Here is a 54,599-nt window from a genome sequence, read left to right as displayed (position 1 = left end):
ATTAATTATTCAGCATTCTTTGCAAAACAGGTGTTAATTATCACTCTAAACTGTGCATAAGTAAAATAACCTTTTCAGCATCGCTTAAATATTCTTTAAAAAAACAATAAGATTTTGTTTTATATATATATTATTATTTCAGGCTCGCATTGCAAAAGTCAGAACAGTTAAATATATAATCAAAAATCGAGCCAGAAAACACTCCCAAACCCAAATAATAATAATAACTGTGGATAAAATAGCTACGCATAGACGAGTTACCCAAAGACCATCAAAAACGCTAGATGATCATTAATTACACAATGATCTCGATAACTCATTGACAAACGTTAGGCGGATCTCTAGAATTCAGCGTCCTTTTTGAGCATGCAAGTGTTCATTTGTTTTTAACCTTATGTAGCGGAACTAGGTCATGAAAAGAACTTTTCAACCAAGTAACTTAAAGCGTAAGCGTTCACACGGTTTTCGTGCCCGTATGGCGACTAAAAATGGCCGCAAGGTTATTGCCAATCGTCGTGCTAAAGGCCGTGCTCGTTTAACAGCTTAATCATTTAAAGTGGGTGAAAATTCATTTTCTCGGGAGTTGAGACTTTTAACTCCCACCCACTTTGAATTTGTTTTCAAAAATGCCACTCCTGCCGTATCCCCAAACTTAACATTACTTGCTCGTCACAATGATAGTCCTAATCCCAGACTAGGAATAACTGTCGCTAAAAAACGTGTCAAAAAAGCACACGATCGCAATCGTATTAAACGCATTGTGCGTGAAAGTTTTCGCAATCATCAGCAAAGCTTACCTAACATTGATATAGTAGTGGTTGGTAAAAGTGGGCTTGATAAGCTCTCGAATCAGGAACTATTCCTAGTTTTAAGTAAGTTATGGAAAAAGTTAGCCAAGCGCTGCGAAAAATCCCAATAGGTTTGATTAGACTATACCAGCTATGGCTTTCACCCATGCTGGGGCAAAACTGTCGATTTCATCCAACTTGTTCTTACTATGCAATTGAAGCAATAAAACAACACGGAATCATAATTGGTGGTTGGTTAAGTATCAAACGCATACTAAAATGCCATCCGCTGCATTCTGGTGGAATCGATCTGGTGCCCGACAAGAAGAAGCAAAACAAGCACTAAAATATTTGAATTTGCCCCGTATAGAGATTACGGGCAAATTTATAATCGAATGAAGGTCGTCGCCTAGGCAAAACGGCTTAAATTAATAATGTAGTTAATATAGAGTATTTTATGGAATCCCAACGCAGCTTTTTATTAATTGGCCTTGCCATGGTCAGCTTTCTTTTATGGCAACAATGGCAAGTGGATTATGGTCCTCAACCTGCCCAGCCAGTAGAAAGTCAACAAACAACGGGGAGCGATGCCCCAAATAGTAATGGCGATGTACCTATTGCTACGCCAACGAATAAAAGTGCGCTACCAACTCAAAGCGTAGTTGGTAAGGTCATATCTGTGACTACCGACACGTTACAACTAAGCATCAATACCGTAGGTGGTGATGTTATTTCAGCAAACTTGCTTAAATACCCACTTGAACAAGGTTCACAGGGTACGTATAGCTTACTTCGCCCAAGCGGCCCAACGATTTTTGTGGCTCAAAGTGGATTGGTCGGTACCAATGGAATAGATAAAGGCTCACGACCTACTTATTCTGTAAGCCAAGATAGTTTCGTTATGGAAGGTGACTCGCTGACAGTCCCTCTAACGTATACAGCTAAATCCGGTTTACTCGTGACTAAAGAATTTATATTCAGTAAAAACAGTCACGAAGTGAAAGTAAATTATCACGTTGAGAATACCTCTTCAGATGTAAAAAGTGTTAAACAGTTCGGACAGTTAAAGCAAAGTACAGCGGATCAAGGCGGCAGCATGTTTATGCCAACTTATCGCGGTGGCGCATTCTCCACTGAAGACGAGCGTTACGAGAAGTACTCCTTTGATGACATGCAAGACAAAAACCTGAATCAAGTTACTCCTGCTGGTTGGACAGCAATGATTGAGCATTATTTTGTTTCAGCGTGGGTACCACCACAGGACCAAACTAATAGCCTCTACAGTAAAATGACCCAGAACGGTAATGCGATTATCGGTTTTATTGGTCAATCTGTAGATATAGAGCCAGGTCAAAGCGTTGATATTCAAAGCTCACTTTACCTTGGTCCTAAAGACCAAGATACCTTAGAAAAAATCGCGCGCGGCTTAGATTTAACGGTTGATTACGGATTTCTGTGGTGGATTTCTAAATATCTCTTCGCCTTCTTGCAGTTTATTCACAGCTTAATTGGTAACTGGGGTTTCTCTATCATCCTCATCACTATCGTCGTTAAAGGTGCTATGTACCCACTAACGAAAGCACAGTATGAATCGATGGCGAAAATGCGTGCCTTGAAACCCAAAATGGACGCGTTGAAAGAACGTTATGGCGACGACAAGCAGAAGATGCAGCAAGCCATGATGGAAATGTACAAGAAAGACAAGGTAAACCCTATGGGTGGTTGCTTCCCTCTTCTTTTACAAATGCCTATCTTTTTAGCCTTGTATTGGGTGTTGTTAGAAAGTGTTGAATTACGTCACGCTAACTTCATTTTCTGGATCACTGATTTGTCTGTTAAAGACCCTTACTTTGTCCTACCGATATTAACTGGCCTTAGTATGTACCTTCTACAGAAGCTGCAACCTATGACGATGACAGACCCAATGCAGCAGAAAATAATGCAATTTATGCCTGTGGCTATGAGTTTGTTCTTCTTTATATTCCCAGCAGGTCTAGTGCTATATTGGTTAATCAGTAACATCATTACCCTTATACAGGCGAAAATCATTTATGCATCAATGGAGAAGCGCGGTTTAAAAACCAAGTAAGTCGCCACTCTCTATAAGCAAATAGCCCGCCTTACACAACTATGTAGGCGGGCTTTTTTATATTCACACCTAGCATTACAATGTGTTCATTTAATCAATAGGAAATCAACATGCCCTCATTTGATATTGTGTCAGAAATTAAATTAGAAGAAGTGAGAAACGCCGTCGAAAACGCTAACCGCGAGCTTTCCACCCGTTTTGACTTTCGTGGCGTAGAAGCCAGTTTCGAGCTTAAAGAAAACATCGTTACTATGTCTTGTGATAGTGATTTTCAGTTAAAACAAATGCTCGATATCTTGCGCGGCACTTGTGTAAAACGCGGCGTAGATACAGCAGCCTTTGAAGAAAAAGACGTTCAGCACATAGGTAAGATATACAAACAGGCTATCGCGTTTAAAGAAGGCATTGAACAGCCTGTGGCCAAAAAGCTGATCAAGATGATAAAAGACGCCAAGATTAAAGTGCAAGCTTCGATACAGGGCGATCAAGTGCGTGTCACGGGTAAAAAACGTGATGATTTACAGCAAGTCATGGCGTTAGCGAAAAGCAGTGACCTAGAGCAACCCTTACAATTTACCAATTTTCGAGATTAGGCAATACCGTGACAGTTGAGCAAAATACTCCAGACCAAGACACCATCGTCGCCCAAGCAACCGCAAGTGGGCGTGGCGGGGTTGGAATAGTGCGCGTATCAGGCTCGCTAGCAGCAAAAGTCGCCGAGCAAATAATTGGGCATGTACCACTCATTCGTAATGCCCAATACGTACCATTTAAGTCCAATACCGGCGAACCGCTTGACCAAGGTATAGCGTTATTCTTTAAAGCGCCCCACTCCTTTACTGGCGAGGATGTTTTAGAACTACAAGGCCATGGTGGCCAAGTTGTTTTGGATATGCTCATCAAAGCAACTCTACATGTTCCTAATGTGCGTTTAGCAAGGCCAGGTGAATTTAGTGAACGCGCCTATTTAAACGACAAACTAGATTTAGCCCAAGCTGAAGCCATAGCGGATTTAATTGATGCCAGTTCAGAGCAAGCCGCTCGAGGGGCTCTACGTTCTTTACAGGGCGAATTTTCAACACAAATTAACTCGCTTGTTGAGTTGCTAACGCATTTGCGTATATACGTTGAAGCAGCAATTGATTTCCCTGACGAAGAAATCGACTTTCTTAGTGACGGCAAAGTACAAAATGACCTTAAGGCAATAACGAAACAATTAAGCTCAGTAAAAAGCCAAGCCCGACAAGGCAGTTTGCTGCGAGAAGGTATGCGCGTTGTTATTGCTGGTCGACCCAATGCAGGCAAATCGAGTTTATTGAATGCTTTAGCGGGGCGTGACGCAGCAATTGTTACCGCAATAGCAGGCACCACACGTGACGTGTTGAAAGAGCACATCCACATTGATGGCATGCCACTGCATATTATCGACACTGCTGGCCTTAGAGACAGCTCAGATGAAGTAGAACGCATTGGCATTGAACGCGCTTGGCAGGAAATTGAGCAAGCAGATCGTGTTTTGTTCATGTTAGACAGTACCGAAACCCATGAAAACGACCCATATAAAATTTGGCCAGAATTTATGCGCCGCTTACCGAAAAATATGGGGCTAACCGTTATTCGTAACAAAGCGGATCTCTCTGGTGAAAATGTTGGGAAGGTACAATACGATGACTATCCGGTTTTCCAACTCTCAGCGAGTCACAAACAAGGCATAGAGGTACTGGCAGAGCACCTTAAGGAATGCATGGGTTTTCATTCATCAAATGAAGGTCAATTCATCGCAAGGCGGCGCCATATTGATGCTATTGAGCGAGCAGAAGAGCATTTATTATTAGGTAAGCAGCAATTAGAAGACAACCTAGCGGGTGAGTTGTTAGCTGAAGAACTGCGCCTAGCCCAAGCATATTTGAGTGAAATAACCGGTGAATTCAGTTCTGATGACTTGCTAGGCAAGATATTCTCATCTTTCTGCATAGGTAAATAACTTTTAGCACGCTCTAATCTACATGCCGGTACTAGCTAACCACTTTATATCGAGACACACTGACTAGCGTGGCTCGTTATTATTGTTTGACATATCATGTTGAAAAAACACTCAGATTAATCATTAACTTAGTCACGAAGTGATTAATGGCAAACACTAGGTTAAATTTACTTAACTTGGTTGTATTTTTCAGCCTATCTCTTTTATGCCTTGAGTTAATACGTAGTCGCGCCAATCTATGCAAGGTACAATGAGTTCAGTCAATAACGAGAGAGAATAATGGTAGATTTTGAAATAATTGTCGGCAGCATGCTCGGTGCCAGCGAATACGTTGCAGAAGCGTTACAGGAAACATTGAGTAAACATCAACTAGCTTCGAATGTACATTTGACTCCCGACTTACCTGATATTTCTCATTCAGCTATTTGGATTATTTGTACCTCTACTCATGGAGCAGGTGATTTACCAGACAATATTCAGCGCTTCGCAAAGCAAATAGAAACCACAGACGTCAGCGATGTATCTTTTATCGTCATTGGATTGGGAGACAGTAGCTATGACACTTTTTGTTATGGCGCAGCCAAAATGGAACAAGTATTAAAAAACAGTGGTGCAAGATTGGATGCTCCAGCACTAAATATTGATGTACTTCATCACCCTATTCCAGAAAACGCCGCCGTGGAGTGGTTAGAAACTTGGATAAGCAGTAGAGGTTAACAATTGGACACCTGGTTAAACGAAGCAGAGCAAAAAGCACTTAATCAAGCCGTGAGCAACGATGCCAGGGTGTTATATTTGATGGGTTTGAGACCCACTGTTGATAGAACAACAGGTAATACGCCCGCATTAAATTACAAATCGCTATTAAGCATGCTCAATGCAAAAGAAAGTAAATTCAACCTTGGCCGACAAGTGAATAACCTAATCAAAGAATTGCTTCATGTTGAGTTAGTCAGTTTTGTCGAAGAGGTTGATTTGAATAAGAGTTTTAATGGAAAAATTCTTACCTTACCCTTACTCATGATCAAACCTGATGATTACAGCCAGCTCCATTTACAGTGGCAAAAGATGAGTGCAAACTGGACCCCAAACGCAACTTTGTATCAAGATTTAGCTAAACTAGTAGGCATCATTGATAGTGACTTCTCTGACCACGAACTGGGTGATTTTGTAGCCTACTGGTTAGGACGCCCTCAAACTCAATTTACGCAGTTTCAGTGGACGCAGAAATTTGTATTTAACGTTAAACAAAAACGCTTAGCTAAAAACATCAAGGCTATTCACAAGGTGGGTAATCAAATCGTCACGGCCAAAGCAGGCGTTGTTGCGGATGAAAATGCCAAAAACCTTGTTGCTAAATACAGTAGCAAAGCAAAGACTACCTCTAACTCATGATCATTAGCGGAAAATTAACATGCTAAGTTTGAAAGACAGAATCGCTCAACTCGGTAAAACGCTTGGCAGGAAACACATTCCTGATACCTATACTGATTATAAGACGGTAAGGCTCGAACACGAAGCCCTTGCCAACCGTGACGTGCGCCAACTACAAAAAGACGGCAAACGCGCCCGAATTCAAACTTTACATGGACGATCTGATCTTAATCCTAAGTGGACCTTCGACAACCTTATTCAAGACAGCGACGATGTAAAAGAAGCGATAAGTATCGCTCATTCATTTATAGCAGCCCATGAGGATCCCGCTTGGCGCAAAAGTGGCTCGCATATGATGATCTTTTATGGGGATTATGGCCGTGGAAAATCTCACACCGCTGGTGCTATTGCGCACGAGTTGATCAATCAATACGAGATCACCGTTTTATACAGACAACTTTCAACACTGCTAGAAATGCGCTTCTTCTCATACGATTACAGTGCGACAGATAAAGTAGGCGAGAAATTTCGTGAAATAAACCAAGAACTACTCGACGTCGATTTATTAATATTGGATGAAGTGTGTGTCAATGAGTCTTCACTTAAGAAGAACGCCCAAAGCTGGTTGGGGAATTTACTAAGACAGCGTCTAGCACACAATAAAAACTGCATACTGATCACCAACCATAACCTGGCTGAACTCGAACAAGCCCTAGGTAGCTACTGTTTTGAGTCAATCAAAGAATACGATACCTACAAGGTTCGCTTTGAAGGGCCAAGTCGCCGCAAAGAGATTATTCCTTCACAAGTAGAAACTCATCGAGCCACCGGTTATCAGCCTAATCAAGTAAAATAAGGGATAGTAATTCGTCGCTAGATATACCCATATAGCGGCGTTTTCTTGGCGATAAATAAAACCGTAAAAGCCATCTTTCGATTTCTGCTCCCAAGTTGGCCCTATAATCACGCGCTATCCCTATCCTCTTGTCCAATAAAATTAAGCTAGTCAATGCGGCACAAGTGGTTACATCTCTTTAATAAACCATGTCCGCTCACGAGTATTTAATCTGTGCGTTTCACGCTTAAATAGGCGATATGATCCTCACTCAACCATCATCGTAGGTTATGCCGAACAGTATAAGTGGACACCTTTAACATTAAGAAATGCAATAAATAGCCGGAAAGGAAAGCTCATGCTCATAAGAAAGGATCCTCAGAAACAAGATATTCGTTAGTTGGATCTTACTTTAGGATCTTTTTAGCCGCTCATTTACTCTCTTTTATAAAAATTTTCAGAAAAATTGCGCCCCAATATCTTGCTCAACTCTAGATGAGAAATGCTCTAGCGGCCTTAATTAAGTGTTTTTAGCGCTTTTTTCCATTTATTTTAAAAAAATCGTAATTTAATTTTTGCTTAGATCCAGCAGTTATACACAACTCGATCGAAGATCGTGATCTAAAAGGTATAGGTCATGTAGAATAGGGTTTCTGGACTGATCTTACGGAAGAAGATCACATTTTATACACAGTTAGATCAAACCTTATCCTTTATTGTGCACAAAATACTGAATAACTGCTGTATAATCACTACATATCCACTTGATAAATATAGGCGCGGATCCACTTGTGGATAAGATCGCTACTTACCCCCAAGCTATACAAAATAGATCAATGAATGATCACAATGAAAAGTTCAACGTAAGCTACTGATAATATTGTATTAATAATGCTTACACACAGATCCAGCGATCACTAATAATAATAACATTAAGTAAAGATCTAAATAGATCATATAAAGATTAAGCAAGATCGGTTCGATCTTCTGAATGAATTTTAAGCATTTCACTTCAGCAAAATAACATATAGAATACGCGCCCCTTTTTTGGGATATACATGATTGAAGAGGTACTAAATGTTTTATCAACAACAATTTGACGTAATCGTAGTTGGTGGTGGTCACGCAGGCACTGAAGCGGCCCTTGCTGCTGCGCGTATGGGATCAAAAACCCTGTTACTGACACATAACGTTGAAACTTTAGGTCAGATGTCATGTAACCCAGCAATTGGTGGGATCGGCAAAGGTCACCTTGTAAAAGAAATTGATGCTTTAGGTGGCAGTATGGCTAAAGCTATCGACAAAGGCGGGATCCAGTTCAGAACACTGAATTCAAGCAAAGGGCCTGCCGTAAGAGCAACGCGCGCACAAGCGGATAGATCCTTATATCGATCAGCTATTCGCGATATCGTTGAACATCAGGACAACCTCACTCTTTTCCAACAATCTTGTGATGATCTTATCGTGGAAAACGATCAAGTCACAGGTGTGGTGACTCAGATGGGTCTTAAATTCCGTGCGAAATCCGTTGTAATCACTGTAGGCACGTTTTTAGGTGGTACCATTCACATCGGCATGGAAAATTACAAAGGAGGCCGTGCCGGCGATCCTCCTTCGATTGCGTTAGCAGATCGCTTACGTGCTTTACCTTTTCGTGTATCACGTTTAAAAACGGGTACTCCCGCACGTTTGGATGCCAGAACACTTGACTACAGTGTGATGCAAGAGCAATTAGGTGACAGCCCTACTCCTGTATTTTCATTTATGGGAAAAAGGGAAGACCATCCAAGACAAATTGCGTGTTACATCACCCATACAAACAGTAAAACCCACGATATCATTCGTGGTGGACTAGACCGTTCCCCTATGTACACTGGGGTGATAGAGGGAATTGGCCCACGCTATTGTCCTTCGATAGAAGACAAAATTAATCGCTTTGCAGATAAAGATTCTCATCAGATATTTGTAGAACCTGAAGGCTTGAACAGTATTGAAGTATATCCAAACGGAATATCGACAAGCCTCCCATTTGATGTTCAGTTTGAGCTCGTTCGTTCAATCAAAGGTTTCGAAAATGCACATATTATTCGTCCAGGATATGCGATCGAATATGATTTCTTTGATCCGCGAGATCTAAAACAAACTCTTGAGACCAAGTTTATTAAAGGCTTGTTCTTCGCTGGTCAAATCAACGGTACCACGGGCTATGAAGAAGCTGGGGCACAAGGTTTAATTGCCGGAGCAAATGCATCTTTACAGTGTCAAGGTAAGGATCCGTTGATCCTACGTCGCGATGAAGCATACATGGGAGTACTGATCGACGATCTGGCTACCATGGGCACCAAAGAACCCTATCGCATGTTCACTAGCCGCGCTGAATACCGCTTGTTGTTACGTGAAGATAACGCAGACATTAGGTTAACGGCCAAGGGTCATGAGCTAGGTTTAGTTGATGAAGAACGCTGGCAAGCATTCAATATTAAACTGGAAGCCATCGAGCTTGAACGCCAGCGTCTGCGCGATACTTGGGTACATCCTAAGCATGCAGCAGCAGAAGCACTGAATCCATTGTTGAAAAATGCATTAAGTAAAGAAAATACCTTAGAAGATTTAATCCGTCGTCCTGAAATGACGTATGAAACGTTAATGAACGTCACTGAATTTGGCCCTGGGATCACCGATCCTAAAGCGGCGGAGCAAGTAGAAATACAGATCAAATACGCGGGCTATATTGAACGCCAGCAAGATGAGATCGCAAAATCACGTAAAAATGAAAATACTTTGATCCCTCTTGATTTCGATTACAGCCAGATTTCAGGCCTATCAAATGAAGTTGTGGCGAAGCTAAGCGACGCCAAACCTGAAACATTAGGTTTAGCTTCACGTATATCAGGTATTACCCCAGCCGCTATTTCTTTGCTTCTGGTCTATTTGAAAAAGCACGGCTTGCTTAGAAAAACAGAGCGTAAAACTGCATAATGTCAGATAACACAGAGTACTTAACAGGTTTACTTAGTACACATATCAAGCGCACTGATCTACAGGTAACAAAAGATCAGATCAGCCAGTTAGTTGGTTTTGTGCAAATGATCGATAAATGGAATAAAACCTACAACCTAACGTCAGTACGAGACGTTGAGTCTATGTTGTTAAAACACATCATGGACTCCATCGTTGTTGCGCAGCATCTATCTCAAAGCCACTACATTGATGTGGGAACAGGCCCTGGTTTACCAGGGATACCACTTGCTATCATGTTACCCGAAACGCATTTTACCTTGCTTGATAGCCTGGGGAAGCGTGTTAGATTCATGAAGCAAGTTGCTTATGAGTTGAAACTCGATAATATTCAACCTGTTCAATCTAGAGTAGAAGATTATGTCAGCCCTCATCAGCTCAATGGTGTTTTAAGCCGAGCGTTCGCGTCACTAAATGACATGTTGAACTGGTGCCAGCACTTGATTGGAAACGATGGAACTTTCATCGCACTTAAAGGGCAATTACCTCAACAAGAAATAGACGATTTGCCTGCGGGCTTTGCCGTCACTGAGATTGTTCAGTTGCAGGTACCTGAATTGGATGGCGATAGGCATCTGATAAAGATTGTTAAGTCATAAATGAACATTTCTTTTTAACGTTAAAAGCATTATCTTCTGCAGATAATTTTTTTATCGCGCTATTTGACTGAATGTCACTCAATAGCGTCAAATAACCACTGGAATACTATTTTGGGAAAAGTCATTGCCATAGCCAATCAAAAAGGTGGCGTAGGTAAAACCACTACTGCGGTGAACGTGGCTGCTTCAATGGCGGCAACTAAGCGTAAAGTCTTATTGATCGACTTAGATCCACAAGGTAACGCCACCATGGGTAGCGGTGTTGATAAATACGACGCCCCCAATACCTGCTATGAACTATTGATCGAAGAAAAACCGATCAAGGATGTGGTTATTTCAGATACGTCAGGTAAATACGACTTGATTGCCGCTAACACAGACGTTACCGCTGCCGAAATTAAACTGATGGAAGTGTTTGCTCGCGAAGTGCGGTTGCGCAATGCACTCGCTCCTGTACGCAATTACTATGACTTCATTTTTATCGATTGCCCTCCTTCGCTTAACCAACTAACCGTTAACGCTATGGCGGCGGCTGATTCAGTTTTAGTACCTATGCAGTGCGAATATTATGCGCTTGAAGGGCTAACCGCATTGATGGATACCATTAAAAAGCTTGCTTCAGTGGTAAATCCAGAATTAACAATTGAAGGGGTGTTGCGCACCATGTACGATCCGCGCAATCGCCTTGCTAACGATGTATCCGAGCAATTAAAGCGTCATTTTGGTGAACAGGTATATCGCACGGTTATTCCGCGCAATGTACGTTTAGCGGAAGCCCCAAGTTTTGGTACTCCTGCAATGTATTACGACCGCTCTTCAACAGGGTCAAAAGCGTACTTAGCACTTGCCGGTGAAATACTGCGTCGTAGTAAAAAAGAAAATATAGCTAACGTTAGTTAACTTAACATCAATACGGGTCGAATAGAGAAATACATGTCAGCAAAAAAACGAGGATTAGGAAGAGGGCTAGATGCGTTGTTGGCGACAAGTCAGGCATCACGAAATGCGGAAGGTCAGCAGTCGCAACAAAATGACAGCGAATTACAGCAGTTAGCTGTTGAGTTTCTTAAGCCCGGAAAATACCAACCCCGTAAAGACATGTCGCCAGATGCCTTGGAAGAATTAGCATCTTCTATTCGCTCACAGGGTATTATTCAACCTATTATCGTGCGCGCGGTAGGCATTAACGAATTTGAAATTATTGCCGGAGAGCGTCGTTGGCGTGCATCGCAGTTAGCTGGTTTAGAGACGGTGCCTTGCTTGGTCAAAGACGTACCCGACGAAGCTGCTGTTGCTATTGCGCTTATTGAAAACATTCAGCGTGAAGATCTTAACGCAATGGAAGAAGCTCAAGCATTAGAGCGCCTCATGAGCGAATTTGAATTAACCCACCAAGAGGTGGCCACCGCAGTCGGCAAATCTCGTACGACCGTAACGAACTTATTGCGCCTTAATAATTTGCATGACGATGTTAAATTATTATTGGAGCACGGTGACATTGAAATGGGTCATGCTAGAGCGTTACTTGGCCTAGAAGGTGATTCCCAGCTAGAAGCTGCTCATATCGTGTCAGGTAAAGGCTTGACCGTCAGAGACACTGAAAACTTAGTTCGCAAATTCCTAGAGCCAGCCAGCCCCAAAGAAGAGAAAAAACTTGATCCTGACGTGGTGCGTTTACAAGACGAATTGTCGCAAAACTTAGGTGCTCCAGTACAAATTGCGCACAATGCTAAGGGGAAAGGCAAAGTCGTGATTAATTTCTCCAGTTTAGATGAATTAGACGGAATTTTGTTGCACATAAAGTAATGTTACAAATAGGCAGTCGAAATACCCTTTTCAGTTGTAAATTCGTCGCAGATAAGTATACTTTCGGCGCTTTTGAAGGTATCAGCAAGTAGAGGAATAAGTTGATAGCGAGTTTAACCGCACCAGGTCGAGCGTTGGCAAAAAATATTTTTTACTGCCAAATGACTATTATCATCGCCTTAAGTGCATTTTTTGCCGTAATTTACGGACAAAACTCGGCAATATCATCCTTGTTTGGTGGAGTTATATGTTTACTCCCAAACGTCATTTTCGCTTACTTTGCCTTTAGATACGCCGGTGCTAGTAAGAACAAACTGGTTGTGCAGCAATTTAACAAAGGCTCAAAACTCAAATTTTTCGCCACCATAGTGTTATTCATCGTGGCATATCAATGGAAAGATCTTCAGCCTCTACCATTGATGTTGAGTTACGTAGTGACTTTGGTAAGCCAGTGGCCAGTAATATTATTTTTAGGTCGCGTTAAATAGTAACGAGACCAACACAGATTTTTTAACTTTACATACTTGGGTGGCAAAATGGCAGGATCTGCTGGCGAACAAACCATTAGTGGTTATATTCAGCACCATTTGACCAATGCATCGGTCGGCGAAGGTTTCTGGACCTTTCACGTCGATACATTAGCGTGGTCTGTGGTACTCGGATTAGTATTTATATTAAGCTTTCGCGCAGTTGCGAAAAAAGCAAGTGCAGGTGTGCCGGGTAAATGGCAAGCCTGTGTTGAACTGATTGTTGAGTTTGTTGACGACACAGTTAAAAGTACTTATCACGGAAAAAGTGCCTTAATCGCACCGTTAGCGTTAACCATATTCGTATGGGTACTGCTAATGAACTTGATGGATTTAATTCCAGTTGATTTCCTTCCTACGGCTGCGGCATTAATCGCTGGTGAGTCGATGGACGTTATTGCTGCTGGTCAGTCTCATACTTACATGAAAGTGGTACCAACCACTGATGTAAACATGACTTTCGCATTGTCGTTAGGCGTGTTTGCACTCATGATTTTTTACTCTGTAAAAATCAAAGGTTTCGGCGGCTTCATGAAAGAGCTTTATGCTCATCCGTTTAATACGCCTTGGTTATACTGGTTCAACTTTATTCTTGAGTTGGTATCTTTGATTGCCAAGCCGTTGTCATTATCACTTCGTTTGTTCGGTAACTTATATGCCGGCGAGCTTATCTTTATTCTTATTGCAGGAACTTTAGGCGTGTGGCAGTTGCCAATTCACTTCTTATGGGCTGCATTTCACTTGTTAGTTATTCCATTACAGGCGTTTATTTTCATGATGTTGACCATCGTGTATTTAAGCCTAGCGAGTGAAGAACACTAGTTTTACAACGTTTTATTTTTTTAACATTAACTTAAACACAAAGGTGAAAATCTATGGAAATCTTAGGAAATCTTTATATCGCGGTTGGTATTTTGATAGGACTATGCGCATTGGGCCCAGCGATCGGTTTCGGTCTTCTAGGTGGTAAATTTCTTGAGTCAGCTGCTCGTCAACCTGAGCTAGCGCCTCAACTACAAGTTAAAATGTTCATTGTTGCTGGTCTTATCGATGCAATCGCAATGATCGGTGTTGCTATCGCTCTTTTCTTATTGTTCGTTGAAAGCGCGAAGTTTGCTGTTTAAGCACCTAACTAGACAATAACGAATATAGGAGGAGCGGTTTTGAATATCAATGCCACTCTATTTGGCGAACTTCTAGCATTTATATTCTTCGTGTGGTTCTGCATGAAGTTTGTATGGCCCCCAATTATGGGCGCGATTGAAGAACGCCAAAAGAAAATTGCTGATGGTCTTGCTGCGTCTGAACGCGGTGAAAAAGATCTAGAACTAGCTCAAGCGAAAGCAACAGAGCAGTTGAAAGAGGCGAAAACTCAAGCAGCTGGAATTATCGAGCAGGCTAAAAAGCGTGGTTCTCAAATAGTTGATGAAGAAACGCAACGTGCCCACCAAGAGCGTGAGAATATCATTGCTCAAGGTCATGCTGAAATCGAAGCTGAGCGTAACCGTGCAAAAGAAGATTTGCGTAAGCAAGTCGCAGCGTTAGCTGTTGCCGGTGCTGAGAGAATTCTTGAGCGTCAAATTGATGCTGCAGCGCAAAGTGACATAGTTGAAAAACTTGTCGCCGAGCTATAAGGGGAATTTGAGCTATGTCTGAATTGACAACGATTGCTCGCCCTTACGCAAAAGCTGCGTTCGATTATGCGGTTGAGCAGAAAATCATTGCAGGCTGGCAGGAAATGCTAGTTTTTGCAGCGCAAGTTGCACAAAATCCGGATATTAAAAATTTAATGTCCGGTGCGGTTGCTCCTGAGTCGCTAGCAGAGATTTTTAACAAAATCTGTGGTGAACAACTTGACCAACATGGTCAAAACTTTGTGAAAGTTTTGGCTGAAAATAAACGCCTTCAAGCGTTACCTGATATCGCTGAATTGTTTAGTGAATTCAAAGCTGAATTCGACAAAGAGATTGAAGCTGATGTTACATCAGCCACAGAACTCAATGCTAAACAACAAGCAGACATCAGTGCAGCTCTTGAAAAGCGTCTTGCACGAAAAGTTAAGCTGAATTGTAGCGTCGACCCTACCCTGATTGCCGGAGTTAAAATAAAAGCCGGTGATACAGTGATTGATGGATCGGTTAAAAGTAAATTAAACCGTCTCACAGACGCGTTACAAGCATAACGGGGAAAAGAGCATGCAACTGAATTCCACTGAAATTGCAGAACTGATCAAACAGCGAATTGAACAGTTTGAAGTAGTAAGTGAAGCTCGTAACGAAGGAACTATCGTTGGTGTAACCGACGGTATTATCCGTATTCATGGCCTTGCAGATGTAATGCAAGGTGAGATGATTGAGCTTCCTGGTAATCGCTACGCTATCGCATTGAACCTAGAGCGCGACTCTGTAGGTGCGGTTGTTATGGGTCCTTACGCTGACCTTCAAGAAGGCGCAAAGGTGACTTCATCAGGCCGTATCCTTGAAGTACCAGTGGGTCGTGGTTTGCTAGGTCGTGTTGTAAACACACTTGGTGCTCCGATCGATGGTAAAGGCGCAATCGAAGCTGATGGTTTTGAACCTGTAGAAAAAATTGCCCCTGGCGTTATTGAACGTCAATCGGTAGATCAACCAATCCAAACTGGTTATAAATCAGTTGATGCCATGATCCCAGTAGGTCGTGGACAACGTGAATTGGTTATCGGTGACCGTCAAACAGGTAAAACTGCTTTGGCCATCGATGCGATCATCAACCAGAAAGATTCTGGCGTTAAATGTGTTTACGTAGCGGTTGGCCAAAAGGCATCAACTATCGCTAACGTAGTACGTAAGCTTGAAGAGCACGGCGCAATGGCTCATACCATTGTTGTTGCAGCATCAGCTTCTGAATCAGCAGCATTGCAATACCTTGCTCCTTATTCTGGTTGTACTATGGGTGAATACTTCCGTGACCGCGGTGAAGATGCGTTAATCGTATACGATGACCTATCTAAACAAGCTGTTGCGTATCGTCAAATTTCACTATTACTACGTCGTCCGCCGGGTCGTGAAGCATATCCTGGTGACGTTTTCTATTTGCACTCGCGTCTTCTAGAGCGTGCTGCACGTGTTAACGAAAACTACGTAGAGAATTTCACCAAGGGTGAAGTAAAAGGTAAAACAGGCTCTTTGACTGCATTACCGATTATCGAAACTCAAGCAGGTGATGTATCAGCATTCGTACCTACTAACGTAATCTCAATTACCGATGGTCAGATTTTCTTAGAAACTGACTTGTTTAACTCAGGTATTCGTCCTGCGGTTAACGCCGGTATTTCAGTATCACGTGTTGGTGGTGCAGCCCAGACTAAAATCGTTAAGAAGTTAGGTGGTGGTATCCGTCTAGCACTTGCTCAGTACCGTGAATTGGCAGCTTTCTCTCAATTCGCATCTGACCTTGACGAAGCGACTCGTGCTCAATTAGAGCATGGTGAGCGTGTTATGGAATTAATGAAACAGAACCAATATGCACCGCTTTCAGTGGCTGATATGTCTGTTTCATTGTTCGCTGTTGAAAAAGGTTACTTGAAAGACGTTGAGCTAGACAAAATCTTAGATTTTGAAGCTGCGTTGCACTCGTACATGAACAGCGAATACGCAGAGCTGATAAAAACTATCAATGATACAGGTAATTTCAACGGTGAAATTGAAGCCACGTTAGCTGAAGCTTTAGAGAAATTTAAAGCGACACAAACTTGGTAATCAATGGCACTGCCTTTACTGGCAGTGCATTCGTTGAATAATCGGAGATAGATTTATGGCTAGCGGTAAAGAGATAAAAGGTAAGATCGGGAGTATTAAAAATACTCAGAAAATCACCAGTGCTATGGAGATGGTTGCTGCGTCTAAAATGAAAAAGGCGCAAGACCGTATGACTGCAAGTCGTCCATACGCTGAGAATATTCGAAACGTGATCGGTCACCTGGCTAACGCTAACCTTGAATATCGCCATCCTTATTTAGAAGACCGTGAAGTTAAACGTGTCGGCTATATCGTTATCTCAACTGACCGTGGTTTGTGTGGTGGCTTGAACACCAACGAATTCAAAAAGGTCACGAAAGATGCGAAGAAATGGCAAGAACAAGGTGTAGAAGTTGATTTTGCAGCTCTAGGTTCTAAATCATGTGCGTTCTTTAATCGTTTCGGCGGCAATATGTTGGCTGCTGAATCGGGACTTGGTGATGCACCAAGTGTGAAAGACGTGATTGGTTTAGTGCGTATTATGCTTAACGCCTTCAACGAAGGTAAAATCGACCGCCTGTATTTGGTGTTTAATAAGTTTGTTAACACCATGGCTCAAGAGCCACTGATCGATCAATTGTTACCTTTGCCTAAATCTGAAGATAAAGCATTAAAGCACCGTTGGGATTACATCTACGAACCCGATCCAAAACCAATTTTGGATACGCTACTGGTTCGTTACATTGAATCTCAGGTTTATCAAGGCGTAGTAGAAAATGCTGCGTCTGAGCAAGCAGCTCGTATGGTCGCGATGAAAGCGGCTACAGATAACGCTGGTGACTTAATTGATGACTTACAACTGATATACAACAAAGCACGTCAAGCAGCGATCACACAGGAAATCAGTGAGATTGTAAGCGGCGCGGCGGCGGTGTAGGCAAAGGTTTTAGAATTTAAGAGGAATTAACATGAGTCAAGGTAAGGTCGTCCAAATCATTGGCGCCGTTGTGGATATTGAATTTCCACAAGATTCGGTTCCAAAAATATATGACGCATTGCGTATCACCGAAGGTGATCTGCAAGGTTTGACCCTAGAAGTGCAGCAACAACTTGGTGGTGGCGTAGTGCGTACAATCGCATTGGGTACGACTGATGGCTTGCGCCGTGGTTTGACAGTAGACAATACTGGTGAAGCCATTCAGGTTCCAGTTGGTAAGGCTACTCTTGGTCGTATCATGGATGTATTGGGTAACCCAATCGACGAAGCAGGCCCTATTGGTGAAGAAGAGCGTATGTCTATTCACCGTGAAGCGCCTACTTATGAAGATCAATCAAGTTCAATTGAACTACTTGAAACAGGCATCAAAGTTATCGACTTGGTATGTCCGTTCGCTAAGGGTGGTAAAGTTGGTTTATTCGGTGGTGCCGGTGTTGGTAAAACCGTAAACATGATGGAGCTTATCCGTAACATCGCTATCGAGCACAGTGGTTACTCTGTATTCGCTGGTGTTGGTGAGCGTACTCGTGAAGGTAACGATTTCTATCATGAAATGAACGAATCTAACGTACTTGATAAAGTATCGTTGGTTTACGGTCAAATGAACGAGCCTCCTGGAAACCGTTTACGCGTGGCGTTGACAGGTTTAACCATGGCTGAGAAATTCCGTGACGAAGGTCGTGACGTACTTTTCTTCGTAGATAACATCTACCGTTATACGCTTGCTGGTACTGAAGTATCTGCATTGCTAGGTCGTATGCCATCTGCGGTAGGTTATCAGCCTACATTGGCTGAAGAGATGGGTGTGCTTCAAGAGCGTATCGCATCAACTAAGACGGGCTCAATCACGTCTATCCAAGCGGTATACGTACCGGCGGATGATTTGACCGATCCATCACCTGCAACTACCTTCGCTCACTTAGATGCGACGGTTGTATTGTCACGTGATATCGCCTCTCTTGGTATCTACCCTGCTGTTGATCCACTTGATTCAACTTCACGTCAGCTTGACCCACTTGTTATTGGTCAAGAGCATTATGATACTGCACGTGGTGTTCAATCGGTTCTTCAACGCTATAAAGAGCTTAAAGACATCATTGCTATTTTGGGCATGGACGAGTTATCTGAAGAAGATAAATTGTCTGTATCACGTGCTCGTAAAATTCAGCGCTTCTTGTCTCAGCCTTTCTTCGTTGCTGAAGTATTCACCGGTTCACCTGGTAAATACGTATCATTGAAAGATACGATCAGCGGCTTTAAAGGCATTCTTGAAGGCGAATTTGACGACCTTCCTGAACAAGCTTTCTACATGGTTGGTTCAATCGAAGAAGCATCTGAGAAAGCCAAAAAAATGTAAGCGTATCTACGGATACGTTTAACTTTTTTTGTTAGGAGGGTATATGGCAATGACAATTCAACTGGATGTGGTAAGCGCAGAAGACAGTATTTTTTCTGGATTAGTGCAGAGCATCCAAGTCACCGGTAGTGAAGGTGAGCTTGGTGTTCAGTATGGTCATGCTCCTTTGTTGACTACCATCAAAGCTGGAATGGTTAATGTGGTTAAGCAGCACGGCGAAGAAGAATTGATTTATGTTGCTGGTGGTGTACTTGAAGTACAACCCGGTCATATATCAGTACTTGCAGATACCGCACTTCGAGCTGGTGACCTGGATGAGCAAGCCGTTCTTGAGGCGAAGAAACGTCTTGAAGAAAATATTGCAAATCCTAGTGCTGATTTCGAATATGCAGAAGCTGCTGCAGAGCTTGCCGAAACCATCGCGCAGTTACGATTGATTCAAAAGCTACGCAAATAATTGAGCAAGTTATTGAGATAGAAATGTTTCATGTGAAACCCGGCTATACGCCGGGTTTTTTATGTCCGCTAGTAACGCTATTACTCTATATTCTTAATATGGCTTTTTAGCGCCCTATTGATACTCTCCAGCAGACTTCTGACCTGTTGCAGTGCGGTAATGTGATAATCAGAGTTATAATCCTTACGTGCGATTGAGGAGCTTATTTCATCTAACAAAGATGCCCCTTTCTCAAAAGCATAGTGATTGAACAGCTCTTGCGCATTTTTAATTAATTGCATCGTCTCGATGTCATCCCCTGCACGTAACGCTTGGGCAATATCCCCAAGTTGGTTTTCACATTGGCTTATGGCATAAGGTAACTGGGCTAGATAAAGTGGAAATGAATGGTTGAAGTTGACTATTGCTAACGCTACGTTCACGCTTGGCAAATTAATACAAGCATAAGCATGCCTTAACGCTTGAGGAAGCATCGTCAGTAAGGCGACTTCGTCGTTGTTTTTAACTGATGTCTCAATTCGGCTGAAGACATCACCAATATTAGCTAAGCCGAACGAGCCCGCCGCGCCCTTAATTTTGTGTATCGAAGCCGATATTTTGGCTAAATCCCGCTTACCCCAGGCTTGCTCTATCGCACCCAGTTCTTCTCGTAAATCGGTAATATAACCTTGCACAAGTGGCAGCATTTTATCGTTGTCGATATTTGATTGGTCCGCTTTTGCCAGATTTAGATAACGACTGACTTTGCTGAAAAACACGTCTCTATCAATGGGTTTGGCCAAGTGATCAGTAAATCCTATTCTCAAATAGTGGTTTACTTCGTGTTTCATGGTATTGGCGGTTAACGCTATAGCAGGTGTTTGGTTGCCAGAACCACGGATCGCTTTAAGTGTCTCAATGCCGTCTAATTCAGGCATATGAATATCCAGCAATAACAAATCAAACTGGCCGGTGTGCATAGCCTGCAGCGCTTGATGGCCATCAGACACTTCCACTACGTTAATATTCATACGCTTAAGTAACAAGGCAACAAGCTCTCGATTATTGGGATGATCATCTGCAAGAAGTACTTTGCATGCTCCAAATTTAGGCACGTCTGTTTCGTGGGTAATTTGGTGAATATTAGACATATCAATTTCACCAACGGTGCTTAGCCAAGGTACGTTTTTGGGTGTGACTAACGTAATACTGACAGTGAATGTGCTGCCTTTTCTGAGTTGGCTAAGTGCGGATATATCACCGCCTAAGCCTTGAGCTAATCGTTTGGCAATACTTAAGCCTAAGCCGGTTCCGCCAACCTGACGGTTTATTACGCTGTCTGCTTGCGTAAAAGGATGAAATAACTTGTGCATATCGCTTTGGCTTATCCCTTCACCTGTATCGATTACCTTAATTATTAAGGTGGTATTGGCGATACTTACATTTAACGTGATATGACCGCTGTGGGTGAATTTAAGGGCGTTATTGGTTAGATTAAACAATATTTGCTTAAGCCTAACGGCATCAGTGATAATTTTATCTGGTAACGGGAAGTCATAATTAACATGAAAGCCTATGCCCTTGTCTCGCGCACGTTTACCTGCGACCGATTCAATCTCTCCTAATAAGGTAAATAAGTGGCAAGGCTGGGTGTCAAATTCCAGTTTATTCGCATCTATTTTACTCAAATCTAATATGTCGTTGATGATGCGAAGTAAATGCGCTCCATTTTGATAGATAATATTTGTTACGCGCTCTTGTTCGGCTTTGTCTATATCGCCTAATAGGATCCCGTCAGCGTAACCTATGATCGATGTGAGAGGGGTACGTATCTCATGGCTCATATTAGCTAGGAAATAATCCTTAGCGGAATTAGCTTCAACGAGTTCGTGATTAGATTTGGCTAATTTTCGATTAGCTTCGCTTAGGGCTTGGGTCCTGATTTTGACTTTGTGTTCTAATTGTTGCTTGAGTAAAGCATTTCTAGAGTTTACTAATCGCATCTTTTCAGCTAAAGCGAAGGCAAGGATCAAGGTATCTGCTGCTATGCCAACAAAACCTAGCAAATATATATCGAGGCTGATATCTGTCAGTATTCTCAGATTAAGTAAATTTCCGATAATATTCGGGATGATGACGCACAGTATTGCGATAGTGAAATAGCGTGCTGGCCGATAACCCTTGATCCAAGACATGATGCCAATGAACAAGCCTGTCATTAAAACCGCAGAGGTCATAATCGATACAATAATAAGGCCCAGCGCTTGACTGTAAATTGCTAAAGGCAAAAACAACAAACATAGACAACCAAGTACAAGTAATAAGTACATGGCTGGTTTAGATGACACATTTAAGCGAAAAAACGCGATCTGAAAGAAAGCCGAAAAAGCAGAACCCAAGAGAAACCCGGCCATCAGCCAATCTTTAGCGCTGAACATGTGCAAATACTCAAACACCCCGAACACGGCTGCCCAGCTACTGGTATAAAAAAGCGTAGACAGTGCGTAATAAAGGTACTGATTGTCACGCATAACAATAAATATAAATAAATTGTATATGCCTAATGCCAAGCACACACCGAAGCAGATAAATAAAACAATATTATCTGTTGCGACTATGTCGCGCATTTGCTGTTCGCTTTGTAATGCTATTTTTAGTGGCGCAAAAAAGAAGTCACTGCTAAACACCATCAGCACAGTCACGCTTTGTCCTGGGGGGATCTTAAGTTTACTTCCGTAGTGAAGAGGGTAGACATTAGTGTGATCTAGCCCGCTCAATGCCGTAACTACAGGGCTGTAGTCTTGATAAACCGAAACTTGAATTGACTCTACAACAGAGCCATAGGGATGAATAAACCATTCGCTATTTTGCGTGTCGTTGTAAATCTCGAACGCGGTGACATATCTGTCTTTGAACACGTCGTGCATGTCGTGTTTATCAAACATCAGCAACCAATCGTCTAGAGGAGATCTGTAATTTGGCAGCTGTGCATGACCGATGCTCAAGTAGGTGAGACGTTGACTAATATCTTGTTGTTGAATTTCAGATGCGGAGAATTGCGTTATTGAGGTATCTTGTGCCTCAATCTCGAAACTAAAAAATGACAAAAACAAAATGATAAAAAATACAGACTTCACATTAGCACCAACTAACTAAAGCGGTTCTGAAAGCTGAGCTTTGATCCGCAAACTGTAAACGCAACATCCAGTGATCTAAACCGAAGTATGTCGCTGATCTACGACTACAGTAAAGTATGCACGACAATCACATTATACGGTTAGCGTTTTTACCAATTTGCTTGTATTTCCTGATGATATGACCAAAAAATAGGCACTTGTTACATTGATTCAAATCACCCTATTAGGTTTCGTGCTTCGAGGTATGACGGGCAAAAACGCGATTTTGCATTTCATCAAATGTAGTTACCAACTCACTTGTATCTATCTCTTGGGTTAATGTAAGCGCATGAGCTAAGGCTTCTAACGTTGATAAACCGCCTTCAATGGATGTTTTACGAATGACATATTGACTTGCAGGGGGCTTAGCAAAATGCCACGACGAATATTGCTTTAACCACGGATTTAGCTGCCATATCTTGTATGCCTTACGCCATGTGGCATCAATCAAGATCAGCGTGTCGATTGATGTCCGTTGCTTTTTAGTCAGCGATTCCAACGCTACGCTGTCGTCATTAGGGTACACAACGGCTACCTTCCCTCCACGCGTTTTGATACCTCGTTGAAGGTGTGAAAAGTCTTCGGCAGATTCTCCTAACCAGATCTCACTCTCGGGGATACAAAGCTTGACTAACTTTGCACTATTTTTAGCATGCTGTGCCTCACTGGGATGCTGCAGGATGATAATTCGCTGTGAACTAATAACCTCGCATAATAAATCGCAGATACATACGGACAGAGGGTAATCACAACGACGACAAATGGCTCTTTTCACTCTTAAAATCCTATACAACGCAATGCTTCGCGAAGCTAAATGGGGTAACGTGTAATATAACGCAGTAGAATATTAGTCTGTTTAATACCATTTTACGTTACTAAGTGATTACTCAGCGATAATGTAAAAGGGCGTAAACACGGCGCATGACTGAATGAATAGTTGCTCTCTTTCGAACTCATGCAGCGCAGTGTGAGCCTTTTAAAAGCTCGCCTAAAAGGAATGTCCCAGCGGCTTTTGCTCTGCGTTCTCACTATTTGAAAGGGAACAACCATTACGACGCCTTAATAAAAAACACTGGGCGGATTCTGAGGGGGGTACTTAATAATGCGGATTGGTATAATGTCTTACCCACGCTCGCTTTTAGGTAAATAATGCCATGTCACACAATCCCCATTATAAACAAATTTGGCAAACAGTTTGTGCTATTCCCGCCGGTAAAGTCGCTAGCTATGGGCAGATTGCTGATCTTGCTGGTTTGCCAGGCCGTGCACGCCTAGTGGGTAAATCTCTGGGTTACGTTCCCTCTGATATGAACGTGCCTTGGTATCGCGTGTTACGTTCCTCGGGCCAACTGGCTTTTCCTAAAGGGTCAGAGCAAGCCATGAAACAGACAGGATTACTACAAGACGAGAATGTGGCGGTGTTAAGCAACAGAGTCAAATTAGTCAGTTTTCAGTGGCAGCCCACATTAGAAGAGATGCTTTGGAAGCTTCAGCAATAAAGTTTATAAATGATAGTATGCACTTACTAATGGAATTTAATAAACATATTTGCAGTAAGGCGGCCTGACATCGGGTCAGCGTCAATGTCCTTATTATTGATAAGTGCGCTGTGTAAGATATTTCCGGGGTAAAGCAGCAGCCTATTTTGCTTATAAGGTATCTTATGAATACAAGTATAAGCGTGATGGGCCGTTGTGCAGTATTCTCGCGTGTCGGACGAGGCCAAAATTCCGGTCACTTCTGTTCCATAGGCTTGTTCATTGCTCTTGGTGACTCGTTCAATACCACTGCGATTATGGCGGTAGAAACCGGTTCCACCATGCTCGGTTGAATTCAAATAGTGTACAACGGCCAAGGAGTTTGGATCGTTAGTATCGAAATGAGGCAGTGTTTGTTGGGGCAACAATTGGTTAGGTTGTTTCGTGACTAATGAAAAGTAGTTGTCTACCGGGGCGGGGGTTAATTCAGGGGCGATGTCAAAAATATTATACAGCCCTTTCATCAAAGGTTTTAGGCTAGCGAGTACATATTCCTTCGGTAACTTACTACGAACACCTGGATAGTAAGTGGCTTCATCGGGGATAAAATGTGCAGTGTGCTGAGCGAGACCCAGCACACTGGTGAGAGAGTCAAAGTAATCATCTATGATCAACACAGGTGTTCTTTGACGTCCTATCCTGATCACTTGGATCTGATGATCTGGGTTTATCCGCGGTTGTTCTGCGGTGGATTTTATAATCGGCCCTCCCATATTCATTGCCCTCTTTTACTGACAGTAGTAACGGATAAAATCTAAATGATTAGGCAATTGACTAACGCGTCGCTCAGTTTGCTGTTTTATGCTGGCTAAGAATTTAGCCAGCTCTTGTTCTGGCATTAAATCCGCTATGGGGTGATATGCTTTTGGTGTTATACCCTGTCCTAGCATCACTTGTAACCAAGAAGCTTCTCCGAATAGCTCACCATTACCTTGATACACGTGGCCGCTTTGGGCAAATTGTTCCATTCGAGCCTGCAGTGAGTCAGGTATTGGCATATCTTTACAATAGCGCCAAAACGCTGAGTCTTTACGTGCGGTCGCATGGTAGTGCAGAACAATGAAATCACGAATATTATCGATTTCTTCGCGCATGGATGCATTAAATCGAGCGCTGAGCGCTGCTTCCATTTTCTTGGTGGGTAAAGACTGCATTAAACGTATAATGCTTTGTTGTATAAGATGGATGCTGGTGGACTCGAGCGGCTCAATAAAGCCACCAGCCAGACCAATCGCAACACAATTCTTATTCCACAGTTTACGCCTTACACCCGTCTTAAATTTCAGTACTCTTGGGGTATTTAACGTTTCACCCTGAATATTCGATAACAATTGTGTTTTGGCCTCATCGTCGCTGATATATTTGCTACAAAACACCATGCCGTTACCCATACGAGTTTGCAGCGGTATTTGCCACTGCCAACCTGCTTGATGGGCAATCGAGCGCGTATATGGAACCGTTTCGTCGTTCAATTCAGTTTGAACAGCGACGGCACTATCGCAAGGTAACCAATGGCTCCAGTCTTCGTAACCTGTGTTCAGTGCTTGTTCAATCAGTAAACCCCTAAAGCCGGTGCAATCGATAAATAGGTCACCCTGGATTTGATGTCCATTATCTAGGGTAAGTGACTGAATAAAGCCACTGTCGTGGTCAAGATTAACGTTGTCGATTTTGCCTTCAATTCGCTCTACCCCGCATTGCTGAGCGATATTGCGTAAAAATTTGGCATACAAGCCTGCATCAAGATGAAAAGCATGATTACGCTCTTGTTTCGGTGCCGTTGCGAACTTCCCCATTCTGCAGGCTACATGCTCTGGGCAGTAGTCACCTATCTCAGATGCGATGTTTAACCTCTTTCCTCGCAACCAAAAATGTTGAAAACCAGCCGCCCAGCAGCCATGGTTGAATCGACCAAAAGAATGAATATAGGATTGCGGCTTTTGGTACCAATCATCGAATTTTATACCCAACTTAAATGTTGCATTGGTGGCAGCCATAAACTCTGATTCTTTAATTTTCAGCAGGTCGTGGAACAAGTGCAAAGTCGGTATGGTTGCCTCACCGACGCCCACTGTGGGGATAGCGTCTGACTCAACGAGTGTTACGTCTATATTTTTACCAAATAGCTTGCCAAGCGCTGCCGCTGACATCCAGCCGGCTGTACCTCCGCCAGCAATAACGATTTTCTTTATCGCGTCCTGTTGCATCAATTTTTACTCGATTTGTTAACGTTATTATCGTCTGAGTTTATTTTGTAGATCAGCGCGCAGTTTTCTAATGTTTGTGTCATCCATTGGACTCGCCAGTATGCTTTTGGCTGCCTCTGGGATATGCGAAAAATCCTCTGGATGGTGCTTAAAGACATAATGGTCAAACTGGTTTTTCCACGCACTTCGCTGCTGCTCAGGTAAGTCACGAATACTCATCATGGCTAATAACAAGGCATTCATAGGTCTACCCATTTGTGCTGGCGTGTCGCGCCACCAATGGGTAATAAGCACATTAAACTCGCTTAAGCCTTGCACATGGTGCCACCACATACTGGGGAGGATAAGTGCGTCTCCTGCTTCTAATTCAGCCATTTGAGCCGCTTCTAACGCCAGTGCGAATTTTGGATATTTCACTAAGTCGGGCTGATTAAAATCCACAGTACTAATTGCTTGACCACCTGGGGCCTTGTCTAACGGACCAACGTATAGATTTTCTAATTGCTCAGGAGGAAACAAGGTAAAGCGTCTTTTACCAACCGCGCAGCATGCTAGGTTTTGGGCAACGTCATAATGCGCGGCTATACGACACGCATTACCCAACCAAATATTCACTAGTGGGGAGTTGAGCTCAGGTAAGGTGTCTATTTGCTCGAGTAAACCAGGCAAACTTTGCTCAAGGCTGGTGGCGCTAACATACACGCACTGCCCTGTTTTATTGTGAGCGTTGTGCAGAATATCTGTCAGTATTTGTGGCAAGCGTTGTTGGCTTGATTCAAAGTTAAAGCCTGTCATTGCAGCATTATAGAACACTCGCCCTTGGGCGGTGCTCGGCAAATAATGAGTATGAAAAGAGGCACCTTTATCGAACTGTAAAAGGTGTTGTGCCGCCGCGTCATCAGAACGTTTAGCGGCTTTTACCAATGGCCAGTGGTTGCAATAACCTTTCAGTACAATGGGTTGTTGGCTGTTGAGCAAAGCTTCAGGGATATTCTTAGGCGTTATCCCCTCAAGATGTTTGACCTTTTGAGTAATCTGCTTCACGTTGGATAAAGGCACGTCAGTGTTCTCCGATTATTCCTCTTGTGCGACCCGCTTGTTTTTCAAGGCCACTAAATCATTGAAATGCACTTGCGAGGCTAAAATCAGATAAGCAGCTTGCAAATACCCAGCTTTATGTAACTGCACTATGTTGTCTGAACTAAGGGAATTGAGTGCGTCTTCATTAATGGTATAGAAACCCACTAATTGATGATTAGCGCCATTATCTAAGGTGATATCAAGTGTCATGGGCTCCAATAAATTGAGGCTTGTTAGCGCATTTACAAAGTTGTCATTGCCTTGCAGGCCATGATGCAAGGTTTCAAGTATGGCGGCTATGTCTTCTAAGTATTGACTATTTCCACCGTATTCTAAAAACAACTCGATACCCTGCGTTTTACTAACGCGTGGAGAATCAATATCTAAGGTAATCACACGTTGCTGCTCAGTTCCGCCATCGGTCGTCACATCTTGTCTACCAATGAAGAAAGGCATGCGTTGAACAGACAAGGGGATGTAGGTTGCACACCATTTTGAGGATTCTAAAAATAGATTTTCTTGCTGCTCAAAACCAAAAAGAGCGACCGGTGTGAACTGGCCACTGTTTTGGTCTTTGTGAAATACGATAGGGTAATGCGCTTGTACACTGCGTATCTCGTCAACAAAGGTGGGCGAAAACCAAAGATTATCACCATATTTCTCGCTCCGGGTGGTGATAATTTTTAGGTCGCTGTGTTCAACGCTGTTGAGTAATACATGGTTTGCCATAAAAGCCCCACTTTTTAATTGTAATTGCTGACATGTTTTTGCGCCTTGTAATGACCTGGTTCGAGTCATTGGCGAAAAAGCCGCGGCACTCATGACAGTTCGCGGCTAAAATTATTTAACTATAAGACGGCTTCCGATTCGCAGAGTGCGAACATCCTGAAAGTTAAAACGTGTATCGAGCGCCAATGTTATATCGGGCACCAGTTTGTGTGAGTTTGTAGATCAATTGGCTGTCCCGACCAAACTCATTGGTATATTCATCGGTGATGTTAATACCTTCTAAAAATACGGTCAGTCCCTTTAGCTGTTTTATTTCGTAACTTAAGTTAAAGTCAATTTGATAATAAGTATCAGTAAAAACGGGCGCTGTTAAATCCCCATTGACACGTCGCTCATTTAAAAACTCGTCGCGCCAGTTGTATGCAATGCGCGCTTGCAAACCCTCTTTGTCATAGAATAAAACTAAGTTGGCTGTATCGCTCAAACCCACTAAGGATTCGGTATCACCTAACGACGATTTATCATATTTTAAACCTGAATCCACCATAGTGTAGTTAGCGATACCGCCAAAGCCAGATTCACCAAACAGGTGCTGAACGTTAAATTCAATGCCATCAATGGTATGTTCTGTGTCGCCATTGACAGGAACATTAATTCTAAAGTTGACTGTGTTATCGGTGGCTGGATCACCCAAAATAATACCGCCGTCTAGTTCGCCATTTTCGTCAAAATTAGGGGTAACGTTAGGGTCATCAGCATAATTTTCGAAAATATACGTCCGAATTTGTTGGTTACTCGCTCCGGCGCCTAAGGCGGCAACAGCGGCGTCAAATTTTTCACCATTCAATGGGTTAGCAAGATTGAACACAGTTGAGTTGGTTGTACCAGTGGTAATCCATTTGGTCACATCTTTTCTGAAATAGCCTAAAGAAACATAGCTTCCTTCATCGTAATACCACTCAGCAGAAAGATCATAGTTTATAGACTCTAAAGGTCGAAGCCCCGGATTACCTGAGGTACCAGAATATCCACTTAAACTGCCTGAGGTATTGATAGTCGTACCCCCTTGCAGTGCGCCGTAACCGGCTCTTGATATGGTTTTCCCCACAGCGGCGCGCATTATGACATCATCTGTAACTGATATATTGAAGTTGAAACTTGGCAAAAACTGCGAGTAATCTGCTTCTTGGCTCAAGGTTTCAATGCCTGTTAGTCCTGTAACCGCAGTCGAAGTATCTTCTGACCATTCAACGCGGTTATAACCCGGTGCCGAAGCGGTTGAGGTAACATCGGTTTTTTCGAAGCGCATGCCTAAGTGAGCATCGTATGGCATGTCCCCTAATTCGCCGTCATAGTGCAATTGAACAAATGCTGCTGTGGTTTCTTCTTCCGTAAAGCGGTTGGTGTCGGCATCCCAATCGGTTGAAGCACAAAAATGTCCTTCTCCATTAGGGCCAGCAGATGCGCCCTCAGGTGCTAAACAATCACCCCATACGGTGTCTACGTTGGCAACCGGATCAGCAAACTCTGCAGCTCTGACAATTTCATCAAAATCTGCATACCAAATGCGGTTGAATAAGTCATAGTCGCCTTGGGTTGCTGTTCCTTCAAAATTCCCAGCGTTGGCGTTGAATTTGTCTAATATTGTGTCTTCCGTCCAGTCAACGTCAGCGAAATCCCCTTCTTCACCTACACCGCCCCAATCTGCTCTTTGCACTTGGGTATGGCGGTAGCGATTATTGACGGTGTTGACTGATACACCGAAGTCGATACTGGCCTCGTCAGTTAAAAAGTACTTACCGCTGACTTGGGTTTGGTCTATCTCTGAGGTGTAAAAATCATTGGCAAACCAACTGCCCGATAAACGCATGGTGTTGGGATTAAAGTTTTCTATGTTACCTGTAGCAATCCCTGGTAACTCTCCTGTCAAGTCTAGTCCGGTTCGGGTTCGCGTGTAAGAGGGGAGTTGCAAGTTGTTACGTGTGCCATGACGCGGATCGGACGCTCTCATTTCAGCTTCTGAACTGTGGTGATCTAGTGTGAGTTGCAAGGCATCACTGACCTGCCAGTCTAGATTCAGTCCGATAGAGTCGATGCTTTCTTCTCGGCCCCAAGCGCCAACAGTTAATGAGGTATCTTGCAGATCAGCTTCGCTGTTGATTTCGTATATTTCAGAGTAAATCAAAGGTACAGCATTAGGTGCTCCAGCCCATACGGATTCACTTCGATCCCCAGCATAGTTAAACCAAACAGACGCATCTGTATGTTGCTCTTCAATATCATTGCGAATAAGTGTGTAATCTAACGTGGCAGTAAGGTTATCGGTTGGTCTAAATTGTAAAACTAGCTGCCCATTTGTGCGTTCTCGTTGACGCTCTTCGAAGACATATCTTGGTTGTTGAGGATTAGAATAAATGCCGGATGTTGGGCGGTTTATGCCACCTTCAGCGCCTGCAGGAACACCACCCCAGCCGGTATTCGTATATTCACTCGCGCGATAACCTTGGTCTGCTAAAAACTGCTGCATGCCGCTTTCGCGTTCTTGATAACTACCAGATATTGAAATACCAACGGTTTCATCAGCAAACGTTTGCGAGTACAAACCGCTGATCTCGGGTGTGACATCACCCTTGTCTGTAGATTTATCGTCCACTAATTTAGCGCCAAACGTTGCTTTTGTGCCGGGAGAATGGAATGGTCTGTGAGTGGATAAGTTGATTGTTGCGCCTATCCCGCCTGAGGTAACGCTGGCATCAGCAGTTTTATAAACCTCAACGCCTGATACACTTTCAGACGCTATATTTGCAAAGTCGAACGTTCTACTACCCGTTGTGGTCGGCAGTTGACGGCCATTTAAGGTAATTAAGTTGTTGGCGGCGCCAAAGCCACGAACCGTCACTTGAGACCCTTCACCACTTGCGCGGTCAATAGAGACGCCCGTGATACGTTGTAATGATTCAGCTAAGTTAGAATCAGGGAATTTGCCCATGTCCTCTGCTGAAATTGCGTCCACTATGCCACTAGAATCACGCTTAATGTCCATTGCGCGTAATAAGCTGCCACGAATACCTGTCACCTGTATCACTTCTACATCTTCTGGTGCTATTTGCCCTTGCGCAACTGAAGGCATTATCGCTGCACTACTTAGCAACATTGAAATACTGCTGGTCAGCAATGACTTTTTGAAATTTATATGTGTGTTCATAACGTGTACCTTGTGAGCCCTATTATTATCATCAAAAGAGTCGCGTTCCTTGGTGTTCCAAACAGCCTTACACAAACAACAAGATGTAAACGCTGGATTACGTTAAAGTCATGTTAACTATATGTCAATCTGCAGTATTTAACTTATCATTAACAAAAATTGTTATTAATTTGTTTTTTTTCGTGAATGGTCGTTTTTCAATGTAATTGTAAGATTTTTACGCAAATCAAAACCCAAACATGAATAAAATATCGGCAAATACTCCACCGATTAAACGCCGGAATTGCCACTGGATTTGCGCTAATTTGTAAAATCGTTTATTTTTCTCTCAACCTGCGTTTTTCACCCAATTGGAATCTATTTTTAGTGCTAAAAACTATCCCGGTGAGCGATTTAGAAGTCGGCATGTATGTAGACTCAATTGCAGAGCAAAATGGCAACCTGAAAATCAAAAGCAGAGGACGGGTGACAACAAATACGGCGATCACTGCCATGAAGAAGCAGGGTATTGTTTCGATTGTCATTGATTTGAGTAAGCAACTGGTAAAGGAGGAAGAGCCCGCCCCTGATGTGGAACCACCTTCAGAGCTAGATATTCCGTTTGCTGACGAAATAGGTAAGGCGGCAAAGCTTCACGAGAAAGGTAAAATACTGCAACGGCGAATGCTACAGGCGGCTGACAAGGGCTTGCCTATAGATATAGCCATTCCAAAAGAGTTTACCTCTAATTTGGTGTCTTCTATTGACCGTAATCCAAATGCCCTTTTGTGCATGACTAAAATTCGTGAAAAAGACAGTTACCTGCTTGAGCATTCCTTAAACGTCGCTATCTTGCTAGCCAACTTTGCCAATTACTTAGAAATGCCAGAAGAAGAAGTGCAAGAACTCGCGTTGTCAGGTTTCCTGCATGATATAGGAAAAATCAAAGTCCCCGATGAGATCCTACATAAGCCGGGTCGTTTGACTGACCAAGAAATGGTGATTATGCGTGATCACGTATATTACGGTATCCGAGTGTTAGAAGAGATGGGTATACCAGAGCGTATGATTGAAACTATTTCACAACACCATGAGCGACTCGACGGTTATGGTTACCCAGATGGTGCCCGGGGAGATGAAATAACCAAATTTGGTCGTATGATAGCCATAGTGGATACCTACGATGCTATCACCGCAGATCGTTGCTATAAAGCGGGAATGCCTTCGCAAAAAGCACTGAAAATACTCCATGAAGAAACACCGTTAAAGTATGATCAACACTTAGTCGAGCAGTTCATAAAATGTATTGGTGTGTATCCAGTGGGAAGTTTAGTGAAACTCTCTAGCGAGAAAATAGCTGTTGTGATTAAGCAAAATGAGAATAACCCCCTTAAACCACAGGTGAAGGTTTTTTATTCAGTGCGCAGCGCTCACTATTTGCCACCCGTGGAGATTGACTTACTTCACTCTCAGTATCGCGTTGAGAAGGCGGTGCTGGCCAGTGAATTCAAATTAGACTTCAATCGTTACTTCAACGAATCTATCGCCATTTAGCTACTACGGGCGTCCTGCAGAATCACTTTAACCTGATCGGTTGTGACATCTGAAGGGCATACGCCTTTACTCACAAGTACATTGCGAATTTGCTCTGCATCGTTAGCGGCTAATACATTGCTATTTCGTTGGATATAACGAGTAAGCTGCTGCTGTAATTTTCGTGTTAAACAAGACATCTGCGCATTTAAACCAGTTAGTTATCTATCAGTTAAAATAGGTATGCCATGTTAGGGCATACTCAGTACTACATCTCTTCTCAATAAAAAGCATATAGCAAGCCACATAATTAAAAATGATAAAAATCAAGGTGTTAATTTCAGCATTCAATTTTTTTTACAGTTACTGTTAAATTTTTCGACACTCATATCCATGGTATTCGCCATGTATTTGACCCTTCTGAAATGGCTAAATAGTGATATTGAGATGAAATAGCGGCTAACTCGAATGCTCGGCATACTAGGGTACTCGCCCATGTAATTAAACCTCAGCGTTAGTGGAAATGCTGCTTATATATGCAGTTAGGTTGTAAAGCACATGAAGTGCGATCGTAAGAAGTTTAAGAGCTTCTGTGTTTCACATGAAACACAGGCTCGGGCATGTATTCGAGAAGTAAGAAAATGAGTAACACGATTATTTTTCATATTATGGCGGCGACATTAACCTTTGTATGTCAGATTTACGCTCAGCTAGCAAGTTCACGAAGCTAGACACGGTTGGATTCATGGGAGAGTGCTTAAACTGAGCAACGAATGGAATAGGTACGCTGATTTCATTGATTTTAACGAAAGCACAACTATTGCTAACCAATCGTTTAATGCAATAGGGTGCCACGCCTATACCGAGCCCTGCACCGACTTCAACCAGCAAGGTTCGCATTGAACGTGGCTGGCTAGAGATCGCAGGCGTCACGCCGGCCGCTTCGAATGCATTCAATGTTTGCCCGTATATACCAACAGCGCAATGCGGGGAATGCCGCTGAAGCAATAATCTAAGCGCTGTTCAGCTTGAATAAATTTATGGGTATGTGTTTACTCTATATTCGCTATCTGCTCGCGCATTTGCTCAATCAATACTTTTAACTCGACCGCTGATTGGGTGATGTCGCTATTGATTGACTTAGAGCCTAGTGTATTTGACTCACGGTTAAACTCTTGCATCATAAAATCTAACCGACGACCTACAGGGCCGCCTTTTTTTAAAATTTTACGGGTTTCACCAATATGTGATACTAAGCGGTCCAGCTCTTCCGCCACGTCGACTTTTTGCGCCAGCATGATCATCTCTTGCTCTACGCGGGTGGCATCAAGTTCAATCTTAGCCTCTTCAAAGCGGGCAAGAATCTTGTCTTTTTGCCACTTGAGCACATCAGGCATGTGCTGGGTCACTTTATCGACTTCCACTTGAATGCCATCAAGACGCTGTTCGATCATCGCTCTAAGGTTGGTACCTTCGGTGGCGCGGGCCGTAATAAAATCACTTAACGTGGCGTCGAATTCAGCTAAGACATCGGCTTGAATCCCTTCCATATCAGTTTCTTCTGCGGCGATAACACCAGGCCAGCGCAGTACGTCTAATGGGTTTACACCTGATGATTGACCATGAGATTGCACCCAGTCAGCTGCGTTCATCACTTGGCGAGCCAAATCTTCATTCAAACTTAATTTACCGACCGCTGCATCGTTTGCTACAAAACGTAACGCACATTCTACTTTTCCGCGCTGTAATTGTTTACGAAAACGTTCACGCAATATGGGCTCTAGGCTTTTGAATTGCTCTGGAAGACGAAAGTAGGTTTCAAGAAAACGTTGGTTAACAGAGCGGATTTCCCATACGGCTGTACCCCACTGTGCTTTAAGTTCGCGACGGGCAAATGCGGTCATGCTGTAAATCATTAGGTTCATTCCTTGGTGAAAACTAATGGGTATTATACCCCTGTGACACCCATGCGCGATAGCTAACATTTTTTCAAACGTTTTCAGTGGCAGAATAAGTGCAACATTGGCCATATTTTTGTAAGAACCCGCGGCATCAATTCGGTATAATGCGCGCAAATTATTTATAGGAGTTATCCATGCGCCCGAACGACAGAACCGCAAGCCAAATTCGCCCAGTTACTATTACCCGTAATTTCACTTGTCATGCAGAAGGTTCTGTATTGATTGAGTTCGGCAACACGAAAGTATTGTGCAACGCCTCTGTGACTGAAGGTGTGCCCCGTTTCATGAAAGGCCAAGGTAAAGGCTGGGTGAATGCTGAGTACAGTATGTTGCCACGTGCGACCCATACTCGTTCAGATCGTGAAGCGGCTCGTGGTAAACAAGGTGGTAGGACATTGGAAATTCAGCGGTTAATCGCTCGTTCGTTACGTGCCGCGCTTGATTTAAAACTGCTTGGCGAAAACACCATAGTTGTAGATTGTGATGTCATTCAGGCTGATGGCGGTACACGCACTGCATCCATCACTGGCGCGTGTGTGGCACTTGTTGATGCGCTTACATGGATGCGCAGCAAAGGGATCATCAAAACCAACCCTATGAAGCACATGATCGCGGCGATTTCTGTGGGTATATACAAGGGCAATGCGATTGCTGACTTGGAATACACAGAGGACTCAGAAGCAGAAACCGATATGAATGTGGTGATGACCGATACGGGTAAAATGATCGAAGTACAAGGTACTGCTGAAGGCGAACCTTTTAGTATTGAAGAAATGCATGAAATGCTAGAGCTGGCAAAACACGGTATCCGTGAATTGTTCGACGAGCAAAAAGCTGCACTTAACTAAGAATTGGCCAATCAACATCTCAATACATAGGTAGATTAATGCTAGATTATCAAAAAGAGTTTATTGAATTTGCCTTGGGCCGTGGTGTGCTCAAATTTGGTGAATTTACTTTGAAGTCTGGGCGTAAAAGCCCGTACTTTTTCAATGCAGGTTTGTTTAATACAGGCCGTGATTTGGCTAAATTAGGTCAGTACTATGCTCAGGCACTGCAAGCGTCGAATATTGAATACGATTTGTTATTCGGCCCTGCTTACAAAGGGATCCCCATTGCAACAACAACCGCTGTAGCATTAGCTGACAAGCACGATGTTGATAAGCCTTACTGCTTCAACCGAAAAGAAGCCAAAACCCACGGTGAAGGTGGAAATTTAGTGGGGAGCGCGTTAGCTGGCAAAGTGATGTTAGTGGACGACGTGATTACAGCGGGCACGGCTATACGTGAATCGATGGCGTTAATCGCTGCCCATGATGCGAGTCTAGCGGGTGTGTTGATTGCACTTGACCGCCAAGAGAAAGGCCAAGGTGAGTTGTCTGCCATTCAAGAAGTTGAGCGAGATTTTGCTACGAAAGTGGTGTCTATTGTTAGTCTGGCTGATCTAATCGAGTACTTACAAACCCAAGCTTCAGCGCAACCTGAGTTGGCTGAGCATTTGAAAAATATCAAGCAATACCGTGTTGATTATGGGATCTGAAGTGACATCCAATAATTTTGGGGATGCTAATCACCAGCTTGATGCTATTGGTTTACGTTGCCCCGAGCCTGTGATGATGGTGCGGTTAAGTATACGTAATATGCAACTTGGGGAGACGTTGGCTATCAGTGCCGACGATCACTCTACTACCCGCGACATCCCTAGCTTTTGTCGCTTTATGGGGCATACTTTAATTGCCAGTGACGTGGACTCAAAGCCCTATCGTTACTTGATACGCAAAGACCAAAGTTAGTACTTACTTTCTATATTTATTCAGAATTGATCTAATTTGATAGGGGCCGCTGTTCTAAACAGCAGCGGCTTGCAACAATAGATTCATTAAAATGCGTTTACTGTGAGTACAATCACAATGCAGTTCTTCAGCGCATACGTTGTGCTCAGCCAACAAGCGTTTAAGTACGTCTACCCGTAATTGAATGGGCACGAACTGTTCTTGGTCTCGTGACTTAGGGCTATAAGTTTGCATGTTATATCCACCCGTTATAAAGATTAATGAAGAGCGTGTTCCTCGTTGAGCTGCGAATGCATAAACTTCTGATGAAAGCCCGCCCCTAACGCCAAAGACTTAATACAATCGATAATACAACGCTGTAGTGTAGGTTGTTGGTAACTTAGGGTCAGTTCTGGCTTGAGGCGTTTTTGTGCCTGCTCGTAGACGGCTAAGCTAAGGGTCCTTTTTCCTAGTTTTTGCAGAGTATCGGCCAATAGCACTGCGGTGGCGGTGAAATCAACAACGTTTGAAGAGGTTTGCCTTTCAGCTTGGGTCATCACTATTTCAGCGGTTTCATAGGCGCAACCTAGGTAAGGTAACGCTTGTTGCCAAGCACCTTGCTCACGGTAGTATTGGCCTGTGTCTTGGGTTTCACGCAGATGAGTATGTGCGGCCATAGGGTTGGTTGCTAACCACTGGCGGTGGTTGGGGCATAGAAAGTTCTGTGACATATCGATTCTCGTGTTAATTGCGTAAAATCAAATTAACGCAAATGAGAATGATTATCAATTATTATTGTTAAATTATTTAACCTTTCTTGAGTGACCTAGAATAGGTACTCAAGGAAGGTTAATAGCGGTTTTTAACTAATTGTTTTAGTTAGTTAATTTTTCACTACGTCTTTTTGAACTAGGGCTTTTTAAATTTTAGCGTCCAGCGATCGGTATTCCCTGTTACGCTTTTTGCACCGACTTCAAACCTAAGCTCATCATCTTCTCTGTAATGTAAATCGCTGACATCCACCAGCTCAAAGCCTGCCTGCTGAATTTCATGAATGGCTAACACTGGGTCTACTCTGCGGCGATTTGCATTACTCGCTGGCTCGTTATGGCGCGCAGTATGGTCAACGACCGCATAGATACCGCCTGACTTGAGTGCAGCAAAAGCGACTTCATTCATTTTACGGCGGCCTTGTTCATTAAAATTATGGTAATTACGAAACGTAAGCACCATATCTATATTGCTTACACCGAGTGAATCAACATCAAGAGAATAGAAACGGGCCCCATCTTCGCGCCACAAGCGGGCATTTTGTGCAGTCACTTTCGCTTTTTCAAATCCAGGCTCTTTAAATAATGTGTCACCAACGTGATTTGCGCCTATTGCTGCGTAGTATTGCCCTTCATCATTAACCACTGGGGCTAATATCTTGGTGTACCATCCCCCCCCTGGAATAAGCTCGACAATGTGCATATCAGGTTTTAATCCAAAGAACGCTAAGGTTTCTAGGGGTTTGCGGTTATCGTCCCGTGCGGTCTCTTGGGTGCTTCTTATGTCACTGGCCATAGCGGCCTGGACTTTTTCTTTAAGGGGGTGCTGATCGGCCATTACCGAGCCTGCAAATAAAAAACTGCTGGCAGTCAAAACAGTTAATGCTAGTTTGCTCAATTTCATGTGTCGCTCCAAAGTGATAAATAGTGTTGTGGCGCTAAGGGATTCAAATAAGTCACCGAGTTGAGCGTGCCGCGCTATATTCTTATTAAGGCAACACAACCCGATTGTTCTCAATTTCTATGCTTCAGGTGTTTTATATATCTGGCCGTTTTTCATCACAAAGCTGATCTGCTGCATCCTTTTGATATCGTCTAGCGGGTCACCTGATACCGCGACTAAATCTGCTAACTTGCCATCTTCTATGGTGCCTAAATAATCGAGTTGGTCGATTAATATTGCGCCATGATAGGTTGCAGCTCGAATAGCCTCTATGGGTTTCATGCCTGCTTCGACCATAAGCACAAACTCTAAGCCATTATCACCGTGAGCGGATACACCTGAATCCGTACCAAACGCAATTTTAACCCCGGCTTTATGTGCATTAGCCAACGTTTGTAGAATCAGAGGCCCTATAGTCGCGGCTTTGGGGCGTACTAACTCTGGAAAGAAACCATCAATTTTGGCCTTCTCAGCTACCCAATTACCAGCCATCACTGTAGGAACATAGTAAGTCTGATGCTTTTTCATCAGTTTAAAGGTTTGTTTGTCCATGTAGGTGCCATGCTCGATGGATGTCACACCTGCTTCAATCGCGCGCTCCATGCCTTCTTTACCGTGCGCATGAACGGCGATTGTCATACCATAATCTTTAGCAGTATCAACAATAGCCTTTAATTCATCGTCCATAAACTGCGGATTCTGACCACTTTTAGCGACAGATAAAACCCCGCCAGTGGCCGTGATTTTGATTAAGTCTGCGCCGTCTTTATAGCGTTGACGAACGGCTTTACGTGCCTCTGCTACGCCATTAATTACGCCGTCAGCGGCGCCTGGGTCACCTTGAATTTTCTTTGCTGTACCGTTGGTCGGGTCAGCATGCCCACCCGTTGTGGCAATTGATTTTGCCGCTGTAAAAATACGTGGGCCTTCCACGACACCTTTGTTGATCGCATTGCGTAGGGCTACCGACTCGTTATAACCATCGCCTAAGTTGCGAATAGTGGTGAAACCCGCCAGAAGTGTACGCTTGGCGTACTGAACGCCTTTTATGGCATAGTCGGCTTCATTTAGGGTAAATCGCTCCATGTAACTCGATGGACCATTGTGTTGCGAGGTAACGTGGGTGTGCATATCCATCAAGCCAGGCATAAGGGTGTGCGTTTTAAGATCGACCAGTTCATCTTGTTCGCCGCCGGAAATATAGCCTTGATGGATTTTGCTGATCTTATTGCCATCGACCACTACGGTCACTTCACTCATTACCCTGTCTGAATTGGCGGGGATAAGCTTGCCTGCTTGTATATAGGTGGCCGCTAGGGCTTGGGTGCATATCAGCGAAGCGGCTAAGGCAACGCTGATCATTGAAACTCGCATAGTATTATTCTCGTTTTAGCTAGTGAGTGTTCAGATTAGGGGAATAAGGTCGGCAGGTCAAAACGATGCTGGGCACTAAATGTTAACAAAATGTTATTTCGATAAGCCATCTACAAAACAATGATTTCAATGAGCAAAAGTCAACTAGAAGGGGTAAAAACGCAGGGTAATTAGAGCTTACCTAGGCAAAAACGATAATCCCCACTACTGATAAATAAGGCGTCGTCTTCTTGCTCGGCTTGTTCAATTAATTGGTAGTAAACGTTTTGATGCAATCGCGCCCATAAATTGCGCCTTACCTTGATATAAGGCAAAGCAAGGTTATTTTTGCTGTCTTGTTTGAGTTCAACAGGATTTTGCGCGCTAACGATTATTTGCTCTTCAGTCTGAGTCGTAAATACCAGTAAATCACCTTGTTGTTCCCATTGGGTGATCACGTAAGGTACGTCTTCTACTGTAATACCGAGCTTTTCTACTGGGGTGACCAAAAAGTATTGGTCACCCTCTTTTTTCAACACACTAGCAAACAGTTTCACCAACGCTTTTCGACCGATAGGCGTACCCATGTAAAACCAGCTCCCATCGTGCTTTATGACGAGATCCATATCGCCACAAAAATCTGGGTTCCACTTATCAACCGGTGGCAGCTTGCCTTGTTGATCGCCAAGCTGTTTTTGTAGTGTTGCTAAGTCCATATTGACTGAAACCTATTCTTGATCTGCAGCGATAGCGGTCTTGAGCTCTCGCAGTTTGGCTTTAATACGGCGCATATTTTCAGGACCGGTGCGCAGTAATTGTTTTTGGGGTGACGCTAAGGCTTCTAAACGCTCATCTTTAAACTTAAACATGACACTGTCAGTATAAACCTCGACAGGAACAGGCACTTCTGGCGTATCAAGTAATAAGTCGATGGCATCGAGTAGAGTGTCATCGAAATCCTGCCCAGGACTGCTGATCTCTGCAAATATCTCGTTGATAGCGGGCTTGTATTCTTGATAAAGCTGCTCTAACGACTCAGGATCAAGTGACTCAAGTACATCAACATAAGGGGTATAACGCTTGTAGCTAGCTGGGTCTATCCATTCTTTGTCTGCTTGTTGAAAAGTGCGGAACGTTTGCTCAGGCTTTTTTAATACCTGATGATTCGCGGGTAATTCTTCATCTGCCAAATTGTTGGTGGTAATAACAAAGCGTTGTAGCAAGTCGTCATTCACCAATAAACGTGCTAGCTCGCCATAATCTGACAATTTTAATAGTTCGGTTTTGACTGCGCCGTCGCTGGTATCAAGTGGCTCCGGCTCAGGGATAGGCTCAGGTGTTGCTTCTGGCTCAGGCAGTTCTTCTGGCTCTTGTGCCATAGGTTCTTCTTCTGGCAAAGGTAATGGAGCAACTTCAGGAATAGTGGTAACAGGCACTTCAACCGGAGGCTCAGGCTCAACTGGTTTGTCAGCAGGCCAGAAAAGCACAGCGCCAATCACTACGATTAATACAACCGCGATCGCTACATAAGGCACTAATGATTTATTTTTTACGTCTTCTTCACTCATAAAAACTCCTTTAGAGGCATCAACTTGGCCTGAAACTGTGGCTGTGCACATTTACACTTTATCAAGAGCACTTCGCTTTATACTGGCTAACTTATAGTGTTGTGATAAAAGATCAATCTATCAAGGGCTATATATCTCAATTCGTTGAAATTATACCAATTCCATTAATTTTCGCTGAGTGGCTAATTATTTAATGGAGTGGGTATTAATTTGACAGGCTGCAACCTTGTTAAACTCTGTTCTTATAATCTTTTGAATTATGGCGTTGTTGAACTTTGTTAATAAAATGTTGCTAACGAGCATCGAACACCTTAATTTAGAGGGTATTAGTCGAAATAAGTTCGTTTAGGCAGCTATGCAATGAGTTATATAATTTACGCCATACCCTTTTTCTTTTTATTGATTGCTTTAGAGCTAGTGGCTGAGTATTTCAGAAAAACAGATTACTACCGGACTAATGATGCGATTAATAGCTTAACGGCGGGAGTGTTGAGCCGTATGTTCGGAATTTTGAAAGCCTTAGTGCCCTTTACTTTATACGTGGTCTTATATGATAACTATGCGCTTTTCACCTTGGGAGATAACATCTGGCTAGGGCTGATTGCATTTGTGCTATATGACTTTTGCTATTACTGGAATCACAGATTTGGCCATGAAATGAGTATTTTGTGGGCCGCTCATGTGGTGCACCACTCTAGTGAAGAGTACAACCTCACCACCGCCTTGCGACAAACGAGCGGCAGTTTTTTAAGTTGGATATTTTACCTACCCCTAGCCTTTCTCGGTGTCGACCCGATGCTACTGCTTACCGTGGGCTCACTCAATCTTATTTATCAGTTTTGGGTGCACACACGTCACATTGGTAGGCTAGGCTGGTTAGAATGGATATTCGTAACACCCTCTAATCATCGAGCTCACCATGCGCAAAACCAGATCTATATTGACCGCAATTACGGGGGAGTTTTCATTATATGGGATCGGTTGTTCGGCTCATTTCAAGATGAATTGGACGAAGAGCCCCCTATTTACGGGATCCGCAAAGCGCTACACAGTTGGAACCCTATCTATGCCAACACCCATGTTTATCAGCAACTCATAAAGGATAGCTGGCGAACCAAAGCGTGGTCAGACAAATTCAAAGTATGGTTTGGTAAAACTGGCTGGCGCCCCGCTGATATGGAGCGCGATTATCCTCTGGGGCGGGTAGATTTAACGCGTTTTAAAAAGTTCGACATAGCCATTTCAACACGACGTAAAACTTATGCACTGTTACAGCACGGGCTAACGACTTTTATAGGCTTAGTATTTTTATTAAATATTACCCATTTAGCGCTTATGCAACAGGTACTCGTAATTGCTTGGGTCATATTCGCCAGTCTGTCAGTAGGTGAAGTATTGGCGATGAAAGTATCAGGTTGGTGGCTAGAGGTAGCAAAATACGTAGTGTTAATAAGTGTGCTCGCGACTCAGCCGATCCCTTTATGGCTAATGTTAAGCATTTCATCTTTTACTGTGCTGAGTATTGCTATGTGGCCGAGCTTAAAAAAAGAATACACCAACATCGTTGAGCAAAAAGAAAATATGGCGATTACTGGATGATCTGACTTCATCCTATGTGAGTAAAAAATCCATCAACTGCAAAACGATCTTGGCATGTGCTGAAGGTCATACTCACTGGAGTCATTATGCTTAAGTATATGTTGCAAGACATTATGTCAAACAAACCTAACATTGAGGTGGCCTCAGTTGAGTCTCACGACATGAGCCTTTATATATTGCGCTTAACCATAGCAGGCAAGCAAGGCGTGGTGTATGACAAGTCGACGCATAGGCCAATGTCATTTAGAAGCACGGAGCATATCCGCGACGCGCTAAGTGATTGCTGCGTTAATCATGCTGAGTTGATTCACTTGTCACCCTATGACGAAATGATTGGCAATCCAAAATCTGAACGCGCTATGGTATTGCCGTTCTCAATACATAACCAAGCATAATTAAGCTTAGCGATTTTCGATAGTGTTATGCACGAAAAGGTAAGCGTAATAACAACACAACGCCACGATTACGCCTATGCCAAGAATTGAGCCCCAAGCAACCGGATCGGTTAATATTAATGCCATCATGATTATTTCCCCTCAATGATTTGATAACGTAATGCTAGCGGATCGCTGAGGGGCAGAATTGATCTGAATCAATTTTTACAATGGCTTAGTGGCTTTTCGCTTCGATGATTTTTAACCAGTGAGTCCAGATATTTAATTGGTCCAGTGTTAACTTTATACACACTAATAAAGGTACTGCTAACAAAACGCCGACTGCACCCCACAACCAACCCCAGACCAACAACCACAAGACAACGATAAGCGGATTAAGCTGCATATTACGACCTAGCACAGTAGGAGTAATAAACTGAGACTCAATAAGATTTAACCCAAAGTAAACGGCTGGAGGAATAAGCGCAGTCACCTGCACGCCAAACTGAACCAGTCCTGCTAGGGTTAAAATGGTTGCTCCAATAAGTGAACCTACATATGGAATAAAGTTTAATAGACCTGCCAATACCCCCCAAAGAAGCGCATCTTCAATGCCGATTAAGTACAACACAAAAGCCGTGCTCAGACCAAGACCGGCGTTGATAATACTGACGGTCACTATGTAGCGAGATAATTCTTTTTGAATGGTCGCCACTAGGCATCGCGCTTGATCTTTATCGGTAATTTTCGGAAAGTGCTGGATAAACGCTTCAAATAGTTGAGGGCCAAAAATAAGCAAGAAAAGTGTTAAAATAACCCCTGTCATTAGCTGAGCCAATATTAAAGGGGTACTTGATAGCACAGAGAGCATGATCTCTAACCCCCCTTGCTTTAAGCGTTGAGACATCACGTTTTCATCTTTCTCAACGGGCCTCTGTTCTGCCTTATTTTTGAATAAACCGAAGAAGCTAAATTCTTCATCATCGGCTTTAGCCGGTAGGTTACTTTCGTTTTCACCTTCCATAGCATCACTGATCGAATCGAGTTGCTCGGTAACATGTTGGGTCAACTCCGGTACTAACTTGGCCCATTTTTGTGCTGGCTCAGCTAGTTCTGCGCCAAGAAACGTAAAAGGCGCTATCAAGGTTGAAACAAGTAAAAATGCAGACACTGTTCGAGGAATATGTAAACCTTGTAGCGCAGCGACAAGTGGGCTCAAAAGCAGTGCAATAAGTGAAGTAACGACCAGAGGCATCAATAGACTTTGGGTGAAATAGAGCGTGTATAAAACGCCTAAGAAAAGTAACCAAACCGCAGGTTCGGTTCTTTTTGCTTCTGGTTGACCAGAAAGTGTTGCCATTGATGTCTCTTAGAATGTAGGTAATTGTTTATAGAATACACGGGAAATGTATTTGGTGAGATATAAAAATGCCCGTTGGAACTTTCGGGCATTGGTGTTTGGTATGTTATGGGTTTGACTTAATCAATGATGCTCGAACTCAACCTTTAAAAGCTCAATAGAATCTTCAAAAGTCAGGGTTTGAATATCGCCCTTACCTTCTACATTGATGGTATTGATTTGGCTGGGCCATAGATCACGCAACGCGTTGTGGCTAATCACTAGGTTATCCAATTGCTCGGGTTCAGCTGTTTCTTGATACACCCAGAAGAATTTGCCTTCTATTTCAAAGCCAGCGGATTTAAGTGGTATCGATTGGCCATTTTCTTTGCTCATAGCAAAGCGCTTGCTCACGTAATCACTAAATTGTTGTTGCGTTTTCGCTGATCCAATAATGTCTGCATTTTTACCAAAAATATGCCGTACAGCATGCTCTGCGTCATGCAGATTAAACCTATGCATCACTTCTATGTTTTCAGTGCGAGGATTAAACAAAACGGTACTAATGGCTGTTTTCTGTTGATGTGCAAAAACCGCACTTGTTGCTATCAGCAACAAGGCGGTTAAGGTACGTATGAACGATTTAGGCATGACTAGTCGTCATTCTCGTCTTCGTCATCGCCTTTGAGCTCAGTTTTGATGTCTTGCATGATATCGCGAGACACTTTCTTAGTGCTCTTCTTCGCTTTGTAAGCTTCGATACGTGAAGGAATAATCTTACGAGGGTAATCATTATTGCTTACATCAACGTCGGCGGTTTCCCAACGCGGATCGACTGAAACGCTAACCAATTCTTTGTCCTTGTCAGTCACGATCAATTTGCTCACCGCTTTAGGGGTTCGACGCCAGATTTCAGCTGGGATGTATTGATTCTCCTTGCTGCCATCGGCAAAGGTAAGCTCAAGAATGATTGGCATGACTAAGCCACCTTTGTTTGAGAAATCAAGCACGTAATAGTTTTTGTCTTCTTTGACGGCACGATCAAATGCTGTGCGTTCCCAAGGCTCAAGGTCTTTTAGGAATTTGTTGTATTTATTACGTTCTTTGTTGGTCACTGTGAAGCGATCATTCTCGTCGTAGAAGTCGGTAATGTCAGAGAATCTGTCAACCCAAAGCTCTTTACCTTCGGCTTTATTACGCTCGTCGGTCAAAGACAGAGGCTTATCTAACTCTTCTTGGCGCTGACGATCAAAATCGATGTCTGGATTTTTGGTATCTAAACGCAGTTTAGAGATCTTATCCAAGGAGATATCAACGTGATCTGTGGTGTAAAACCATCCACGCCAGAACCAATCTAAATCAACACCACTGGCTTCTTCCATGGTGCGGAAAAAGTCTGACGGTGTTGGGCGCTTAAACATCCAGCGTTGGGCGTATTCTTTAAAAGCAAAATCAAATAGCTCACGACCAAGAATAGTTTCACGCAATATATTAAGGGCCACAGCTGGTTTGGTATACGCGTTAGGGCCAAGGTGCAATACGCTATCAGATTGGGTCATCACAGGCACCTGAGATGAAGATTTCATGTAACCTACTACATCACGCGGCTCCACACCCCAAGGAATTGTTGGATCCCATTCGCGACCAGCAACGCCATCTAAAAAGCTGTTTAACCCTTCATCCATCCATGACCATTGACGCTCATCTGAGTTAACAATCATTGGGAAGTAGTTATGTCCTACTTCGTGAATAACGACGCCAATCAAGAAGCGCTTTTCAGCCTGAGAATAGGTACGGCTGCCGTCGTCCTGTAATTCAGTACGCGGGCCGTTAAACGAAATCATGGGGTATTCCATGCCACCGACAGGACCATTGACCGATTGCGCCGTCGGGTAGGGATAATCAAATGAAAAGCGAGAGTACACATCTAATGTATGCACTACTGATTCAGTCGAATATTTCTTCCATAAATCGCCGCCTTCTTTAGGATAAAAAGACATCGCCATGACTAATGACTGCTCTGAACCTTTTTGTGGATGACCTTTGGCATCCCACATGAACTTACGTGATGATGCCCATGCGAAGTCGCGTACGTTTTGAGCACTGAATTTCCAGGTTTTTTCTTTACTGGTACCGGCCTTTTCATTTTCCAATGCTTCATCAGCGGTTACGACAAACACAGGACGTTTTGCGGTTTCAGCTTCTTTCAAACGTTTACGCTGAGTTGAAGTAAGTACTTGCTTAGGATTTTGTAGCACACCTGTAGAGCTTACGATGTGATCCGCTGGAACGGTCATTTCAACATCATAATCACCAAACTCGAGAGTGAATTCACCGCGGCCAATAAACTCTTTGTTGGTCCATGCTTCATAGTCGGTATAAGCGTGTAGGCGTGGGAACCACTGGGCAAGTAAGAAGATATCATTGCCGCCATCACGTTCGTCATCAGGGAAGTGCTCATAACCAGAACGAGCCGATACGGCATCTTCTTCCACTATGTTGTAAGCAAAATCAATCGCAAAATCGACAGACTTTCCAGGCGCTAAAGGCTGTGCCAAATCGATACGCATATTCGTGCCGACGATAACGTGGTGCAGCTTAGAACCAGTAGAATCAACGACTTTTTGGATGTCGTAGCCAAGTTCATGATCGGCCACGAATTGGTCTCGTCGCAATGCGGCTAAGCTCAATTGTGCAGGCTTACTGTTGGTCGCGCCTTGAGTAGCAGGACCACGAGCGCCTATACCACCAAAGGTGGTCGTCATAGCTGACATGGAGTCATTTCTAAATTTATTTTGATCTAACTGCAGCCACAAATATCTTAACGTGTCAGGCGAGTTATTTTTATAAGTAATGCTTTCACTGGCTTCTAAACGACGCTTTTCCTCGTTTAAATGCACTTTAATTTTGTAGTCTACAGCTTGCTGCCAATATTGATGCCCCGGTTGCCCAGCGGCGTTTCGGTATACATTTGGCGTAGGAAGTGACTCATCTAACTGGCGGAACTTATCTTTAAAGTCGCCTTTGGTTTGTTCGATAGCGGCATTCGCAGCACTGATCGATAACAGCGAAATTAACGCTGTAGTGACTATTTTATTAAACATTTGATTCCCTGATTTTGTATTTCGAGCTGCATTGAATTCGTTATTATTTTCCAACACGAAGGTGATAATATAACAAAAAAATCAGCAAATCTTGAACACGTGAACAATCGCGCACAATAACATTGTAAGCAAATTGTACACATAAGCTGACTTTTACCTTCAAATTGTGAGATTGGTATTTTAGCGGGTTTATCTGATAAATATAATTTCTTCCTAAAAGACCATAGCTTATAACGACTAATGCTTGTTTCTAGGCGGGTTTGTCGTACTCTAAAGGCATATTAACTCGGTAGGATTTCTCATGTCACAACTCTCGTGGCAACGGGCCGTTATCAAAGTCGGTAGTGCCCTTATCGCCCCTGACGGCAAAGCGTGTAGTAGTAAATACTTGTTACCCATAGCGCAATTTATTGTGACCAGCCGCGCTCAGGGGAAAGAGGTGATTTTAGTCTCTTCAGGTAGTGTTGCAGCTGGACGCGGTAAAATTGGCTATAAACATCACCCATCGATCGCTGAAAAGCAGGCGATGGCTGCGATTGGGCAAACGCATATGATGGCGAATTGGGCGCGTTTATTTGATTTCGACTGCGCACAAATCTTGCTGACGTCTGATGATCTGCATAATCGCACTCGCTACGTCAATATCAAAAACACGTTACGAGAACTGCTGCGTAACAATGCGCTACCAATCGTGAATGAAAACGACACGGTTGCTATTAATGAATTAAAAGTAGGCGACAATGATAACTTAGCGGCTTATACCGCGTTAGTTGCCCAAGCTGATACTTTGATTATTTGTTCTGATATTGATGGCTTGTATGAAGCAGACCCAAGGCAAAACCCACTTGCCAAGTTCATTCCGACGGTACATGAGATTGATCAAAGTATTCATGACTTAGCCGGTGGAGCCGGTACAAGTGTGGGTACTGGAGGCATGCGCACCAAAATTCAGGCCGCCGAGAAGTGTGCTAAAAGTGGGATTCAAACGTTAATCGTCAATGGTCGCAATCCAGATGTGTTTGAGCAACTTGCTCAAGGGCGGCAGCCGGGAACGTTATTCTTGCCCATGAAAAACCAAGACGGTGCTCGTAATCAGTGGTTACGGCATACGTTGCGCTCAAAAGGTACGTTAGTCATTGATGAGGGTGCTCAGAAGGCGCTGATCCATAAAGGCGCTTCGCTGCTTCCTTCAGGTATTACCAGTGTCTTAGGGGCGTTTAAACCCGGTGAAGCGGTTGATATTCGGTTCAAAGACCAGATAATAGGGAAAGGCCTTTCCCTATATGGCAATAGTGAGTTGCAGCAAATAAAGGGGCAACGAAGCGATAGAATCGAACCTATTCTAGGTTATTCATCGGGTGAGGTTGCCATTCATCGTGACGATTTGGTTTTACTCTAGCTATCGCGGTTCAATGAAGTTTGTTATCAATTTAAAAGGTGTTTAAGAATGGAATTTTCAATCGCTCAAGCGGCCAAAGCGGCACGTATTGCCTCGCGTCAGGTAGCTAAACTGTCTGCCACTCAAAAAGAAACACTGCTAAAAGACATCGCAGAGCGGATGTTGGGCCAAACTGAAACCATTATTGTAGCCAATGAAAAAGATTTAGCAGCCGGGCGAGATAACAATTTGGACGATGCCATGCTTGATCGTTTATTACTGACGCCGCAGCGTATCCAAGGTATTGCAAATGCGGTTTTTGATATCGCAGCGCAAGCAGACCCCGTGGGCAGTATTGACCATATGCAACAAATGCCGAGCGGCATTCAAGTAGGGCGAATGCGTATTCCCTTAGGCGTGATCGCTATGATTTACGAGTCTCGCCCGAATGTGACTATTGATGCCGCAGCGTTATGCTTAAAAGCCGGTAACGCCGTTGTATTACGCGGCGGAAAAGAAGCCCTACATTCGAACTTGGCGCTTGCCGCGTGTATCAGTTACGCCTTAGAGAAGCACGAAATTGACCCCGCTGCAGTGGTTGTTGTGCCAAATCCTGACCGCGCAGTCATGAATGAACTGATGACCCTTAACGAAGATATTGATTTGATTATTCCACGGGGTGGTGAAGGTCTGATTAGATTTGTAAGCGAAAATAGCAGAATACCTGTGATTCAGCATTACAAGGGCGTGTGTCATTTATATGTGGATGATGCCGCTGATGAAAATAAGGCACTCAATCTACTAAAGAACGGCAAAACTCAGCGCACAGGCGTATGTAACTCACTTGAGACCTTGTTAGTGCATCAAGATATCGCTCCAACGTTTATGCCGAAGGTGAAAGCGTTATTTAACGAGCATAAGGTTAAGGTTCACGGCTGTGAGCGAAGCCTACAATATTTCGATAATGCATCTCTTGCTACACAAGATGATTGGCATGCTGAGTACTTAGCGATGGAAATCGCAGTGCGTATAGTAGATGATTTTGATACTGCGATTGAGCATATTGAAACATACAGTTCAGGGCATACAGAGGTGATTGCCACACAAGACTTCAGCCGAGCACAGCAGTTTATTCGTACTTTGAATTCAGCCGTGGTGATGGCTAACGCCTCGTCGCGTTTCTCGGATGGCGGCGAATTAGGCTTAGGCGCAGAAATTGGTATATCGACAAGTAAATTACACGCTTACGGACCAATGGGCGCTGAGTCGCTAACCACTCAAAAATTTATTGTGTTGGGTGATGGTGAAGTACGCGGGTAGCTATTTCAATAGCCTATTAGATTAGCGCTTTTTATAAATATGATCAGGGCTCACAACTTGGGCCCTGCTTCACTTGGAGTTTACTGTGTACAAAGTGTTAGCGCCGCTGCTGCTTACTTTTTTTCGAGTCAGGCTATCTGTGAATGATAAGGGCGCTGTTTGGGCCGTTATCACTAAGCGCACCAACATTTTCCGGCCGATATACGCTCTGAGCGCCATCATTTCGTCTTCGATGAACAGTTATTTTTTCGCCATACAGCAAAGAGTTAGTGTGTACTTGCTTACCTCTTCTCTGTTCATTTTTGATACCCTTTATTCATTTAAAATCAGATGTTTAATCACAACTGATGATTCTGTATCTTTCCTTAGCCAATTCTTCGCTGCTTGTTCCACCAGCTGCTTATTCCAATCTTCTTCGCTGTTTTTCATGTCTTCAGCCCATGGCAAGGTTAAACCCTATTCTATCGCAACTTTAAAAGGTAATTTTTATGAAACGAATAGTCGTTGTAGGCGGCGGGGCGGGTGGTCTTGAGTTAGTTGCTCAACTAAGCCGCTATTGTCGTAAGCACGCAGCTGTGGAGCTGGTCTTGGTCGATAAGGTCAGAACACATGTTTGGAAGCCACTTTTACACGAAGTGGCGGCTGGCATTATCGATAAAAACTCCGATGGAGTGGATTATCGCATTCATGCTAGTCGTCTTAAATATGAATTTCAGCAAGGCACATTGAAAGGTATCGATGAGCAAAATAAATCGATAGCGCTGGACGCACTTTATGATGAAGAAGGCCAGCTGATCCTGCCTGAGCGCAGTATTGAGTACGACATACTCGTATTAGCGGTTGGAAGTGTGAGTAATGACTTTGGTACGCCAGGCGTGAAAGAGCACAGCTATTTCTTGGATTCTTTAGAGCAAGCTGAGCGTTTTCATCGTGCGTTGCTCAACCAAATGCTGAAGGTCAACCAGCCCAATACTCAACAATCGATGCTACGAGTATCGATTGTCGGAGCTGGCGCAACGGGTACTGAGTTAGCAGCACAATTACATCATGTTGCAAATTTATCCCGGGCTTATGGTATGCCTGCCATGTCGGCCCAGCGCCTAGAGATCTCGATCATTGAAGCGGGCCCCAGAATATTGCCAGCACTGCCGGAGCGCATCGCCTATGCAGCCAAAAACGCGTTACAAAAAATTGGCGTAAAGCTGTATGAAGATACAAAAGTGACAAGGGCTGAGAAAAATGGATTTGTCACTGCTGATGACGAACTCATCGAAGCAGATTTAATGGTATGGGCAGCAGGTGTTAAAGCGCCTAATCTGATTAAAGAGCTCGATATGTTTGAAACCAATCGCGCGCAACAAATTTTGGTCGATCCGCAGTTAAGGGCTAAGAACCACCAAGACATATACGTGCTAGGTGACTGCTGTGCGTTTCAGCAAGAAGACGGTACTTGGGTACCCCCTCGAGCGCAATCTGCTCATCAAATGGCATCGACAGTGTACAAAAATATAGTTAATCAACTCCAAGGTAAGGAGTTTGAAAACTATCAATATAGTGATTATGGTTCGCTTGTTCACTTGAGTAAGTACAGCACAGTAGGCAGCTTAATGGGTAACCTGTCTAACAGCAGCATGTTTGTGGAAGGTAAGCTAGCGCGCTTGGTGTACACCTCACTCTACAGTATGCACCAGTTCGCAGTGCATGGATGGTTAAAAGCAACCCTAACCATGCTGAGTCGCAGAGTGAGCAAATTTGTTGGGCCAAAACTGAAATTACATTAACCGTCAATGAGTTACTAAAGCCAAGCACTCGTCTTGGCTTTTCCTGTTGCCTAAATCCTGCTCAAAGAGTATTTAATTAACCTCACATTTTGCGATAACTGTCAAATAATTTTACATTTCGAATCTACTAACTCCCGTTATTCATGATAACTACATGTTTTTCATCAGATTTTATCTTGTGGTCTAGTAATTGCTTTTGCGCACCTCTGAATGATTTCGGTGTAAACAAAAGGATGTAATAAATGTTTGATTTCAAGAAGTTAGTAAAGGCCGTTACCCTCAGTGGTGTTATGGCAACCAGTATTTCCTCTCTCTCGGCAAACGCAAGTGTGTTACTGGAAGGTTGGGAGGGTGCAGGTGAGTCAGGTTTTGGCCAAATAGCACTAGAAAAAAATGATGATGGATCAAGCGGAGAAATTTTCTTCAACGATTATGAAGGCTTAGGTTTTGACTCGGGCGTTAACTTTTTCGGTCGTACTCACGATTCCTTCTACGTAAACAATAATGGCAATATTAGCTTCAATGGCGCCGTGAGCTCTTTTACGCCAGAGGAATTTCCCATTACTCGCTTTGGTGACAATGACAATGACAATGACAATGACAATGACGGCGGCGGATGTGAAGTAGACTGTATTGAGATGCCTCAAGCGCAAACTAATTCAGCATTTACCACAACCGAAAATGATGATATTCCAATGCCCGCTGATTTAAATACGATTGCTATGATTGCCCCCTTTTGGGCTGATGTAGACACAGGTTGTGACGACTGTGGTGACGTATTTATTGGCTCGCCGAATGCTGAAACCATGGTGATTACATGGGACAGTGTTGGCTTTTTCAATGAAGATAGCTCGCTAACGAATACCTTTCAGTTAGTTCTGATTGACCGTGCTGACACTGGTGCTGGCAACTTCGATGTGGAGTTCCGTTATGAAGACATTAACTGGACCACCGGTGATGCATCAGACGGTGAGAACGGCCTTGGTGGTACACCTGCTCAAGCGGGTTATGATGCTGGTGATGGCGTAAACTTCTTCACACTTCCAGGTTCACGCACTGGTGAAGTCGTAAACTTAGATACAGCTGACAGCAACACAGGTACTGCGGGTATTTGGAAATTTGCCATTCGTGATGGTGAATTACCGGGTGACAACGCTGAAAACCCGCTTATTCCAGTAATTAATCCTGAAACACCAACTGACTACAACTTTGAATTCGTTATTATCGAGCCTGAAACACCGATTTTCATCGACCCAGATGTAGCGGTTGGTTATGACTATATCGTCAATAGCGGCCCTAGCATTACCTCGGTTATGTTACCTACTGGTTTTGGCGATGATGTTTATGACCTTTGGTTGTGGGATGCCGCCTTGATGGATTGGTACGATACTGGGGAAGATTTGCTTGGAGGTGTAACGTTTGACTTCACCACCGCGGTTGACCGTTTCCGTATTCTTGGTATTGAGACTTCAGAAATGGTAGATCCAACGGATCCCAATGCATTTGTAACCGCATTGACCTTTGATGCAGCTGGCACAATTAACATGAACCAAAATGCAATTACCGAATTCGTTGACGACCCTCAGGCGGTATCTGCACCTGCTGGACTTGGTATCTTCGCGTTATCTTTGTTGGTATTCTTACGCGCAAGAAAGCGTCGCGCTTAAGACTTTATCGATTGAAAAGAGGAGCGATGGCTCCTCTTTTTTTTGCCTAAACGGAGTTGTGTAATGCGTTTTATTTTTGCTTTTTTTATTCTCGGCATAAGCATTTCTAGTGCGGTACAAGCACAGAGTAAGCAGAATTTTGGTTCGTGGAGTTTACTGTGTGGCGAGCACGGAAATTGTTCTGTTAGTCAGTTGGTGGCGATGGATCCTGAGGGAACGAAGGTCTTGCTGGGTGCCAACATAAATTTCTCTATGTCGAACAGCTTTCCCGTTTTAATGCTACGTATGCCACCAAATTTGAATAAAAGCAGCGGCGTTGGCATTAAGATTGATGATAACAATGCTATTCAAGTTGCCTTGTCTCAGTGCACATCTGTGGCATGTCAAAGCGTGATTAAAATCGATAAAACTTTGTTTGCGGAAATGCGTGGTGGTCGAGTCGCAAAGGTCGCATTCGCGTTAGAAAAAAGTAAGCAACTAACCTTACCCTTGTCACTTGAAGGGTTTGCAGACGCATATGCAGCTTTACTTGCTACGCGCAAAGCATCTTAATATTCTAATATCCGAGGTGGTTGTGTTCTATGCCCACCTCACGTTAACCGTCTCAAATTAAGCACCTCATTCTTTCAACTGAGTCTCAATTATATTGTCGCTGCGATTAGACTCTCGTCTTAGCGCCCGGCACCCGTCTTTATAG

Annotated in this window: 54 protein-coding genes; 34 read left to right on the top strand and 20 right to left on the bottom strand. The window is 43.4% G+C overall.

Translation table 11 applies throughout. The features are described from left to right. The first annotated feature begins 412 nt into the window (after positions 1–412). The 22 genes from rpmH to PATL_RS22025 all read left to right on the top strand — a co-directional run bounded on the left by rpmH (position 413) and on the right by PATL_RS22025 (position 19,547). Positions 413–547, top strand: coding sequence for a 50S ribosomal protein L34 (gene rpmH / locus PATL_RS22125; protein ID WP_006994903.1), 135 nt, complete (start codon positions 413–415; stop codon positions 545–547). A gap of 9 nt (positions 548–556) precedes the next feature. Next, the gene (rnpA, locus tag PATL_RS22120) at positions 557–919 is read left to right on the top strand and encodes a ribonuclease P protein component (protein WP_006994904.1); all 363 of its coding nucleotides are present in this window, start codon (positions 557–559) and stop codon (positions 917–919) included. Continuing rightward, complete coding sequence (gene yidD, locus PATL_RS22585; protein WP_011576991.1) at positions 880–1,134, top strand: membrane protein insertion efficiency factor YidD; 255 nt, start codon at positions 880–882, stop codon at positions 1,132–1,134. Before rnpA ends, yidD begins: the two co-directional genes overlap by 40 nt. Before the next feature lie 111 nt (positions 1,135–1,245). After that, positions 1,246–2,877 carry a membrane protein insertase YidC gene (gene yidC, locus PATL_RS22115; RefSeq protein WP_011576990.1) on the top strand — a complete coding sequence of 544 codons (1,632 nt, stop codon included), beginning with the start codon at positions 1,246–1,248 and terminating at the stop codon, positions 2,875–2,877. 110 nt (positions 2,878–2,987) lie between these two features. Next, positions 2,988–3,470, top strand: coding sequence for a YajQ family cyclic di-GMP-binding protein (locus tag PATL_RS22110; RefSeq protein WP_011576989.1), 483 nt, complete (start codon positions 2,988–2,990; stop codon positions 3,468–3,470). Positions 3,471–3,478: 8 nt separating this feature from the next. Next, positions 3,479–4,861: a tRNA uridine-5-carboxymethylaminomethyl(34) synthesis GTPase MnmE gene (gene mnmE, locus PATL_RS22105; protein WP_011576988.1), complete on the top strand. Its 1,383-nt coding sequence runs from the start codon at positions 3,479–3,481 to the stop codon at positions 4,859–4,861. Positions 4,862–5,140: 279 nt separating this feature from the next. After that, positions 5,141–5,578, top strand: coding sequence for an FMN-binding protein MioC (mioC, locus tag PATL_RS22100; protein ID WP_011576987.1), 438 nt, complete (start codon positions 5,141–5,143; stop codon positions 5,576–5,578). 3 nt (positions 5,579–5,581) lie between these two features. Beyond that, positions 5,582–6,256, top strand: a complete 675-nt coding sequence (locus PATL_RS22095; RefSeq protein WP_011576986.1) for a DnaT-like ssDNA-binding domain-containing protein — start codon at positions 5,582–5,584, stop codon at positions 6,254–6,256. 19 nt (positions 6,257–6,275) lie between these two features. After that, positions 6,276–7,091, top strand: a complete 816-nt coding sequence (locus PATL_RS22090; RefSeq protein WP_011576985.1) for an ATP-binding protein — start codon at positions 6,276–6,278, stop codon at positions 7,089–7,091. A gap of 1,056 nt (positions 7,092–8,147) precedes the next feature. Next, positions 8,148–10,049 (top strand): tRNA uridine-5-carboxymethylaminomethyl(34) synthesis enzyme MnmG, encoded by a 1,902-nt coding sequence (gene mnmG, locus PATL_RS22085; protein ID WP_011576984.1) that lies wholly within the window; start codon positions 8,148–8,150, stop codon positions 10,047–10,049. Further along, positions 10,049–10,687 carry a 16S rRNA (guanine(527)-N(7))-methyltransferase RsmG gene (gene rsmG / locus PATL_RS22080; RefSeq protein ID WP_011576983.1) on the top strand — a complete coding sequence of 213 codons (639 nt, stop codon included), beginning with the start codon at positions 10,049–10,051 and terminating at the stop codon, positions 10,685–10,687. The genes mnmG and rsmG overlap by 1 nt, the downstream gene beginning before the upstream one ends. A 111-nt stretch (positions 10,688–10,798) precedes the next feature. Continuing rightward, a complete protein-coding gene (locus tag PATL_RS22075) occupies positions 10,799–11,587 on the top strand; it encodes a ParA family protein (protein WP_006994914.1) in 789 nt (262 codons plus the stop codon). 33 nt (positions 11,588–11,620) lie between these two features. Further along, positions 11,621–12,493, top strand: a complete 873-nt coding sequence (locus tag PATL_RS22070) for a ParB/RepB/Spo0J family partition protein (RefSeq protein ID WP_011576981.1) — start codon at positions 11,621–11,623, stop codon at positions 12,491–12,493. 101 nt (positions 12,494–12,594) lie between these two features. Then, positions 12,595–12,981, top strand: coding sequence for an ATP synthase subunit I (locus PATL_RS22065; RefSeq protein ID WP_011576980.1), 387 nt, complete (start codon positions 12,595–12,597; stop codon positions 12,979–12,981). Positions 12,982–13,029: 48 nt separating this feature from the next. Beyond that, a complete protein-coding gene (atpB, locus tag PATL_RS22060; protein WP_011576979.1) occupies positions 13,030–13,842 on the top strand; it encodes a F0F1 ATP synthase subunit A in 813 nt (270 codons plus the stop codon). 53 nt (positions 13,843–13,895) lie between these two features. Then, entirely contained in the window at positions 13,896–14,144 is a 249-nt protein-coding gene (gene atpE, locus PATL_RS22055) for a F0F1 ATP synthase subunit C (protein WP_006994918.1), read from the top strand. A 39-nt stretch (positions 14,145–14,183) separates the two neighbouring features. Continuing rightward, positions 14,184–14,654 carry a F0F1 ATP synthase subunit B gene (gene atpF / locus PATL_RS22050; RefSeq protein WP_011576978.1) on the top strand — a complete coding sequence of 157 codons (471 nt, stop codon included), beginning with the start codon at positions 14,184–14,186 and terminating at the stop codon, positions 14,652–14,654. A gap of 14 nt (positions 14,655–14,668) precedes the next feature. After that, complete coding sequence (gene atpH, locus PATL_RS22045) at positions 14,669–15,202, top strand: F0F1 ATP synthase subunit delta (protein WP_011576977.1); 534 nt, start codon at positions 14,669–14,671, stop codon at positions 15,200–15,202. Positions 15,203–15,215: 13 nt separating this feature from the next. Then, positions 15,216–16,757: a F0F1 ATP synthase subunit alpha gene (atpA, locus tag PATL_RS22040; protein ID WP_006994921.1), complete on the top strand. Its 1,542-nt coding sequence runs from the start codon at positions 15,216–15,218 to the stop codon at positions 16,755–16,757. A gap of 55 nt (positions 16,758–16,812) precedes the next feature. Beyond that, on the top strand, positions 16,813–17,673 hold the full coding sequence (gene atpG, locus PATL_RS22035) for a F0F1 ATP synthase subunit gamma (protein ID WP_006994922.1): 861 nt from the start codon (positions 16,813–16,815) through the stop codon (positions 17,671–17,673). Positions 17,674–17,704: 31 nt separating this feature from the next. Continuing rightward, positions 17,705–19,090 carry a F0F1 ATP synthase subunit beta gene (gene atpD / locus PATL_RS22030; protein WP_011576976.1) on the top strand — a complete coding sequence of 462 codons (1,386 nt, stop codon included), beginning with the start codon at positions 17,705–17,707 and terminating at the stop codon, positions 19,088–19,090. Positions 19,091–19,133: 43 nt separating this feature from the next. Next, positions 19,134–19,547 (top strand): F0F1 ATP synthase subunit epsilon, encoded by a 414-nt coding sequence (locus PATL_RS22025; RefSeq protein ID WP_006994924.1) that lies wholly within the window; start codon positions 19,134–19,136, stop codon positions 19,545–19,547. An 80-nt stretch (positions 19,548–19,627) separates the two neighbouring features. Here the strand turns inward: PATL_RS22025 and PATL_RS22020 are convergent, their stop codons facing one another. Further along, positions 19,628–22,663 (bottom strand): response regulator, encoded by a 3,036-nt coding sequence (locus PATL_RS22020; protein WP_011576975.1) that lies wholly within the window; start codon positions 22,661–22,663, stop codon positions 19,628–19,630. 223 nt (positions 22,664–22,886) lie between these two features. Next, positions 22,887–23,477, bottom strand: a complete 591-nt coding sequence (locus tag PATL_RS22015; RefSeq protein ID WP_011576974.1) for a tRNA-uridine aminocarboxypropyltransferase — start codon at positions 23,475–23,477, stop codon at positions 22,887–22,889. Between the two features lie 379 nt (positions 23,478–23,856). Between PATL_RS22015 and PATL_RS22010 the strand changes: the two genes are divergently transcribed. Next, positions 23,857–24,201, top strand: a complete 345-nt coding sequence (locus PATL_RS22010) for an MGMT family protein (protein ID WP_011576973.1) — start codon at positions 23,857–23,859, stop codon at positions 24,199–24,201. Positions 24,202–24,227: 26 nt separating this feature from the next. Here PATL_RS22010 and PATL_RS22005 read toward each other — a convergent pair whose 3' ends face one another. From PATL_RS22005 to PATL_RS21985, 5 genes are all read right to left on the bottom strand, one after another. After that, positions 24,228–24,953 carry a DUF6445 family protein gene (locus PATL_RS22005; protein ID WP_011576972.1) on the bottom strand — a complete coding sequence of 242 codons (726 nt, stop codon included), beginning with the start codon at positions 24,951–24,953 and terminating at the stop codon, positions 24,228–24,230. 15 nt (positions 24,954–24,968) lie between these two features. Beyond that, complete coding sequence (locus tag PATL_RS22000) at positions 24,969–26,447, bottom strand: tryptophan halogenase family protein (RefSeq protein WP_011576971.1); 1,479 nt, start codon at positions 26,445–26,447, stop codon at positions 24,969–24,971. Between the two features lie 27 nt (positions 26,448–26,474). Next, positions 26,475–27,506, bottom strand: coding sequence for a cupin-like domain-containing protein (locus PATL_RS21995; RefSeq protein WP_011576970.1), 1,032 nt, complete (start codon positions 27,504–27,506; stop codon positions 26,475–26,477). Between the two features lie 15 nt (positions 27,507–27,521). After that, complete coding sequence (locus tag PATL_RS21990) at positions 27,522–28,256, bottom strand: SapC family protein (protein ID WP_011576969.1); 735 nt, start codon at positions 28,254–28,256, stop codon at positions 27,522–27,524. A gap of 163 nt (positions 28,257–28,419) precedes the next feature. Further along, a complete protein-coding gene (locus PATL_RS21985; protein ID WP_011576968.1) occupies positions 28,420–31,461 on the bottom strand; it encodes a TonB-dependent receptor in 3,042 nt (1,013 codons plus the stop codon). Positions 31,462–31,827: 366 nt separating this feature from the next. Here PATL_RS21985 and PATL_RS21980 point away from each other — a divergent pair, with 366 nt between their 5' ends. After that, on the top strand, positions 31,828–32,994 hold the full coding sequence (locus PATL_RS21980; RefSeq protein WP_011576967.1) for an HD-GYP domain-containing protein: 1,167 nt from the start codon (positions 31,828–31,830) through the stop codon (positions 32,992–32,994). On the opposite strand, the gene PATL_RS21975 is transcribed toward PATL_RS21980, so the two are convergent. The 3 genes from PATL_RS21975 to PATL_RS21965 all read right to left on the bottom strand — a co-directional run bounded on the left by PATL_RS21975 (position 32,991) and on the right by PATL_RS21965 (position 34,889). Further along, entirely contained in the window at positions 32,991–33,173 is a 183-nt protein-coding gene (locus tag PATL_RS21975; protein ID WP_041714157.1) for a hypothetical protein, read from the bottom strand. The two genes, PATL_RS21980 and PATL_RS21975, sit on opposite strands and share 4 nt — an antisense overlap. Positions 33,174–33,639: 466 nt before the next feature. After that, the gene (locus PATL_RS21970) at positions 33,640–33,930 is read right to left on the bottom strand and encodes a hypothetical protein (RefSeq protein WP_041714156.1); all 291 of its coding nucleotides are present in this window, start codon (positions 33,928–33,930) and stop codon (positions 33,640–33,642) included. 95 nt (positions 33,931–34,025) lie between these two features. Continuing rightward, positions 34,026–34,889 carry a YicC/YloC family endoribonuclease gene (locus PATL_RS21965; protein WP_041714665.1) on the bottom strand — a complete coding sequence of 288 codons (864 nt, stop codon included), beginning with the start codon at positions 34,887–34,889 and terminating at the stop codon, positions 34,026–34,028. A 179-nt stretch (positions 34,890–35,068) separates the two neighbouring features. Here PATL_RS21965 and rph point away from each other — a divergent pair, with 179 nt between their 5' ends. From rph to tusA, 3 genes are read left to right on the top strand one after another with little or no spacing between them, the layout of a single operon-like run. Further along, positions 35,069–35,782: a ribonuclease PH gene (gene rph, locus PATL_RS21960; RefSeq protein ID WP_006994938.1), complete on the top strand. Its 714-nt coding sequence runs from the start codon at positions 35,069–35,071 to the stop codon at positions 35,780–35,782. Between the two features lie 38 nt (positions 35,783–35,820). Then, the gene (pyrE, locus tag PATL_RS21955; RefSeq protein WP_011576964.1) at positions 35,821–36,474 is read left to right on the top strand and encodes an orotate phosphoribosyltransferase; all 654 of its coding nucleotides are present in this window, start codon (positions 35,821–35,823) and stop codon (positions 36,472–36,474) included. Position 36,475: 1 nt separating this feature from the next. Beyond that, on the top strand, positions 36,476–36,727 hold the full coding sequence (gene tusA / locus PATL_RS21950) for a sulfurtransferase TusA (protein WP_011576963.1): 252 nt from the start codon (positions 36,476–36,478) through the stop codon (positions 36,725–36,727). Between the two features lie 54 nt (positions 36,728–36,781). Here the strand turns inward: tusA and PATL_RS21945 are convergent, their stop codons facing one another. From PATL_RS21945 to PATL_RS21920, 6 genes are all read right to left on the bottom strand, one after another. Next, positions 36,782–36,961 (bottom strand): hypothetical protein, encoded by a 180-nt coding sequence (locus PATL_RS21945; protein ID WP_041714154.1) that lies wholly within the window; start codon positions 36,959–36,961, stop codon positions 36,782–36,784. 23 nt (positions 36,962–36,984) lie between these two features. Beyond that, positions 36,985–37,437, bottom strand: a complete 453-nt coding sequence (locus tag PATL_RS21940) for a hypothetical protein (RefSeq protein WP_011576962.1) — start codon at positions 37,435–37,437, stop codon at positions 36,985–36,987. Between the two features lie 178 nt (positions 37,438–37,615). Further along, the gene (locus PATL_RS21935; protein ID WP_011576961.1) at positions 37,616–38,380 is read right to left on the bottom strand and encodes a class I SAM-dependent methyltransferase; all 765 of its coding nucleotides are present in this window, start codon (positions 38,378–38,380) and stop codon (positions 37,616–37,618) included. 117 nt (positions 38,381–38,497) lie between these two features. Then, positions 38,498–39,793 (bottom strand): metal-dependent hydrolase family protein, encoded by a 1,296-nt coding sequence (locus PATL_RS21930; RefSeq protein WP_011576960.1) that lies wholly within the window; start codon positions 39,791–39,793, stop codon positions 38,498–38,500. A 170-nt stretch (positions 39,794–39,963) separates the two neighbouring features. Continuing rightward, positions 39,964–40,488 carry a DUF1285 domain-containing protein gene (locus tag PATL_RS21925; RefSeq protein ID WP_011576959.1) on the bottom strand — a complete coding sequence of 175 codons (525 nt, stop codon included), beginning with the start codon at positions 40,486–40,488 and terminating at the stop codon, positions 39,964–39,966. Between the two features lie 12 nt (positions 40,489–40,500). After that, on the bottom strand, positions 40,501–41,340 hold the full coding sequence (locus PATL_RS21920; RefSeq protein ID WP_011576958.1) for a DUF3014 domain-containing protein: 840 nt from the start codon (positions 41,338–41,340) through the stop codon (positions 40,501–40,503). A gap of 360 nt (positions 41,341–41,700) precedes the next feature. Between PATL_RS21920 and PATL_RS21915 the strand changes: the two genes are divergently transcribed. Beyond that, a complete protein-coding gene (locus PATL_RS21915; RefSeq protein ID WP_011576957.1) occupies positions 41,701–42,939 on the top strand; it encodes a sterol desaturase family protein in 1,239 nt (412 codons plus the stop codon). An 86-nt stretch (positions 42,940–43,025) separates the two neighbouring features. Next, positions 43,026–43,334 carry a DUF6482 family protein gene (locus tag PATL_RS21910; protein WP_041714153.1) on the top strand — a complete coding sequence of 103 codons (309 nt, stop codon included), beginning with the start codon at positions 43,026–43,028 and terminating at the stop codon, positions 43,332–43,334. Positions 43,335–43,340: 6 nt separating this feature from the next. Here PATL_RS21910 and PATL_RS23055 read toward each other — a convergent pair whose 3' ends face one another. The 4 genes from PATL_RS23055 to PATL_RS21895 form a co-directional block, all read right to left on the bottom strand. Next, a complete protein-coding gene (locus PATL_RS23055) occupies positions 43,341–43,463 on the bottom strand; it encodes a hypothetical protein (RefSeq protein WP_006994949.1) in 123 nt (40 codons plus the stop codon). Between the two features lie 85 nt (positions 43,464–43,548). After that, positions 43,549–44,673, bottom strand: coding sequence for an AI-2E family transporter (locus tag PATL_RS21905; RefSeq protein ID WP_011576955.1), 1,125 nt, complete (start codon positions 44,671–44,673; stop codon positions 43,549–43,551). A 123-nt stretch (positions 44,674–44,796) separates the two neighbouring features. After that, positions 44,797–45,303, bottom strand: coding sequence for a DUF6702 family protein (locus PATL_RS21900; RefSeq protein ID WP_011576954.1), 507 nt, complete (start codon positions 45,301–45,303; stop codon positions 44,797–44,799). Between the two features lie 2 nt (positions 45,304–45,305). Then, a complete protein-coding gene (locus PATL_RS21895) occupies positions 45,306–47,756 on the bottom strand; it encodes a M1 family metallopeptidase (protein ID WP_011576953.1) in 2,451 nt (816 codons plus the stop codon). A 301-nt stretch (positions 47,757–48,057) separates the two neighbouring features. On the opposite strand from PATL_RS21895, the gene proB reads away from it, so the two are divergent. From proB to PATL_RS21870, 5 genes are all read left to right on the top strand, one after another. Beyond that, entirely contained in the window at positions 48,058–49,155 is a 1,098-nt protein-coding gene (gene proB, locus PATL_RS21890; RefSeq protein WP_011576952.1) for a glutamate 5-kinase, read from the top strand. A gap of 48 nt (positions 49,156–49,203) precedes the next feature. Further along, positions 49,204–50,454: a glutamate-5-semialdehyde dehydrogenase gene (locus tag PATL_RS21885; protein WP_011576951.1), complete on the top strand. Its 1,251-nt coding sequence runs from the start codon at positions 49,204–49,206 to the stop codon at positions 50,452–50,454. Positions 50,455–50,942: 488 nt separating this feature from the next. After that, positions 50,943–52,235 (top strand): NAD(P)/FAD-dependent oxidoreductase, encoded by a 1,293-nt coding sequence (locus PATL_RS21880; protein ID WP_041714152.1) that lies wholly within the window; start codon positions 50,943–50,945, stop codon positions 52,233–52,235. A gap of 242 nt (positions 52,236–52,477) precedes the next feature. Next, positions 52,478–53,902 carry a nidogen-like domain-containing protein gene (locus PATL_RS21875; protein WP_011576948.1) on the top strand — a complete coding sequence of 475 codons (1,425 nt, stop codon included), beginning with the start codon at positions 52,478–52,480 and terminating at the stop codon, positions 53,900–53,902. Positions 53,903–53,965: 63 nt separating this feature from the next. Then, positions 53,966–54,454, top strand: coding sequence for an invasion associated locus B family protein (locus PATL_RS21870; RefSeq protein ID WP_011576947.1), 489 nt, complete (start codon positions 53,966–53,968; stop codon positions 54,452–54,454). Positions 54,455–54,599 lie beyond the last annotated feature (145 nt).

The organism is Paraglaciecola sp. T6c (assembly GCF_000014225.1).
GTDB classification, from domain to species: Bacteria; Pseudomonadota; Gammaproteobacteria; order Enterobacterales; family Alteromonadaceae; genus Paraglaciecola; species Paraglaciecola atlantica_A.
This window is presented reverse-complemented; position numbering and strand designations above follow the sequence as displayed.

Bases quoted from the DNA above. Each gene is read 5' to 3' on its own strand.
- rpmH (WP_006994903.1), top strand. From the start codon at position 413: ATGAAAAGAACTTTTCAACCAAGTAACTTAAAGCGTAAGCGTTCACAC.
- yidD (WP_011576991.1), top strand. From the start codon at position 880: ATGGAAAAAGTTAGCCAAGCGCTGCGAAAAATCCCAATAGGTTTGATT.
- yidC (WP_011576990.1), top strand. From the start codon at position 1,246: ATGGAATCCCAACGCAGCTTTTTATTAATTGGCCTTGCCATGGTCAGC.
- PATL_RS22110 (WP_011576989.1), top strand. From the start codon at position 2,988: ATGCCCTCATTTGATATTGTGTCAGAAATTAAATTAGAAGAAGTGAGA.
- mioC (WP_011576987.1), top strand. From the start codon at position 5,141: ATGGTAGATTTTGAAATAATTGTCGGCAGCATGCTCGGTGCCAGCGAA.
- PATL_RS22090 (WP_011576985.1), top strand. From the start codon at position 6,276: ATGCTAAGTTTGAAAGACAGAATCGCTCAACTCGGTAAAACGCTTGGC.
- mnmG (WP_011576984.1), top strand. From the start codon at position 8,148: ATGTTTTATCAACAACAATTTGACGTAATCGTAGTTGGTGGTGGTCAC.
- rsmG (WP_011576983.1), top strand. From the start codon at position 10,049: ATGTCAGATAACACAGAGTACTTAACAGGTTTACTTAGTACACATATC.
- PATL_RS22070 (WP_011576981.1), top strand. From the start codon at position 11,621: ATGTCAGCAAAAAAACGAGGATTAGGAAGAGGGCTAGATGCGTTGTTG.
- atpB (WP_011576979.1), top strand. From the start codon at position 13,030: ATGGCAGGATCTGCTGGCGAACAAACCATTAGTGGTTATATTCAGCAC.
- atpE (WP_006994918.1), top strand. From the start codon at position 13,896: ATGGAAATCTTAGGAAATCTTTATATCGCGGTTGGTATTTTGATAGGA.
- atpH (WP_011576977.1), top strand. From the start codon at position 14,669: ATGTCTGAATTGACAACGATTGCTCGCCCTTACGCAAAAGCTGCGTTC.
- atpA (WP_006994921.1), top strand. From the start codon at position 15,216: ATGCAACTGAATTCCACTGAAATTGCAGAACTGATCAAACAGCGAATT.
- atpG (WP_006994922.1), top strand. From the start codon at position 16,813: ATGGCTAGCGGTAAAGAGATAAAAGGTAAGATCGGGAGTATTAAAAAT.
- atpD (WP_011576976.1), top strand. From the start codon at position 17,705: ATGAGTCAAGGTAAGGTCGTCCAAATCATTGGCGCCGTTGTGGATATT.
- PATL_RS22025 (WP_006994924.1), top strand. From the start codon at position 19,134: ATGGCAATGACAATTCAACTGGATGTGGTAAGCGCAGAAGACAGTATT.
- PATL_RS22010 (WP_011576973.1), top strand. From the start codon at position 23,857: ATGTCACACAATCCCCATTATAAACAAATTTGGCAAACAGTTTGTGCT.
- PATL_RS22005 (WP_011576972.1), bottom strand. From the start codon at position 24,953: ATGGGAGGGCCGATTATAAAATCCACCGCAGAACAACCGCGGATAAAC.
- PATL_RS22000 (WP_011576971.1), bottom strand. From the start codon at position 26,447: ATGCAACAGGACGCGATAAAGAAAATCGTTATTGCTGGCGGAGGTACA.
- PATL_RS21990 (WP_011576969.1), bottom strand. From the start codon at position 28,256: ATGGCAAACCATGTATTACTCAACAGCGTTGAACACAGCGACCTAAAA.
- PATL_RS21985 (WP_011576968.1), bottom strand. From the start codon at position 31,461: ATGAACACACATATAAATTTCAAAAAGTCATTGCTGACCAGCAGTATT.
- PATL_RS21975 (WP_041714157.1), bottom strand. From the start codon at position 33,173: ATGTCTTGTTTAACACGAAAATTACAGCAGCAGCTTACTCGTTATATC.
- PATL_RS21965 (WP_041714665.1), bottom strand. From the start codon at position 34,889: ATGATTTACAGCATGACCGCATTTGCCCGTCGCGAACTTAAAGCACAG.
- rph (WP_006994938.1), top strand. From the start codon at position 35,069: ATGCGCCCGAACGACAGAACCGCAAGCCAAATTCGCCCAGTTACTATT.
- pyrE (WP_011576964.1), top strand. From the start codon at position 35,821: ATGCTAGATTATCAAAAAGAGTTTATTGAATTTGCCTTGGGCCGTGGT.
- PATL_RS21945 (WP_041714154.1), bottom strand. From the start codon at position 36,961: ATGCAAACTTATAGCCCTAAGTCACGAGACCAAGAACAGTTCGTGCCC.
- PATL_RS21940 (WP_011576962.1), bottom strand. From the start codon at position 37,437: ATGTCACAGAACTTTCTATGCCCCAACCACCGCCAGTGGTTAGCAACC.
- PATL_RS21935 (WP_011576961.1), bottom strand. From the start codon at position 38,380: ATGAAATTGAGCAAACTAGCATTAACTGTTTTGACTGCCAGCAGTTTT.
- PATL_RS21930 (WP_011576960.1), bottom strand. From the start codon at position 39,793: ATGCGAGTTTCAATGATCAGCGTTGCCTTAGCCGCTTCGCTGATATGC.
- PATL_RS21925 (WP_011576959.1), bottom strand. From the start codon at position 40,488: ATGGACTTAGCAACACTACAAAAACAGCTTGGCGATCAACAAGGCAAG.
- PATL_RS21920 (WP_011576958.1), bottom strand. From the start codon at position 41,340: ATGAGTGAAGAAGACGTAAAAAATAAATCATTAGTGCCTTATGTAGCG.
- PATL_RS21915 (WP_011576957.1), top strand. From the start codon at position 41,701: ATGAGTTATATAATTTACGCCATACCCTTTTTCTTTTTATTGATTGCT.
- PATL_RS21910 (WP_041714153.1), top strand. From the start codon at position 43,026: ATGCTTAAGTATATGTTGCAAGACATTATGTCAAACAAACCTAACATT.
- PATL_RS23055 (WP_006994949.1), bottom strand. From the start codon at position 43,463: ATGATGGCATTAATATTAACCGATCCGGTTGCTTGGGGCTCAATTCTT.
- PATL_RS21905 (WP_011576955.1), bottom strand. From the start codon at position 44,673: ATGGCAACACTTTCTGGTCAACCAGAAGCAAAAAGAACCGAACCTGCG.
- PATL_RS21900 (WP_011576954.1), bottom strand. From the start codon at position 45,303: ATGCCTAAATCGTTCATACGTACCTTAACCGCCTTGTTGCTGATAGCA.
- PATL_RS21895 (WP_011576953.1), bottom strand. From the start codon at position 47,756: ATGTTTAATAAAATAGTCACTACAGCGTTAATTTCGCTGTTATCGATC.
- proB (WP_011576952.1), top strand. From the start codon at position 48,058: ATGTCACAACTCTCGTGGCAACGGGCCGTTATCAAAGTCGGTAGTGCC.
- PATL_RS21885 (WP_011576951.1), top strand. From the start codon at position 49,204: ATGGAATTTTCAATCGCTCAAGCGGCCAAAGCGGCACGTATTGCCTCG.
- PATL_RS21880 (WP_041714152.1), top strand. From the start codon at position 50,943: ATGAAACGAATAGTCGTTGTAGGCGGCGGGGCGGGTGGTCTTGAGTTA.
- PATL_RS21875 (WP_011576948.1), top strand. From the start codon at position 52,478: ATGTTTGATTTCAAGAAGTTAGTAAAGGCCGTTACCCTCAGTGGTGTT.
- PATL_RS21870 (WP_011576947.1), top strand. From the start codon at position 53,966: ATGCGTTTTATTTTTGCTTTTTTTATTCTCGGCATAAGCATTTCTAGT.